We start from the raw sequence: 56,603 nt of genomic DNA on the forward strand, positions 1-56,603 counted from the left end.
ACAACACGATTTGGCCCGAAGGAACACGTTGTGACCGAATCCCCCTCTCGCATCGTCTTTCGCGACCCGCAGCAGAAGCTCGCCGCGCGGGTGTCAGACCTTCTGGGCCGGCTCGACCTGGCGGAGAAGATCGCCCTCCTGCACCAGCACCAGGCCGCCGTCCCCCGGCTGGACGTGTCGTCGTTCCGCACCGGGACGGAGGCTCTGCACGGTGTCGCCTGGCTCGGCACGGCAACCGCTTTCCCCCAGGCCGTCGGTCTGGCGTCCAGCTGGGATCCGGAGCTGCTGCGCCGGGTCGGCACGGCGGTCGGCACCGAGGTCCGCGCCCTGCACCACCGCGATCCGGAGAATGTCGGCCTGAACGTCTGGGCCCCGGTGGTGAACCCGCTCCGCGACCCGCGCTGGGGCCGCAACGAGGAGGGCTACTCGGAGGATCCGTGGCTGACCGGGGTGCTGAGTGTGGCGTACTCCGGCGGGCTGGCCGGGGACGATCCGCGCCGGCTGCGGACGGCGCCGACGCTGAAGCACTTCCTCGGCTACAACAACGAGACCGACCGCTGTCTGACCTCCAGCAACATGCCGCCCCGGGTGCTGCACGAATATGAGCTGCCGGCGTTCCGGCCGGCTCTGGCCGACGGGAGCGCGGTCGCCGTGATGGCCTCCTACAACCTGGTCAACGGCCGCCCGACCCACCTCAGCCCGCTGATCAACGAGGTGTTGCGGGGCTGGGCGGAGGACGACGTGATGGTCGTCGGTGACGCCTACGCGGTCCACAATCTCGCCGGTGACCAGCAGATCTTCGCGGATCATCCGGCTGGTTTCGCGGCCGCGCTGCGGGCCGGCATCGACTGTGTGACCGAGGCGGGCCCGCTGTCCGAGGAGTCGTTCCGGGCGGCGCTGGAGCGGGGGCTGCTCGCCGAGTCCGACGTGGACGACGCGGTGCGCCACATTCTGTCGGTACGGGTCCGGCTGGGCGAGTTCAGCCCCGAGGACGACCCGTACCGGGGCATCGGCCCGGAGGTGATCGACTGCCCGGAGCACCGCGCGCTGGCCCGGGAGGCGGCCCGCGCCTCGGTGGTGCTGCTCGGCAACGACGGCATCCTGCCGCTGGATCCGGCCACGGTGGGCCGGGTGGCGGTGATCGGGCCGCTGGCCGACACCACGTTCGACGACTGGTACAGCGGCACTCCGCCGTACCGCCGGACGCTGCGGGCGGCGATCGCCGAGCGGGTCGGTGAGGTGCTCCATCACGAGGGCGTGGACCGGATCGCGCTGCGCTGCGCGGCCGGCCTGCTGACCGCGGACGCGGCGACCGGACCGATCCGGATCACCGGGGCGGAGGGCACCGACGGCACCCTGTTCGACGTGCTGGACTGGGGCGAGGAGACGTTCTCGCTGCGGGCGGTGTCGAACGGCCGGTTCGTCGGTGCCGACGGCCTGGGCGCCGAGGACCATCAGCTGGTGAACGACCGGCCCGGCCCGAACGGCTGGGAGGTGCGGGAGACGTTCCGCTTCGAGCAGGTCTCCGACGGGGTGGCGGTGCTGCACGTCCAGAGTGGACGCTACCTGCTGGCGGGAGCGGACGGGCTGGTCCGGACGGCTGCCGGGGACCGGTCCGGCGCGACCGTCTTCACGGTGGATCTGCTGGTGGACGGGGTGGCGGCGGCGGCCGAGGTGGCCGCCGGCGCGGATCTGGTGGTGGTCGCGCTCGGCAATCATCCGCTGGTGGCCGGCCGGGAGACCGCGGACCGCCGGGATCTGGACCTGCCGGGCACCCAGGACGACCTGCTGCGGGCGGTGCACGCCGCGAATCCGCGGACGGTGCTGGCGCTGGCGAGCAGTTACCCGTACGCGGTGGGCTGGGCGGTGGCGAATCTGCCGGCGCTGCTCTGGTCGTCGCACGGTGGCCAGGAGCACGGGACGGCGGTGGCCGACGTGCTGTTCGGCGGGGATCGGGCGGGTGTCCCGGTGGATCCGTCCGGTCGGCTGACCCAGACCTGGTACTCCGATGCCGGGGATCTGCCGGATCTGCTCGACTACGACATCATCGCGACCGACGCCACCTACCTCTACTACCGCGGCACGCCACTGTTCCCTTTCGGTCACGGGCTTTCCTACACCGATTTCCGATACGAGAACCTGCGGCTCAGCGCCCCGGAGATCGGCCCGGAGGGTGGGGTGACCGTCACGGTGGACGTGGTGAACACCGGCGGCCGGCCCGGTACAGAGGTGGTGCAGCTCTACACCCGGCAGCAGCGGTCCCGGGTGAAGCAGCCGGTGCGGCGCCTGCGCGGCTACCGCCGGGTCACCCTCGAACCGGGCGAGCGGGCCACCGTGGAACTGCTGGTTCCCGCCGCCGAGCTGGCCTTCTGGGATGTGACCCGGTCCCGCTGGGTGATCGAGGAGGCGGTGCACACGATCGCCGTGGGCCGGTCCGCGACGGACTGGCGGCTGACCGGGACACTGCGGGTGCGGGGTGAGCGGATCCCGGCCCGGTCACCGCGGTCGGCGCTCCGGCTGATCGACAACGACGGGTACGCCGGAACCGTCCCGGTGGCGGTCGCCGAGCACGACGGCGAGGCGCTGCGCAGCACGTACCCGGGTGCCTGGGCGGTCTTCGACGGGATCGATTTCGGCCACGGCGTGACGAGTGTGCGGGCGAGTCTGGCCGCCGCCGCCGAGTTGGGCGAGGTGGTGCTGCGCCTGGACGACCCGATCTCCGGGCCGGTGCTGGCCGGTCTGCCCGCGGTGGTGGCGGCCGAGCCGGTCCAGGTGTCGGCGTCGGTGGCCCCGGTGTCCGGCGTCCACGATCTGTTCGTGATCTTCGAGGCGGAGGGCGTGACTGTGACGTCCCTGCTGTTCGATCGCTGACGGGTGGTGCCGGGCCCGCGGGCCCAGCACCACCCGACCCGGCTCAGAGCAGTGTGCCGGTGACCGTGGTTCCGGTGCGGACGACCTGGTAGGTGATGGTCTCGCCGCTCCAGAAGATGAAGGTCAGGGTCACCGGCGCGCCGTCGGTGACCTCGGCGAAGAACTCCGGAGTCAGTTTGATCGTCCCGGCCGGATAGTCGGGGCTGAACGCCCGGTCGAACTCCTTGTAGGCGGTCCAGTTGTGCGGGCCGGCGAAGCTGCCGTCGGCGTAGGTGGCGGTCATGGTGGCGAGCCGGTCCCCACGGAACGCGGTGGGCACCGTGTAGGCGTCGGTCGTCCCGGTGCTGGGCTGGACGATCGGCCGGTCGGCGGCGATCACGTCGAGCCGCCACGGCACCCCGCGGGAGAACCGCAGGGACAGCGAGGCCTTCACGCCGTACCCGTCGGTTCCGGTCAGTCTCCGCAGCAACCCCGCGCTGAGGGTGAGCTGATCGCCGGACACCTGGTAGTCGGGTCCGCGGCGCAGGGTGGTGTCGCCGAGCCGGACGTGGGTGAATCCGGTGCCGTTGGGGTTGATCGTGATGGTGCGCGCGGTGACCGGCGCGGACCGCCGGACGAACAGCAGGTCGCTGTCGGCGGTTCCGCTGCGGGTCCGCCAGCTGGTGGAGATGTGGGCGAACAGTTCGGCGTCACGCCAATCGCCGGCGGTACGGTCGAAGTGCTGGCCGTTGTCCCACAGCATGGTGGTGACTCCGGTGGTGCGGGCCAGGTGGCCGAAGAGTTCGAAGAACTTGAGCTTCTCGCCCTGTTCGATGGTGCCGGTGTGCCGGTCGAAGCCGAGCAGGCCGTACTCGCCGAGGATGACCGGGATGCCCTTGCTGATCAGGCTGTCGGTGAGCCGCTGGAAGGTGCCGAGCATCTCGGCGCGGGCGGTCTCGTCGAAGCGGTAGCCACCGGCCACGTTGACGCTGAACGGCCAGTATCCGTAGTAGTGCACGGTGGCGATCAGGAACGGGTCGTCGAGGGCGGTGAATTCGGCGGTCAGCGCGTCGAGGCGGCCCTGGTCGGCGTTGGTGTGCAGGGTGGGCAGGACGAGGAGCCGCTCGGTGTTGCCCCCGCCGCTGCCGCGCACGATCCGGTGGAAGGACGCGTTGAGCTCGGCGAGCAGGGCGTAGTTCTCCTCGTCGCCGGAGCTGCCGGCGAACTGCGGCTCGTTGACGCTCTCCAGGAGCAGTCGGGGGGACGCGTCCCGGAAGGCGCCGGCCACCTGGGTCCAGAGGGCGTTGTACCGGTTCAGCACGTTGTCGTGGTCGGTGGGCATCGTGTTGATCCACTGCCATGAGTCGTGATGGATGTCGAGCAGCACGTAGAAGCCCTCGTCCAGTGCCCAGCCGACCACCTCTTGGACGCGGGACAGATGAACCGGATCGATTCGGTACGCCGGGGCGGGGCCCTGATGCTGCCCCCAGGTGACCGGGATCCGGATGCTCTTGAAGCCCTGCGCCCGGATGTCCCGCAACAGTTCACGGGTGACCCGGGGGTTGCCCCATGAGGTCTCGTCGTCGCCGGTGGCGTCGAGGGTGTTGCCGAGGTTCCAGCCCGGCTGCATGGCTCTGGTCGTCGCGGCGGCTTTGCTGATACCGGCCGGCGCTGCCTGCGCCGGGCCGGGGCACGCCAGTCCCGCGGTGATCAGGACGAGCGTGAGCAGTCTGCCGATTAGTCGCGTCATGACGCTCCTAGTGTCGGGGAGTGGGAGCGCTCCCGCAGTGATCTCGGCAGACTATGTTCGAGCGTTGAACTATGTCAATCGATGCGCCGCGAGCCGCCGGCCGCCGGGCGGGGGATGCGCTCCGCACCGGCCGGCGACCCGTGGCACATCGACCGGCGCCGCACCGCCGCGTCGTCGAAGGGTGAGCCTTTCCGGCAGTCCCTCTGAAAAGGCGAGCACTCCCGGTTCCATACACGGAGGCTAGTACTCCGTGCATTCCACAAAAAGGCCGATCCATGGGATCCTGCACTTTCGCAGAACCGTTTCACCCACGTTCACAGGAAATTGCCGACAAGGACTCGGGCGGTGCGGCCCGGCTTCTTGACCTGCAACTTTGCAAGTTGCAGCGCTATCATCCCAAGGGCATCCCTCCAAACTGGAATTGGCACGTTCAAATCACCGGAACGCATTGTCGCGAAGCTATTGCTATCCGTAGTCTGTTGGTCAACTGATCGACCTGCATAAGTTCGATCCAGCGGGCCGGCGCTGTCACGGGGCCCGGAGGGGAGCAGCCATGCTTGTCAAAGTCCTCGACCAGATCACCGACGACGAGATGCACAAGGCCGCGTGGGAGCTCTACGAACGAGCGCTCGGGGAGATGCGCTCTCTCGCAGTCCAGCGGCACCTGATGTATCAGTCGGAGTTCGACGAGGTCATGACCGATCGGCGGGTCGAGAAATACGTCTGCATCGACGAGGAGGGCACCCTCTGCGGGCTGTCCACGTTCAGCAACGACCTCTACGCGATGCCGTTGATCTCACCTGAGTACTTCGCCCGGAAGTGGCCGGAGCTGTACCAGCAACGCCGTATCTGGTACGCCGGATTCGTCGCGGTCGACCGGGCTTCCCGTTCCTCCCGGGCGCTCCTGGAACTGATGGAGGCCATGTTCAACACCGCCTCCGCCAAGAACGGCATCATCGCCCTCGACTTCTGCCGGTACAACGACGTCAAGCGGAACATGGGGCGGGCCACCGAGCGCATCCTCAACCGGTTCGCCGGCGGCACGATGCGCGCCGAGCGGATGGACGAGGAGCAGTTCTGGGCCTACGAGTTCCCGGCCGCCGCGTGACCTGAACGGGTCAGGCTGTTCGGGATCGAGCTGTTCGGGTTCAGGCCAAGGGCTCCCTCCACATCGTCCAGAGCGGCGGCCCGTCGGGGAGTTCGATCACGGACCGGACCTGATATCCGTGTCGTAGGTAGAGATCGCGGTTACGGGGATCGTTCGCCTCCAGATAGGCGGGGATCCCGGCGCGATCGAGCCGGGCGTGATGCCGGTCGAGCAGGGCGCTGCCGACGCCCCGGTTCTGCCGGCTCGGCCGGACGGCCAGGAACGCCAGGTAGTGGTGTGGATCGAGCGGGTGTTCGGTCTCCAGCGCGGCGTCGAGCTGGTGCACCCGGTCGGCCGCGTCCGCGGCGGCCTCCTTGACCCGGCGGTCGTAGTCGGCCGGCGGCGGGATCATCGAGGTGAGCGGGAACCAGAGCGCCACCCCGTCCATCCGCCCGGTCTCGTCGGTCATGCCGTAGACCTCGCCGTACTGCACGGCGTACTCCACGAAGATCTCGAAGTACCGGGGTGAGTTGCTCCGCCGGGCCAGCGGGTCCGGAAGGAGCCAGCGGGCCACCGGGCCGTCCCACATGGCGTCGGCCACGAGTTCGGTGATCTCCGCGGTGTCCAGCGGCGAAACGTGCCGGACCACGAGTTCCTGAATGGCGTGGGTCATCAACGTTTCCCTACCTGATCGATTGGCCTGATCGGTTGAGTGCTGTGGCTGGTGCCGGCGACCGAGTGCGAGTGCGGCTTGCTGAGGTCCGGGATGTCGAGCGCGGCCCGGCCACCCCCACCGCGGCCGATCATCGCGTAGTTGTGCGGCCACACCCGTTTCATGGTCATCGCCCAGAGGGCCCCGAGCACCGCGCAGACCACGTAGGCGACCGGGAAGATCCATCGGAACGGTGAGCCCTCCGGCACCTGGAGGATGTCGCCCAGCCCGATGACGGTGGCATCGAGCACGATGCTCAGCAGGAAGAACGCGACGATCGGCGCGACCATGGCCCGCCAGACGTTCTCCCGCCCGGGATTGCGCAGGAAGAACGCGACCACCGCCGCGGACGCGCTCCACATCAGGATCAGCACGCCCAGGCCACCGATCGTGGTCAGCCAGGCGAACAGGTACACCAGAGGATCGGCGTCCAGGAACGAGTAGAAGACGATCACCGCGAGGGCCAGCACGCTCTGCGCGATCGAGCCGACCACCGGAGCGCCGGTCCGCGGATGGGTGTAGCCCCAGATGTTCGGCAGCACCCCCTCCCGGCCCAGCGCGAACTGGTAGCGCGCGACCGCCGCGTGGAAGGCCAGCAGCGCGGCGAAGATACTGGTCATGAAGAGCAGGTAGCCGATGCTGACCAGGACCTCGGGCACGTGTGGCGCGATCAGGGTGAAGACCAGGTCGGTCTTCTCCTCGGAGGCCACCGCCACGATCCGGTCCGGGCCGGTGGCGACCGACATCGCCCAGGCCGAGGCGCCGAGCAGCAGACCGGCCACGATCACCGAGAAGTGGGTGGCCCGGGCCACGGTGCGCTTCGGGTCCTTCGCCTCCTCGGAGAGCACCACCGTCGCCTCGAACCCGACGAAGCCGGCGATGGCGAGCACCATCATGGCGGCCACCTCCGGGGTGAGCAGCTGGGCCGGGCTCAGGGTGTCGAAGGTGACCGTGCCTCCGGCGGGGTTCGCGACCATGATGAAGTCGTAGACCAGCACCACCGCGATCTCCGCCGCGAGCAGCGCGCCGAGGACCTTGCCGCTGAGGTCGACCCAGAGGATGCCCAGGATCGAGACCAGGGCCCAGGCGACGAGCGCGCAGACCACCCACGAGGTGGCCAGGCCGAACGCCTCCAGCACCCCCGCCGCGACCACGCCGAACAGGCCGAACAGGCCGATCTGCATCATCGCGTAGGCGGGGAGGGCGACGAACGCGGCAGCCACCCCGAGTTCCCGGTTGAAACCGTGGCTGATGTACGAGTAGAAGGCGCCGGAGTTGACGATGTGCCTGCTCATCGCCACGAACCCGACCGTGAAGATGGACAGGATCGCGGCCACCACCAGGTAGACCACCGGGGCCGCGGTCTGCCCGATCACCGCGTAGACCGTCGAGATCCCGCCGATCACCACGGTCAGCGGGGCCGCGCCGGCGACGCCGAAGAACACCACCGACGGGACACCCAGCCGGTTGCTGGCCAGGGCCCGGGAGATGAGGTCGGGCTCGATCATCCGCCTGCGTCGTTCCATCAACACGTGTTCGGCCCAGTTGTCGACGTTGTCACGCCGGCGCTGATGGCGGCCCCTCGGACTCACCGGCGACCGACCGTGAGAGCGGAACCCACCGAGGACTCGGTGCACTCCACTATCTCGCGGAGGTCGCTGGGCAGCGACGCGATCATGCTCGGCAGTGCGTGGTAGATCTGCGGGTAGTTCTCGAACCCGTACATGACATGACGGGTGAGCCCGGTCGCCACCACGATGCCGACCAGCATCCGGTCCGGCAGGTTGAGATCCATCCCGCGGACCAGCATGTTGGCCACCCGGGTGGACGCCCACGCCGCGGCGTTGCGCTGCCGGGCGGTGTTGGGCATGTAGACGATCTGGGTGCTGCCGAGCATCCGGCGCTTCTGCACCATCTCGACGGCGCCGACCCGCATCAGCCGCTCCGCCACCCGGAGGCCGGCGTCCTGCGAGAGGAAGGCCAGCCAGGTCCGCATGTCACGGTGCTGCGGCTGGGCGTTGAGCAGGTCGAGGATGTCGTGGTCGAGCGCGTCACGAGGGGGACGCTGGTCCAGCACGAGAAGATCCCCGTCGTTGACGCCTATCCGGCCTTCGAGGACCAACTCCGCCAATAACGCGGCAGCCAGCCCCAGGCCGGTCGCACGAGGATGCAACCGGGACCGCCCGGTGCGGTCTTCGTGTGCGATCAGGTAATACTGGTCAGCCAACACTGCGTCACGCCCCTTAGACGCAAGTTCCATTGATCATTTCGCCAAAGTAGGAAACAAGACAGAACTCGATGTCCGCAGCATCATGTACCCAACACCAAGGTCAATACAAGAAGTACTAGACTTCTTATTCAGGCCCCGCTGCCGAGTGGCCCGGATAAATGATCATCAGGAATGGCGATCATGATTGGGTTACTGGATCGTGAGGTGGCGGTCGTAATATCGAACTCATCAGGACCGATGGGAGTCCAGGTGTCCGATATCGAGGGTCCGACGCTGCGCCGCCGCCGACTGGGGGCGGAGCTCAAACGATGCCGGGAAGCCGCCGGCCTGACACAACAGGATGTGTCACGCCATTTCGAGTGGCACTCGGCCAAGGTCACCCGCATCGAGACCGCCCGGGTGGCGGTCACCCCGCGGGACGTCCGCGACCTGCTCACCCTGTACGAGGTGCGGGACCAGAGCTATCGCGAGGCGCTGGTGGAGCTGGCCCGGATGTCCCGGGAGCGGACATGGTGGACGGACTACCGCGACATCATGCGCCCCGGCAACTTCGTCGGGCTGGAGGCGGCCGCCTCGGCGGTGCGCACCTGGGAGCCGGTGATCGTGCCCGGCCTGCTGCAGACGCCCGCCTACATGCGGTCACTGATGAGAAGCGGACGCCCGCTCGATCCGGAGGAGCACATCGACCGCCGGATCAACCTGCGCCTGACCCGTCAGGGCCGGCTGCGCAGCGACCGTCCACTGGAGTTCTCCGCGTTCATCGACGAGTCCGTGGTGCGCCGGACGATCGGCGGCGACGACGTCATGGCTGAACAGCTCAGGCATTTGATCGAAGTATCTAAATTGCCTAATGTCTTTCTGCGTATCCTGCCGCTCACCGTGGGTGAGCACCTCTTCCTGGGCGGCCCTGTCACTCTTCTGGAGTTCCGCGAGACCACCCATATGGATGTTGTTTATATGGAAGGCCTTGCGGGAGACTTGTACGAGGAACAGCCAGACATGGTTGACTGGTATCGACAGGAGTTCGAGCGATTGAGCGCGAAGGCGCTCGACCACCGCACGACCATCAAGACGATCGAGAGCCTGCTCGTCGCTTAGCACTCCCCGAGAAAAGTCTCAGAAAGGGAGGTGCTTGAGTTGCTCGCGCACCAGATCGACGGTGCCGTCTGGAAAAAGGGCAGCCGTAGCAACGGCAGCGGTGGCAACAACTGCGTCGAGGTAGCATTCCTCGACAAGGGAATTGCCGTCCGTGACAGCAAGGACCGAACGGGTCCGGCCCTCATGTTCACACCGGCGGAGTGGACCGCCTTTGTGGACTCCGCCAAGGACGGCGAATTCGACATCACCACTACGTAAGAGCCTACCTTTCGGGGTACGCCGTTGGAAGTGCTTCGACTTTCACGATGTGCACCCGATCGGGTTGCGGCGTTCGCCATATGAAGTGCCGCGGCAAGGCGTGGCCCGGTCGCCCTGCGGCCGGGCCACCACAAACTCGGAAATACGCGAAATGTTTTCCACTCACATTCTTCGATTTCCGAATAACGCCGAGCCGGTGCGCTTCGGATTCCGGTTCCGATCCGGCGATGATGAGGATCGGCCATCGCGCTGACCAACAGCACCCTGGGGGTCACCTGGAGTGACGCCGGGTTGACTACCGCCCGGATCGGCCGGTGGCCGACGGGCTCTCGGCGGCGACATCAGCGCGGCATCCGCGCGCCGCCCGCAACCCGCACGGCGCGCGCTGGTCTCGGCCCGCCGCCCCGTAAGCAGTTGGCCCGCATGTCGCGCACAGCCCGCACGTCGCACGTGACCCGAACATCACACGCCGCCCAGACGTCACACGCAGCTCGGACGTCGCACGTGACCCAGACGTCGCACGCAGGCCAGACGTCGCACGTGACCCGGACGTCGCACGTGGCACCGCAAGCCGCGCGTCGCGACCGCGAGTTCCGCACCCGATCCGCATCGCTGCGTTATGGCAGCTAAAATCCCTTTTGCCGCACCGATGTTCGGCCTCGGCCCCCGCTGACCGATCCGGATCACTCACGTCTGGCGCCGTACGGCCGATGGGCAGCACCGGCCCGGAAGCCATCCGGAGCCTTCGCCGACGGGAGCGGACATGCCGAAGCGATCCGGGGTCACCGACCCGGTCCTGCTGGGTCTGGTCGCTCTGGGCGTGTTCCTGGTCCCTTGGTTCCTCCGGCACGGCGATCAGCGAGCCGCCTCCTGGACCATCCAAACAGGTCTCGATGTGGCGAACACCTACTTCATCTGGCGAATCGCCACACACCCGGTCATGACACCCGCCGGACGCCGTTTCTGGTGGGCCGCGCTGCTCGCCTGTGCCGGTTGTGTGGTCGGTGACGGGTATCAGACCGTCCTGCTTTTGGCGAATCCCGCGATGACGACCATCAGCCCGGTGCAGACCGCTCTGGTGGTGGCCGGCATGGCGCTGGTGGTCGGCGCAATGCTGTGGCACCCGCTCGGTGGCGCCGGACGGCAGCGGCTGCGGCTCTGGTTCGACGCGACCACCGTACTCACCGGTGTCGCGGTCTTCCTCTGGTACTTCGTGCTGGCCACCGACCTGAGCGGGCGGCAGGCGGCCGACCGGTGGGCCGCCGCGGCCACCGCCGTGGTGATGCTGCTGATCACGTTCGGGCTGCTCAAGCTGATTCTGAGCGGCACCGCCCCGTTCACCCGGTCGGCGGGCATCGCGGCCGCGATCGGGGTGTCCGGCACCGCGTTCGCCGGCCCGGTGACGCTGGGGCTGATCGGCGACCCGGGGCCCGGCGGCGCGCTGGTGGTGCAGCTGCTGCCCTGTGTGCTGGCGTCGGCGAGCTTCCGGTTCCAGCAGACGCAGGTGTGGCGGCTGGCTCAGAAGAGGACCGGTGGTACGGCCGGGCGGTCGAGCCGGTTGCCGTACCTGGCCGTGGTGGCCACCCAGATCCTGCTGGTCGTCTCGCTCCGGGACGGCCGGGTCGACGAGCGGGTGTGGGGTGTGGCGATCGGCGCGGTGCTCATCACCGCGCTGGTGCTGGGCCGTCAGGTGGCCGCGCTGCGGGACAACGAGAGGCTGCTCACCGAGATCGACGGCCAGGCCGAGCGGTTCCGGGCGCTGGTCCAGAACACCACCGACCTGACTCTGGTGATCGGGCACGACGCGACGGTGACCTACGCGTCCCCGGCCGTGTTCCGGGTGCTCGGCATTCCGGCCGGGGACCTGGTCGGCACGTCACTGCGCGACCTAACCCATCCGGACGACCGGCAGTGGCACGCCGAGCAGGCGCAGCGGATGTTCGCGAGCCCGGGCGCCGGGGTCACCATGCAGGTGCGGTGGCGGCACGCGGACGGTTCGTACCGGTGGCTGGACCTGGTCGGCACCGATCTCGGGCACAACCCGAACGTCGGTGGCATCGTGCTGAACGCCCGGGACGCCACCGAGGCGCGGGCCCTGCACGACGAGCTGAGCCGGCAGGCCACCCATGACGCGCTGACCGGGCTGGCCAACCGGGTGCTGCTGCACCGGCGGCTGGAGGACGCCACCGAGCGGGTCGGCATGCTGCTGATCGACCTGGACGGCTTCAAGGAGATCAACGACCGGCACGGGCACCACGTCGGCGATCTGGTGTTGCAGGAGGCGGCCCGGCGGCTGGACGGTCTGCTCGGCGCCGGGGAGCTGGCGGTCCGGCTCGGCGGCGACGAGTTCGCGGTGCTGCTGCCCGGCACCGGCATGGACGCGGCGGCCCGGGTGGCCGAGCGGGTGGCGGTGGTGTTGGGCGAGCCGATGCCGATCGGCGGCACGCTGCTGCGGGTGGGCGCCAGCGTCGGCGTCGCCGAGGGCCTGCCGGGCGACGGCGACGGGCTGCTGCGCGAGGCGGACGCCGCGATGTACCGGCGTAAACGCGAGCGCAAGGCGGCCGCGGCCCCGGCGTGACACCCCTCGCGGGACGTCACGCCGGGTCACTGACTCAGGTCACCACTTGCGGTAGCTGTCCTGCGTCTGTGCGTTGAACTGCCACGAGCGGTGCTTCGCCGCCTTGCCGAGCCGGCGGTCGTCGATCTTGAGGACGTCCAGGCCCTTCTGGATGTCGTTCGAGTAGATGTAGCCGTTGTACCAGTAGGCCGACCAGGAACCACCGGTGATCGCGCGCTCGGTGCTCAGCGGGCCGCGCTCCCAGTAGGCGATCTCCTTCGGCTTCTTGGCGTCGGTGAAGTCCCAGACCGAGATGCCGCCCTGGTACCACGCCTGGACCATGATGTCCTTGCCGGCGACCGGGATCAGCGAGCCGTTGTGGGCCACGCAGTTCTCGGTGGCGGCGTTCTCGCGGGGGATCTTGAAGTAGCTCTGGAAGACGAGCTTGGCCTTCTTGCCCTTGCCCTTGATGGTGTAGATCGCGTCCGCGCCCTTGTCCGGCCCGACGGTCGGGTTGCAGGTCGCGGCGCCGCCGCCACCCAGCTCGTCGGTGAAGACGATCTTGGAGGCGTCGTTGTTGAACGTGGCCGAGTGCCAGAAGGCGAAGTTCTCCGCGTCCCGGACCGTGGTGACCACCTTCGGCTTCACCGGGTTCGAGATGTCGAAGAGCACACCGTCACCCATGCAGGCGCCGGCCGCGAGGTCCTTCTCCGGGTACGCCGTGATGTCGTGGCAACCGGTGGTGGCCGCGCTGTTCGAGTCGCCGGGGAAACCGCCGTCCTCGAAGAGCACCGGCGTCGCGGCGATGGTCGCGTCGGCCGGCTTCTTCAGCGGCACCTTCACGATGGAGATCTTGTCGTGCGGGAGCGCGCAGTTCGGCAGGCTGCTCGGTGAGTTGTTGTACGACGAGACGTACACGTACACCGACTTCTTCTTGTCCCAGCCCTTGCCCGGCACCAGGGTCAGCGTGTGCGAACCACAGGTGGTGTGCACCGACTTGACGTACTCCGGGTTGCGCGGGTCGCTGATGTCCCAGATCCGGATGCCCTCCCAGCGCGGGGTGGTCTCCGGAGCGCTGTTCGGCACCGCGACGCTGTTGCAGGAGTCGTCGCTGCGGATCGAGTCGGTCGCGGTGAAGAGCAGGTCACCGTAGATGGAGATGTCGTTCTGCCCGCCCGGGCACACCAGCTGGGTGATCGCCTGCGGGCTCCGCGGGTTGCTGATGTCGTAGACGGTGAAGCCGTTGTAGTTACCGGCGTATGCGTACTTGCCCTGGAAGGCCAGGTCACTGTTGAGTGCGCTCTCCGGGGCGAAGGCCCCGGTCTTCGGAACGTTCGCGATCTGCTTGATGTTCGGGCTGCTGACGATCTCGTCGACGCCCGGGATCGGGGCGGCGGCCTGGGCCGGCGCGGCGAACCCGAGACCGACCAGGGCAGCCACCGCTCCCAAGCTGGCCAGGCGCCTGAAACGCCCTCGTGGGGCAGAGTGCCTCATGAAGCTCCTTCCGGCTGCGAAGCACCGGCGGCACGGCGAGTCGTGTCGCCCGTACCGCTGGTGACAGCGATGTCGATCGTTACGATAACCGTGTCAGACCGTTTGTGGTGCCGCCTGCCGGAAAGGAAATACATGCAACACCGACGCGCATGGGCATTGACCGCCGCAACTCTGGCACTGGTCGGCGCGGTCGGTGTCGCCGTGCTGGCGAGGGCCTCCGGCCGGACCGAGCCGACCGCTGCCGCACCCGATCCCTCCTCCTCGGCGGTCCGGGTGCTGGTCCCGGGCCGGCCCGGCGAGTCGGCGACGGTCACCGACGCGGACGCCGTCCGGCCTCCCGAGCAGGCGCCGTACAACAAGGCCGACGTGACATACGCCCAAATGATGATCGTCCACCACGTGCAGGCGATCGAAATGGCCGATCTGGCACCCGAACGGGCCGCGAACGACGGGGTGCGCAACATCGCCGCCCGGATCAGCGCCGCCCAGGGCCCGGAGATCAGCGTGCTGCGCTCCTGGCTGGCCGGCCGGGGCCAGCCGGAGAGCGACCCCGGTCACGATCACTCCACCATGCCGGGCATGCAGCCGGCCGACAAGATGGCCGCGCTGAAGGCCGCGACCGGCGCCGACTTCGACCGGATGTTCGTCGCGATGATGACCGAACACCACTTCGGGGCGCAGGCCATGGTCGGCACCGTCCTGAAGGAGGGCTCCGAGCAGATCCTGGCCGAGATGGCCAACGAGACCGCCGTCGAGCAGGTCAGCGAGATCCGCCGGATGCGTGACCTGGGGGTGAGCTGACACTCAGAGCGGCATCCCGCCTCTCAGAGCAGCATGCCGCCGGAGACCTCGATCCGCTGGCCGGTGACCCAGCCGGTGCCCGGGCCGAGCAGCGCGGCGATCACCCCGGCGATCTCGGCCGGCTCACCGACCCGGCCCATCGCGGTCAGGGCACCCAGATGGGCCCGCACGTTCTCGTCGTCGCGCAGCATGCCGCCGCCGAAGTCGGTGGCGGTCGGGCCGGGGGCCACCACGTTGGCGGTGATGCCCCGCGGGCCGGCCTCCTTGGCCAGGTAGCGGGTGAAGACCTCGACCGCGCCCTTCATCGAGGCGTACGCCGCGTAGACACCCTCGCCGGTGAACCGGGTCAGGCCGGTGGAGAGGTTGACGATCCGGCCGCCGTCGGCGACCAGCGGCAGCAGCCGCTGGGTCAGGAAGAAGACGCCGCGGAAGTGCACGCCGAGCATCTCGTCGAAGGCCTCCACCGGGGTCCGCGCGATGGTCCCGGCATGCCCCACCCCGGCGTTGTTGACCAGGAGATCGAAATCGGTGCGGCCGAAGCGGTCGGCCAGCACCTTTCGGAGGGCGATCTCGAATTCGCCGTACGAGCCCAGGTCGCCGACCGTCAACGGCAGGTCCACGGCGTCGATCTTCGGGCCGGGATCGCCGCGGTGGGTGTAGATCACCTCGACGCCGGCGTCGATCAGTGCCAGGGCGGTGGCCCGGCCGAGTCCGCGGTTGCCGCCGGTGATCAGTGCGATTTTGGACATGGTGGTGCCTTTCTGCGGGTGGTGGGGAAAATCAGGCGCCGACGGCGGAGAGCAGACGCAGCTTCTCGTGGCTCGGTGAGCCGGGCGCCGCGGTGAAGACCAGCAGCGTCTGCAGCTGATCCGGGTCGGTCAGGGTCTGGCAGAACACGTCGATCGGCCCCAGTTCGGGGTGCAGCAGTGTCTTGGTGCCGGTGTGGGCCAGGCCGATCTCGTGGCCGGCCCAGATAGCCGCGAACTCGGCACTGCTGTCGAGCAGGGCGGCGAGGAGTTCACCGGCCCGGCCGGAGGGCAGTGCCGCGTACGCCCCGCGCAGTTGCGCCGCGAAGATCCTCGACTGCCGCTCGTGGTGCTCGGCCGGGTAGAGCCGCCGGGCCGCCGGATCGGTGAACCAGCGGAACCAGGCGCTGCGGGCCGGTCCGGTGAATCCGCTCTCGTCACCGACCAGGGCGATCGCCGGGCGGGTCTGCAGCAGGGTCTCGCCGTACCGGGAGATGACCATCGCCGGGGTGTCGGCGAGCCGGTCCACGATCCGCATCATGCCGGGGCTGATGTGGTCGTCGCGGGACACCCGCTGCGGGGTGGGGTGTCCGCCCAGCCGGAACAGGTGATCCCGCTCGTCCAGGCTCAGGTGCAGGGCCCGGGCCAGCGACGCCAGCATCTGCTCGGACGGCGCCGGGCCGCGCTGCTGCTCGATCCGGCCGTAGTAGTCGGCCGACATCCCGGCCAGGGCCGCCACCTCCTCCCGGCGCAGGCCACCGGTGCGCCGGCGGGGGCCACGGGGCAGGCCGACGTCCTCCGGCTGGGTGGACTCCCGGCGGATGCGCAGGAAGTCCGCCATCTGTGCCCGGTCCATGTCCCGATCCTCCTCCCGCCGTCCGGCCCGATGGATCAAGTCTGGACCGCGCCGCGCGCCGGATGAAGGACGCCTTCATCCCCGGACCACCTGTCCCCGGTTGGGAAGGCCAGACCGTGTGGTCATCTGTGGCTCGATTCGAGCCACAGATGACCACACGGTCTACAGCCGTTCCCGGATCCGGTCGGCGCCGGTGGCGAGCAGGTCGAACGCCTCGTCGGTGAGGTCCTCGTCGTCGCGCAGGTCGTCCAGCTTCCGGGTGAAGTCGTCGATCTTGCGGGCGGCGCCCCGGGTGTCGCCGCGGTCCAGGCGCTTGGCGGCGTCCTTCAGGCGGCGGATCAGTTTGTCGGCGTCGTCCTCGATCTGGTCCTGGTCCTCCAGGGCGTCGACCGCGGTGATCAGGCCGGAGATCAGTTCGGCCGCGGTGGCCGGGCGCTGGGTGACCGGGGCGGTGGTCGGCGCGGTGCTCTCGGCCGGTTCCGCCGACTCGCCGGCCTCCGGTTCCGGCTCGGTGGCCGCCGGCGCGGGGCCGGGGGCCGAGGCGATCGGGGCCGGAGCCGAGGCGGGGACCGGGTCGGCGGCATCGTCGCCGGAGAACATCCACACCACCAGGCCCAGCAGGACGACGCCCGCGACACCCCCGGCGATCAGGGCGGTGCGCCGGTGGTTGGCCGCGCGGTACACGCTCCGCTGCGGAACCACCGGCAACACGGTGGTGGGCTGGTGAGGATCGTGCGGCTCGTGCATCGCGCCATCATGCCAAAGCCGACATCCGACAGGTCGGAGGCGGAGCGGCCGGGGGTGCCGGGCCGCCCGGTGGGAGGTCAGAGGCGGACCGGGAGCTCCCAGAGGCCGCGCAGCAGGATGCCGGGGCGCCAGCGCAGGTCCTCCGGCGCGACCGCCAGCCGCAGGTCGGGAAAGCGGTCCATCAGGGCGGTGAAGGCGATCTGCGCCTCCAGCCGGGCCAGCGGGGCGCCGAGGCAGTAGTGGATGCCGTGCCCGAACGCGAGATGCGGGTTGTGCGCCCGGTCCAGCTGGAGGTCGTCGCCGCCGGGGAAACGGTCGCCGTCCCGGTTGGCGGAGAGCAGCGCGATCATCACCGGCTCACCGGCCTCGACGGTCTCGCCACCGATCTCCAGAGTCTCGGTGGCGACCCGGAAGGTGGACGTCTCGACGGGTCCCTCGTACCGCAGGAACTCCTCGATCGCGGTGGGCAGCAGACCGCGGTCGCCGCGCAACCGCGCCCACCGCTCCCGGTCGCGCAGCAGGAGGTAGGTGCCGTTGCCGATCAGGTTGACGGTGGTCTCGTGCCCGGCGATGAGCAGCAGAAAGACCATCGAGGACAGCTCCTGCTCGGTGAGCCGGTCCTCCGCGTCGCGCACCTGGATCAGGCCGGCCAGCAGGTCGTCGCCGCCGTGCGCGCGGCGGTCGGCGAGCAGCTTGCCGATGTAGGCGATCATGTCCTGGAACGCCGGGGCGAGCCGGTCGCCGGCCATCGCGCCGGTGACGATCACGGTGGACCACTCGCGGAAGTCGTCGCGATCGGCGGCGGGCACCCCGAGCAGCTCGCAGATCACCTGGATGGGCAGCGGGAAGGCGAAGGTGTCGATCAGGTCGGCCTCGGGCCGGCCGTCGATCGCGTCGAGCAGGCCGGTGGCGATCTCCTCGATGCGCGGGCGGAGCGCCTCGATCCGGCGGACCGTGAAGGCCGCCGAGACCAGCCGGCGCAGGCGGGTGTGGTCGGGCGGGTCGACGGCCAGCATGTGCCGGGAGATCGCCGCGGTGATGCCGGACTGCCCGGCCGAGGCCGCGCCGGAGCCCATCGCCAGCACCGACTTGGACAGCCGCGGGTCGGCCAGCGCCCGCCGGCCGTCCTCATATCGGGTGACCAGCCAGACTTTCAGGCCGCTGGGCAGCGTGACCCGGCGGACCGGGCCGGTGCGGCGCATCTCGGCGTAGGCCGGATAGGGATCGCTGATGAAAGCCGGGTCGGTGAAATCGATCATTTCGCCCCTCCGCACCGCCGGGAACCGAAAACCGACGATACGCGCCGGTACGGCCCCCGGCAGCCCCGTTCGGGTCAGACCGGGCGGCGGCGTGGCGAGCGTGGGGGGCGGATCGGCAGGTGGGCGCGGCGGCTGGTGGGGCGCCACAGACGGCGCGGGCGGTGTTCGCCGGACGCCACCACGATGACTACGTACGCCAGGTGCGGTTCGGGACTGGCCACTGGTGCGGATCACCTCCAGGGAAGGGGTCCACTATCCGCCGGGCCGGTCTGCGGTGGCCGGTCGTTCAGAGTTTCTTAAAGATCATCTGCATCTGCGGTAAGCAACCTGGCAGGAACGGCTATCAGGGTGGCCTACTACCCTCCTGGGGACCTCTCACGCCGATGGAGTTGCCGCGCAGCCATGTTCTTCCGCACCCTCCGGAACACCGCAGCAGTAGTGTCATTGTTGATCATGGCTGGTTGCACCGCCAGCGCCCAGCCCTCCGGCCACCCCGCGGCCGCGCAGACGGCCTCGTCCGGGCCGTCCTATCCGATACCGGAGGCTCCATCCGCGCCGGAGTCCGGGTCGGTGATCCGGCCGAACATCGTCTTCGTGCTGGTCGACGACCTGTCGATGAACCTCGTGCAGTACATGCCGAACGTGCGCAAGCTGCAGCAGGACGGCACCACGTTCACCAACTACACGGTGACCGACTCGCTGTGCTGCCCGTCCCGGGCCTCGATCTTCAAGGGCCAGTTCCCGCACAACACCGGGATCGTCAAGAACCACGGGTCGGACGGCGGGTTCCGGCTCTTCCACAGCCGGGGCCAGGAGAAGTCCACCTGGGCCACCGACATGCAGGCGACCGGCTACCGGACCGCCTTCATGGGCAAATACCTGAACGAGTACCACGCCAAGCTCACCATGGGCACCGGTAAGCCGTACGTGCCGCCGGGCTGGGACGAGTGGGCGGTCGGCGGCAACGCCTACGACAACTTCAACTACGAGCTGAACGAGAACGGCACCGTGGTGAAGTACGGCGACAAGCCGGAGCACTACATGACCGACGTGCTGTCCGCGAAGGCCTCGAACTTCATCACCACCACCGCCGCGGCCGGGCAGCCGTTCATCATCGAGGTCTCCACGTACGCGCCGCACTCGCCGTTCACCCCGGCCCCGCGCGACGCCGACCTGTTCAAGGGCCTGACCGCGCCCCGTCCGCCGGCCTGGGACAAGGTGCCGGAGGGCTCGGTCTGGCAGCCCGCCGACATGAAGCTCACCCCGAAGCAGAAGACCCGGATGGACCTGGAGTTCCGCAAGCGGGTGCAGTCGGTGCAGTCGGTGGACAAGATGATCGGCTCGCTGCGGCAGACCCTCGCCACCGCCGGGATCGCCGACAAGACGCTGGTGATCTTCAACTCGGACAACGGCTACCACATGGGCGAGTACGCGCTGCCCTCCGGCAAGCAGACCGCCTACGACACCGACGTCAACGTGCCGCTGGTGGTGGCCGGTCCCGGAGTGAAGGCCGGGCAGACCGTCGACCTGATCGTGGAGAACATCGACTTCCGGCCCACCTTCGTGGACTGGGCCGGCGCGTCCGCCCCGAGCGAGACCGACGGGCGCAGCTTCGTGCCGCTGCTCGCCGGGGAACAGCCGGCCGACTGGCGGACCACGGCACTGATCGAGCACCACGATCCGGCCACCGACCCGGCCGACCCGGACTACCAGCACGACAGCAAGAACATCCCGCCGTCGTACGACGCACTGCGCACCGCCACGTTCACCTACATCGAGTACGTGGACGGCACGGTGGAGTACTTCGACCGGCAGGCCGACCCGCACATGCTGAAGAACACCGCCGGGACACTCACCCCGGAACGGCTCGCCGAGCTGCGGACCGTCCTGCGGGGCATGGCCACCTGCATCGGCGCGGACGCCTGCGGACGGGTCTCCCGCCAGCTCAGCTGAGCCAGCTCGGGGCGCTCTGCCCGCTCGGCCCACCGTAGGCCGAGCCGGGCCGGGCGCCCCGCCGCACCGTCGGATACACGCTCGAATGCACCTGCCAGGACGGCTGCCGGGGCTGCGCCTCGGCCATCGCCTGGATCAGCACGTGCAGGATGTCCCCCAGCGCCACGTGCAGACGGCTGTCGGTGACCAGTCCCGACTCGTCGACGGCGGCCATCTCCAGCGGGATCCGCACACAGGCCGGGGCCATCACCCGGGCGCTGCCGTGGCCCAGCACCGACTCCAGGGCCGCCCGGGCGCCGTCGTCGCGGCCGGGGCCGACCACCGACAGCCAGGCGGCCGGTTTGCCGTCCAGATCGCCGCCGTCGACCAGCCAGTCCAGCAGGTTCTTCAGACTGCCGGGCAGGGAGCCGGCGTACTCCGGAGTGCTGAACAGGATCGCGTCGGCGGTGGCGACCAGCTCCCGCAGCTCCACGATCTCGGCGGGTGGCTCCTCACCGGGGGCGAAGGCGGGCAGGGCGCGGAGTCCCCCGTACAACATGGTGGTGATCTCCGGCGGCGCGAAGCGGGCGGCGGTCCGCAGGGCGGCGGTGTGCAGGGACCCGTCCCGGGTGCTCCCCGGAATGAGCAGAACGCAGGTCATGCCGCCGACGATACGGCCCGTGCGGGCCGATGCCGGACGCCCGATCGGGTGTCGCCGTGCCGGAATGACACTGAGGCCCTCCCCGGAATCGGGAAGGGCCTCAGTCGGTCGTGCGCCGCGTAGGACTTGAACCTACAACCCGCGGATTAAGAGTCCGCTGCTCTGCCAGTTGAGCTAGCAGCGCCTTTCGACGTGGAGAACATTAACACCCGCCGGACGGTGCCCGCCAATCGGGGTGACCAGGGAAACAATGAGGCCCCCTCCGGAATCGGAGAGGGCCTCAGACGGTGCGCCGCGTAGGACTCGAACCTACAACCCGCGGATTAAGAGTCCGCTGCTCTGCCAGTTGAGCTAGCAGCGCTTGCCGTACGACACCAACGCTAGCACGGGCTGAGAAGATCCTTGGAATCGGCCCTTTCCCCCCACAAGGGGGACCCGCAACTTGCACACATGCGTCAGGATGACTCCGCCGAGAACTGTAGAACGGGGCCCCCGACGATGTCTTCCCTCCGCCGCCGCTTCGCGGCGATCCTGGCCGTTGGCCTGATCGCCCCTCTCGCCGCCTGCGGCGACGACTCCGAACCGAGCTTCTCCGACCCCGCCTCCGCGGTCGGCGCCTCGACCGGCGCATCGGCCGGCGCGCCGGTGACCGAGAGCACCACCACCGAGCCGGCCGGGCCGGTGACGCTCTCCGTCACCCCCGCCGCGAACAAGAAGAACGTGCCGATCAGCGCCGAGATCGGGGTGAAGGTGAGCGGTGGCGAGGTCACCACCGTCACGCTCACCGACGCCAAGGGCAAGAACGTGGCGGGCAAGCTGCGCGAGGACGGCTCCTCGTGGGTGCCGGCCAAGCCCCTGAAGACCCAGCAGAAGTACGAGGCGAAGGTCACCGCCACCGGCACCGACGGGCAGACCACCAGCGCCACCACGTCGTTCACCACGATGGGCGCGGCCGGGCGCAAGACCGGCACCGGGCTCTACCTCTTCGACGACCGGACCTACGGCGTGGCCATGCCGGTGGTCGTCGAGTTCAACCCGGGCATCAAGAAGGCCGACCGGGCCGCCGTGCAGAAGCGGATGTTCGTCGAGACCACGCCGAAGCAGGAGGGCGTCTGGTCCTGGACCTCGTCCGGCACCCAGGCGTACTACCGGGCCGAGAACTACTGGGAGAGCGGCACCGAGCTGAAGGTGCGCATCGCGGTCGGCGGCCTGCCCACCGGCAAGAACATCTACGGCGACCGGGACCGTTCGGCCACCGCGAAGATCGGCCGCAAGCTGGAGATGAAGGTCGACAACAAGACCAAGAAGATGACCGTCCTGGAGGACGGCGAGACGATCAAGACGATGCCGGTCAGCCTCGGCAAGTCGAGCACCCCGTCGTCCAGCGGCCACATGGTCATCATGGAGAAGAAGGCGGCCACCGTCTTCGACACCACCGACACCGACGGCGCCGACGGCTACGTCACCAACATCGAGTACGCCCAGCGCATCACCTGGAGCGGCCAGTACATCCACTCCGCCCCGTGGTCGGTCGGCGACCAGGGCCGGCGCAACGTGTCGCACGGCTGCATCAACGTGTCCCCGGCCAACGCCCGCTGGATCTTCAACAAGACCCTGATCGGCGACCCGATCGTGGTGAAGGGCACCAGCGACAAGCTGTCGTACGGCAACGGCTGGACGCCGTGGGACGTCAGCTGGGAGGAGTTCCAGAAGGGCAGCGCTCTCTGAGTCTCCTCGTGGATTCGTCTCCCCGGCGGGGTACTCGACGGCGTAAGACCGGTCACGGCACGAAACCGGGATTGGTCTGACGCCGGTTTTCGAGCAATATTGGGCGCCGGGGAGAACGACGCCGTGAGGAGACCATGGAGATGGATGGAAATCGGTCGGCCGGTCGAACCGGCCGCGGGCGACTACGCCTGGCCGTGACCGTGGTGCTCGCGAGCACACTGCTGCTCACCGCGGCGTGCAGCGGCGGCGACAAGCCCTCCTGGCAGGGTGGTGGCGAGACCGAGTCCACCACCCAGTCGCAGGCGCCCGCGCCCGCCCTGAGCACGGTCGCGGTGACCTCACCCGCGGCCGACGCGAAGAGCGTCGAGATCTGGTCCGAGGTCAAATACGACAGCGACGACCCGGCCAACACCGACGTCGTCGTCACCAACGCCAAGGGCACCGAGGTCAAGGGCACCGTCGACAAGGACAAGAACGTCTGGGTGCCGAGCGACTCCCTGGCGTGGAACACGAAGTACACGGTGACCGCGACCACCCCCGCCGCCGACGGCAAGAACAACACCACCACCAGCTCCTTCACCACGATGAAGGAGCCGTCGAAGGTGGTGCGGGTGACGAGCTTCATGGGCGACGGCCAGACCGTCGGCGTCGGCATGCCGCTGATCATGAAGTTCGGCCGCTCCATCCCGGAGAAGTACCGGGCCGAGGTCGAGCGCCGGATGACGGTCACCGCCAAGCCGGCCCAGGAGGGCACTTGGCGCTGGATCAGCGCCACCGAGGTGCACTACCGGCCGAAGACGTACTGGAAGGCCGGCACCGAGATCTTCTACGCCGTGAAGCTGAAGGGTGTGGAGATCGGCGACGGGTGGTACGGCCGCTCCAACCTGACCGTGGACCTGAAGGTCGGCCGTGAGCTGATCATGACGGTGTCGAACAAGACCAAGAAGATGACGGTCAAGGAGAACGGCAAGGTCATCAAGACCATCCCGGTCAGCCTCGGCAAGCCCAGCACCCCGTCGTCCAGCGGCACCATGGTGGTGATGGAGAAGAAGGCGCACACCATCTTCGACACCACCGACGAGGACCCGGTCAACGGCTACAAGACGCCGATCGACTGGGCGCAGCGGATCACCTACAGCGGCCAGTTCATCCACGCCGCCCCGTGGTCCGAGGGCAAGCAGGGCCGGACCAACGTGTCGCACGGCTGCGTCAACGTCTCCGAGAAGCTCGGCGAGTGGCTGTTCAACAAGACTCTGATGGGCGACGTGATCACGGTCACCGGCACCGAGGAGAAGCTGAAGAACGGCAACGGCTGGACGGACTGGAACATGAGCTGGGAAGAGTACAAGAAGGGCAGCTACCTGAACTGAGGTCGCTCCCCCGGCTTGAAAAGGTGGGCTCCCCGGTCGGGGGCCCACCTTTTTTCATGAGAACGCCCCGGTCACCACGGCTTCCTCGCCGTCGGCGGTGGCGATCGCGCCGTATCGGTCGGTGCCGGGGTTCCGGGGGCCTTCGGGGTGGGTGTACTGGGCGGCGAAGATGTAGGTGCCCGGGGCCAGGGTGCCGTGTTTCAGGGTGAACCGGTAGACGAAACGTTCTTTCTCCTCGGTCACCGTCGCGGTGATCATCTCGGCCGGGATCGAGGTCCACTGCCCGGCCTCGGCCACCCCACCGGCCCGACCCACCTCGATCACCATGTCCAGGGCGGTGATCGCGGCGGTCGTGGTCAGGGTGACGTTGCTCTGCCCCCAGGTACTGATCGAATGCTGGTCGATCTCGGCGGCCGAACTGAGGAACCCGTCGGCCGGCCGCCAGAGCGGTTCGCCCCGCCGCGAACCGTCCTCATCCGCCTCCGGCGGGCCGTCCCCGCGCAGCTCCTTCTCGCGGCCCCCACCATCCTCGCCACCTTCGATGCTCTTCTCGCTTTCGCCGGTCTCGCCGCTTCTGTTGCTTTCGCCGGGAATGCGGTCGGGGAGCGAGGGGGAAGGGACGGGAGTCGTGCCGGGCGACGTCGGGACTCCGCCGACGGCGGGGACCGGGAACGGCTCCGGGACCTCGCCCTCGCTGAGGAAGCGGATCCCCGAGAAGCCCGCGACCAGGGTCGCGACCACCGAGAGAGCCGCGGTGGCCGGGCGGGCCGACCGCACCCACCAAGCGCGAGAACCATCGACCGGCCGGACCAACCGGACCCACCAAGCGCGAGACCCATCGGCCGGGCCTGGTGACAGGTGCCAGCCGGCGCGGGACGGCTTCGTGCGTTGCCGGATGGTTCGGGTCAGGATGGCGTCGCGGTCCGGGATGTGCCGGGCGGCTTCCTGAAGCAGCGCCGAGGTCAGATCGGGCCGGGGATGATCGGGCCGAGAGCGATCCGGCCCAGAGCGATCCAGCCCAGAGTGATCAGCCATTGCGGCCGCTGCCGGTCATCAGGGGCATTCCGCGCAGGAACTCGCTCAGCTGGGCCGCGCCGCGGGACGTGTGGCTCTTCACCGCGCCTACCGAGATGCCGAGGATGGCGGCGACCTCGCGTTCCGGGACGTCGAACGCGTACCGGAGGACGACGCACTCGCGACGGCGCTGGGGAAGACGCTGGAGGGCGGCCCGTACGTCGAGAACCGCCGGGGTGTCGCTCTCGCCTCGGTCACGGCGGAGCAGGCCGAGGCGGAGCAGGCCGGAGCGTTCCCGGGTGCGCTTCTTGATCCATTGGCGGGCCAGGTTGGTCACGATGCCGCGGGCGTACGCGACCGGGCTGTCCGCCGCCTGGACCCGCTCCCAGTGCCGCCACACCTCGACGAACGCGTCAGCGGCCAGGTCGTCGGCCGCCTGCGCGTCCCCGGTCACCAGGTAGGCGAGCCGGGACAGGTCGGTGTGGTGATCGTCGAAGAAGCGCCGGAAGGCGTATTCGGTGCCGAGTTCGGACAAGGAACCGTTCCTGACCGTCAGGGGATCGAGGGACCACTGTTGATCCACTCCCCTGTGGTCGGGCACGCCCAAAAGGTTGCGCGCTCCGCCGAGAAATATTTTCGGCGGCCCGCCGGACATGAAAAAAGGCCCCGTCATCAGACGGAGCCTTTTCGTGGGGTGATCGACGGGACTTGAACCCGCGACCCCCTGGACCACAACCAGGTGCTCTACCAACTGAGCTACGACCACCACGCCCGCGGAGACAGCCCCGCGGTGCTAGGCAATCATAGCCACACGCCCCGGGAGGCCGTCGAGCGGGTTACCTACAACCCGGCGGCCACGGCCTTCGCCGCCTCGACGTCCGGGCCGGGCTGCGGGACGAAGATCGTGCGGCGGTAGTACTCCAGCTCGCGGATGCTCTCCCGGATGTCGGCGAGCGCCCGGTGCGACAGGCCCTTGGCCGGCTGACCGAAATACACCCGCGGGTACCAGCGGCGGGTCAGCTCCTTGATCGACGAGACGTCGATCATCCGGTAGTGCAGGTGGGCGTCGAGCGCCGGCATGTCCCGGGCGAGGAAGCCGCGGTCGGTGGCGATCGAGTTGCCGCAGAGCGGGGCGGTGCGCGGGTTCGGGACGTACTCCTTGATGTACGCCAGGACCGCCTCCTCCGCCTCGGCCATCGTGATCGCCGAGCGGCGCACCTCCTCGGTGAGGCCGGACTTGGCGTGCATGTCGCGCACCACCGGCGGCATCGCGTCCAGCGCCTCGTCATCGGCGTGGATGACCAGATCGACGCCCTCACCCAACACGTTCAGCTCCGGATCGGTGACCAGGGCCGCAACCTCGATGAGCTTGTCCTTGCCCAGGTCGAGACCGGTCATCTCACAGTCGATCCACACCAGAAGATCCGCCACGCCGACAGCCTACGCCGGGCGGCGCGCGGTTGTTCGGCACGTACGGGGCCGCACCCGGTGAACGTGCCGTTTGTCCGGTTTATTGCCCTGACTTCCTACTTCGCCGATTGCGGGGTAAAGTTGTACTTAACGGACGAAGCCCCCCTTCGGTTACTCCGTTCCCCCCGGTAAAGGGCCCCCCGTGTCGGCAGCACGGGGGGCCCTTTCATACCCACTCCACCGCCGCCGCCACCTCCGGCGCCACGAAACCCGCCAGCCGGAGCGCCGCCTCCTCCACCTCGGCCCGCGCCGCCAACGGCCGGAACGGCGCCACCGTCACCGTCCCGCCCTTGATCGACCAGGTCGCCTCCACGAACCCGTCCACCAGCACCGTCGGGCGCACGATCGACCAGCCCGGCATCACCCGCGGACGATCACCCGGACGGATCACCCGCGCCCGGTCCGCGTGCCCCAGCACCGCGTTGTCGAACTCCGGCAGGAACACCACAGGCGCCGGCACGTCACCGTCCGCGATCGTCGCGCCCGGTAGGTCGTACAAAATCGTGCCTTTCTCGTCCTTGACGGTCGGTAGGCCGGCGAACCACCCGGACGCCCGGGTCAACCCCGACCAGGTCTGGAAATCCTTCACCGACGCCGGGCCGAACGCCGCCAGATAACGCCGCACCAACTCCTCCCCGCGCGGCCCCTCGGCCAGCGGCCGGCCCAGCCACGACTCCGCCGGGACACAACCCACCCGGCCCCGATGCCCCCACAGACCGGCCGGCGGCGGATGCAGAAGAGCAAGCCGCAGATGTACGACCAGAGCCAGCTCTCGCGCGTCCACACCCGGGAACACGGCCGCCAGCCGGCGCGCGATCTCCGGCCTGGTCAGCACGCCCCCGGCCAGCACCTGATCGGCCGCCTCCTCGAACGTGGCCGGATCAGCCGGTCATCCGGCCCGCCCGGCCCGCCATGCGTACCAGCGCGTCCTCGAACGTCGGCCGCAGCCACAGGTAGTCGTCAGCGGTGCAGAGGTGCTGGGTGCCCCTCAGCAGGGCGGCCCGGACCACGGTGCGATCGTGCAGCAGGGCGGCCAGGTCGTTCGGCTGAAAACCCGACGAGCGAGCCCACATTCCGAGGTACGGGGAATCCGGCTCCTGCCCCTGCACGGCCACCAGGCGCTCGACGATCGTGGCGGGGTCGCGGGGGATCCGCTCGGCCAGCAGTTGGCGATGCAGGAAGGTGCGGTTCAGCACCCGGGTGGAGAGGACTGTCATGTCTCGACGCTAGGACCGATTGCGGTCGATTCCCGGCCGCAATGGCCGAGCGGGCCGCGCCTGGAGGTGGGCGGCCCGCTCGGTTTCCTGCTTCGGGATCAATCCTGTTTCTTCGGCTCATCGGCGCTTTGCCGCTTTTGTCTCGCCGCCTGCTTCGGTCCCGCCGGCGCCTCCGGCTGTCCGGCGTCTGTCGACGGGACGTTCCCGGGCTCGGATCTCGCCTGGCCGGAGACGGTTCGGCGACGACGGCGGTCGTTGCCCCGGGCCAGCAGTTCGGCGGCCTCCTCCCGGTAGCCGCGCGCCCGGCCGGACCCGTCATCGTCGGACGGCGCCTTCGCCCGCGCGGCCACCGACTCGGCGGCCTTGATCCAGGCGGCCGGTGCGCGCCGGGCCCCGGGAGCGGGCCGTCCCGGCACACCCTTGGGCTCGGCGGGCCCGCCCAGCGGGGCGGCGTCACCCTTCACCGCCGGCTGCTTCCGCACCTGGCCGCCGGAACCCTGCCGGGGTGCATCCCGCGCTCCGGTCCGCTTCTCCCCTGCGGTCTCCGTCGGCTTCTCCCCCGCGTGCTTCTCCTCCACGGTGCCGGTACCGCCGTCGGTGGCGGATCGCCCGGTCTTCCGTGGGGTCTTCGTCTCCGCGGCATCGGATGATCTCTCCCCTGCCGTCCCGGCCCGACGCGGTACGGCGGCGGCCGGCCGCTGCCCGCTGCCGGCCTCGGCCCGGATCTCGGCGGCCGTCTCGGCGTGATGGCTGTCCGGTGCGCCCGCCGCCGGGGCACCGGTTCCGGAGGGCATGGCCACCGGCGGCGCCGCCTTGCCGGAGAGGGGGTTGCCGTCCGTGGACGGGGGAACGGATCCCTGGGTGGGTACCGGAGCCGAGCCCTTCCCCAGAGCGGCCGGACCATCAGTCTCGACCAGATGCATCGACGTACGGGCCGACTCCTCGGGCGCGGACCGCGGCTCGGTGGGCTCGGGCCGCGGCTCGGTGGGCTCGGGCTGGGCTGTCCGGTTCGCGGTCTTCTGGTCCAGAACGGGCATCGCCGTCTCGACAGCGTGGATCGACGTGCGCCCAGCGTCGGAGGGATCGGTCCGGCGGCTGTCACCGGTCGTGCCGGATCGGCCACCGGAACGTTCCGGAGCAGGCGGAACCGGCTCGGCCGGGAACGGAACGATCGGCCTCCGCTCCGGAACCCGCTCGCCGGGGAGAGCGGTGGCCGGAACGGGATCGGCGGCGCGCTCCCCGATCGGCGGCCACACCGGCGGCGGCGTCAGTGCGACGGACGGGGAGGTCTCGGATTCCTGAGGCGCGCGCGGCAGGCCGATGCGGGTCGTCGCGGTGGCCGTCCAGTCGGTCGCGGCCGGACCGGTGCTCAGAACCAGGCGGGCAGCCGGCGGTTCAGCGTTCCGGGGTTGCTTCACCACGGCCTGCACTGCCACGGCCTGCACTGTCGAGGCCTTCGCGGTCTTTCGGACGTCGGGGGTCGCCGGAACCGTCCCGGTCGGCGATTCGCCCTGGACCTCGGGCTCCCTCAGCGGAGCGGCGCTGTCACCCTCCGAATTCTCGATAGCCGCACTCCGGGTGATCTCGACGTCCGCCGAGCTGGTGGCCGCCTCGGCGGATGTCCCCACGATCCTCGAAGTGCCGGCGTCGCCCCGGGTCTCCTCAACGGCCGCCGCGCGGGCGGTCTCGCCGGGCAAATCCGGGGCGGACGCGGGCCTGTTCGGTGTCGCCGAGCCGGACGCGGGCCGGTGTGGTGAGGCGGGATTCGTTGCGGTCGGTGCGGTGGGATTAGGTGGGGTGGGCGGGGCCGGTGATTCCGAGGTGGGCGGGTTCAACGGTTCTGAGGTGGGCAGGACCGGCGGTTCTGAGGTGGGCAGGACCGGCGGGTTCGAGGTCGGCGGGACCGGCGGGTTCGAGGCTGAGCTGGGCCGGACCGGCGGGTTCGAGTCTGAGCTGGGCCGGGCCGACGGGTTCGAGGTCGGCTGCGTCGGGGCGGTGGGCTGGTGTTTGCCGGCGTTGCCTCGGCGCGGGGCGGCTACCGGGTTCGTCGCCGGGGGTGCGTTGCGGCTGCCCGGCTGGGTGGGGGTGAACTTCCCGGCGTTGCGGCGGGCTGCTTCGGCCAGGCTGGCGGCGGCCCGGGCTTCGGTCTGGCGGGCGCGTTCGGGGGCGGTGGCCGCCACCCAGGCGCCGACCGCTGTGGCACGGAACTCCGGCAGGTCACCACTCGACGGGCGCCGATCGTTGCGGCGGGACGGGACCGGGCCGGAATGACGGCCGGCGAGACCGGGTGTCTCGCCGAGCAGGCTCAGTGGACGTCCCGGCGCGGGGGTCAGCGCCCCGGGCGCGGCGTCGGCCATCGACCCGGCACCCGCGGCCGATCCGGCACCCGACGTGGCCCCGACACCCGACGTGGCCCCGACACCCGACGTGGCCTCGACATCCGAGGTGGCCCCGACACCCGGCTTGACCCCGGCACCCGATGGGGCCCCGGCAACCGATGTCGATCCGACGCCGGTCACGTCGGCGAGTGATTCGGCCCGGACGCCGATTGCGGAGGCGTTCCGCGGACCGATGGGGGCTGCGGTCCGACGATCGCCGGACGATTCCGGTCCGGCCGGCGAATGCGGGCCAGGGTTGCCGGAGGAGGGCGAACCGGCGTCGACAGCCGGCGAGTGCGGGCCGAGACGGGTCGCCGGGGAGGGCGAGCCGACATGATCCGCCGGGGAAACCGGGCCGGGGTGAGCGGCCGGAGTCCCGGGGGAACCGGTGGAAACGTCCGCGGAGGGATCGGCCGGCCCGCCGGGAGTGGCACCGGGTCGTCCGATCCATGGCGGCGCGAAGGGCCCCATCCCCGAGCCCGGCACGAAAGGCCCGGCCGGGGAGAACGGAGCGGCCGGAGAGAAGGTGCCGGATGGGGTGAAGTGCCCGGATGGGATGAACGGGCCTTTCCGGGAGCGCGGGGAGGGCGCGTCTCCGGCAGACGGTACGAACGGGTCAGCCGGAAGGGACGACGCCGTCGACGATGTCGCGGAGAGGGCGCCGGCAACCGTGGGAGGAAGGGCGGCAGCGGGCGACAGGGCACCCGCGGGAGAGAAGGCTGCCCCAGAGGAGAAGGCGGCGTCGGGAGAGAGGGCCGCTCCGGGAGAGAAGGCGGCCGGGACGCCGTCGGACGGGTGGCGTGGGGGCCAGTCGAAGCGGGGCAGGGCGGGTGGGCGATTCCGGTGGTCGGTGAGGGTTCGGGGACGATGTGCGCCGCCGAACCGGTGGGCCGCCGGAAAACCTGGCGCCCCGATGGCGTGCATCAGCTCGGGGACCTGGCCCGGCTCGACGATGTAGACGATCTCGCGCCGCCGCCCGGGCCAGGTCAGCACGACGATGCCGCCGATGAGCAGGAAGGCGCCGAGAGTGAGCAGGCCCCACGTGCCGGTGGACAGCCAGGCGGGGCGCAACTCGGCGACTGCGGCCACCCGGACCACGGGGGCGGCGGCCGGGTTCATCAGGACCAGGCTGTACGGACGGTCATCCAGGGCGCTGGGGGTGACGCTGAGTTGCCCGGTGCCGTACGCGATCCAGAAGTCCTGCGTGCCGGGCGCCCCGCTGGGGGTGCCGTCGCCGTCCTGGCGGCTGGCGGTGACGGGCAGGATTCCGGTGCCGATGTCGACGGCGCCGACCCGGCTGTGCGGGACCCCGGTCAGGTAGCGGGCCACGTCGGCGGAGGGGGCGAGCCCGAGGAAGGCCTGCCCGTCGACGGTGACGGCGGAGAGCCGCAGCTGGGTGTCGGCGAAGCGGGCGAACGGGACGTCGTCCCGCAGCAGCCTGTCGATGTCGGGGACGACCAGGGCGTATCCGGGGACGGTAAGCCGCTGGAGTTCGCCGCTGAACGCGCCGCCGGGGTCACGATGCTGCATGACGGTCCACAGCCCGCCGCCGGCGAGTACCGCGGGCAGTCCGGTGGTCAGTAGCAGCATGCCGAGGATCGTGCGGAACACCCGCATGTGTCTCTCCCCCTTTCCCGGGCCGTACTGCGGAGACCATACCGATGCAAATAACCTTAAATTGCCCAAATAGGGACGCAAATCCCCGATAGATACGCGAGAGGCCCACCCCGGCAAGGGGTGGGCCTCGTCAGAACGGCGTCAGGAGATCTTGGCGGTCATGGTCAGGGTCTCCTGGTCGATGTCGCTGGTACGGGCGGTGAACTTGAACGTCCACGCCCCCGCGAACGGCAGCTGGATGTCCCCGATGGCGTGGAAGTCGGTGATCCGCAGCAGCGGGACCTCGATGTTCTCCAGGCCCTTCTCCGGCAGCGAGGCGGTGGCCTTCCACTCGACCACGGGCAGCGGCCGGCTGTCCGGTGTGTACGCGTACAGGTGGATGGAATTGTTTCCGACCGTCGCCGGGAAGACGCTGACCTGGAGCGACATGTTCTTGCCGGCCAGGGTCTCCTCGACGTTGGTGCTGATCGGGCCGGTCTCGGCGACCTGGGCGGTACGCGGCGGCGGCTCCTGCACCAGGACCGAAGTGATGCCCAGGACCACCGCGGTGACCGCCAGCTCGGCCAGCACCACCCGGCGCAGCGGGCCCGGCGTCTCCGCGGCGGCCCGCTTGCGGACCAGGTGGCGGGAGAAGGCGGCGATGCCGATGACGACCGCGGCCAGGCCGACCTTGGCCAGGATCATCCGCCCGTACGTGCTGTTGATCAGCCCGTCCAGGGTCGACACCTCGATCAGCGCCTGCACCGTACCGGCGAAGATCAGCACGCCGACCGCGGTCATCGCCCAGCGTGACCAGATCGGCAGGATGGCGCCGAGTTCGCGGGCGTTGGCCCGGCGCAGCAGGAACCCGAAGAGCATCACCAGGCCGCCCACCCAGACGGCCGCCGCGGCCAGGTGCAGCGCGTCGATCACCACCGACACCCCGGCCACCGGCGAGGCCGTCGGGTGCCCGGTCAACGGCCAGGTGGCGATGGCCGCCACCCCGAGCACGCCGAGCAGTGCCAGGTCCAGTTTCGAGTCACCTCCGCCGGTGCCGACCAGCAGCGGGCGGAGCAGGAAGGCGGCGGCCACGATCACGCCGAGGCGGACCAGCATGATCGCGCCGAAGGTACTGCCGAGCACGTCCCGGATGTCACTGGGAGTGACGTCGAAGAGGCCGGTGCCGAGGGTGTACGGCGCCTGCAGCCAGAGCCCGAGCAGAGTGCTGACCGAGACCAGGCCGATGCCGGTCCAGACCAGCCGGCCGGGACCCCGCCGGTCCAGCCGGTGCGGCCAGAGCAGGGCCAGCACCAGGACCGGGCCGACCAGCAGGACCAGTCCCGCGTACCCCAGATATTTGGCCACCGGGATCATCGTCTTGACCACCGGATCGACGGTGACCCCGGCCATGTCGTCGATGGCCGGCGGGGTGGACGCGGCACCGACCGAATAGGTGATCACACCCGCGACCGGGTGGCTGTCGGCCGAGGTGACCCGGTAACTGACCAGGTAGGTCCCCTGCCCGCCGCCGGTACGCAGCGGAATCGTCACCTCCGAGCCGCTGACCGACGGCTCACCCTGATCGGCGCGGGAACCGTCCGGGGCGAGCACCTGGATCTTGCCGGAGATCAGCTGGACCGACTCGCTGAAGGAGAGGGTGACCCGGTTCGGGGCGTCCGGGACCACCGAGTTGTTCGCCGGATCGCTGGCCACCAGGGCGGCGTGCGCACTGGCCGGGGCAGCGGCCATCATCGATCCGAACAATCCGAAGAGTAGTCCCGCCAGCACAGCGAGTACCCGGCGTCGGTCCACGGTCATGACTGGCATCCCTGCATGGTTCCAGATGATTACCGGAGACTCCTGAGCGCGTACCATGACGCCTTGTGACGGCTGGTGACGCAATCGACGAGACCACCTCGCTGGCGCTGGCCGCCCGCGACGGTGACCCGGTGGCGCAGGCCGCGTTCGTGCGAGCCACCCAGGCCGAGGTCTGGCGGTTCACCGCCGCACTCGTCGACCCCGGAGCCGCCGACGACCTCACCCAGGAGACGTTCCTGCGGGCGTTCCGGGCCCTCGACACCTTCGCCGGCCGGTCCAGCGTCCGCACCTGGCTGCTCGGCATCGCCCGCCGCACCTGCGCCGACCACCTGCGCTCAGTGGTCCGCCGCCGGCGGCTCGACGCCCGGCTCGCCGCCCAGGCCGCCACCGACCTGCCCGCCCCCGACCCGGCACACCGGCTCACCACCGACGACCTGCTCAGCCGGCTCAGCGACGAACGCCGCACCGCGTTCCTGCTCACCCAGGTGCTCGGGCTGTCCTACGCCGAGGCCGCCGAGGTGGAGTCCGTCCCGGTCGGCACCATCCGCTCCCGGGTGGCCCGCGCCCGCGACGAGCTGATCACCGCGGTGGCGCAGGCCCGGGCCAGCTGACGGGGCGGCCGGATGACCCGACTGCTCCTCGCGATCCTGGCCACGGCCGTCGCGATCCTGCTGCCGGCCGGGCCCGCGTTCGCCCACGCCGGCGACACCACGTCGGTCAGCCACTACCGGGTCGCCGTCACCGGGCTCAGCGCCCCACTCGACGGGCTGAGCGTCCGGGTCGTCGAAGGCGGCGCCAGACTCGAACTGAGCAACACCAGCGGACGTACGATCGAGATCCTCGGCTACTCCGGCGAGCCCCACCTCGAAGTGCGCCCCGACGGGACCTGGGAGAACGTCAACTCGCCGGCCACGTACGTCAATCAGACCCGGACCGGTGGAACCGCCGTCCCGCCGGCCGCGAATCCCACCTCGGCCCCCGCCTGGCGCCGCGTCTCCGACGACACCACGGTCCGCTGGCACGACCAGCGCACCCAGTGGAACGAGGCGCCCTGGACCGGCGACCGCCCACACCGCCTGCGCGAATGGGTGGTGCCACTGCGCGACCAGGTGCGCACCTTCGACATCCAGGGCACCCTCGACTACCAGCCGCCGCCGCGCGCCTGGGCCTGGTGGACCGGCGCGGCAGTGCTCGGCGCCGCCGTCACCCTGCTGACCACGCGGTGGCCGCGGTCCGCCGGACCGGTCGCCGTCGCCGCCGGACTGACCACTCTGGGGTACGTGGTAGCCGGCGCCCTCGACGGTGGCGGCTGGGCCGGGGTGCCGATCGTGGCCGGCCTGCTCGCCTGCGCGGCCGCCTACCGGCCACCGCCGTTCTACCTGACGCTTGCCGGTTTTGTGCTCGCCGCGTTCGCCGGCTTCGGCAGCGCCGACGTCTTCTTCGCCGCCGTCGTCCCGTCCGCGGGCCCCGGCTGGTTCGCCCGCCTGGCGGTGGCCACCGCGATCGGCGCCGGAGCCGGCCTGGCCCTCACCGGCATCCTCCGCCTCCGCGCCGCCGTCCCGTCACCTCCCCCGGCTCCGATCCCGGCCTGACTACTGTGATCTGACGTATCGCAGTCTCGGCCCGGGAGGGACCCACGGTGTACATCCACCGGCTGCGCATCGACGGTGTGCGCGGCTTTCACGGCCCTCGCGCGGATCGACCTCCGCTTCGACCTGAAACCGGACGAGAAGGCGGGGAATCGGTATCCCGGCTTCATCGTCATCGCCGGCCGGAACGGATCAGGCAAAACGACCCTGCTGCGGGCCGCGGCAACCGCACTCGCCGGCCCCGAGGTGATCATCAGCCTGACCGAGGGGATGCCGGGCTGGATCAGCCACGGCCGGGACGAGGGCACGGCCGGGGTATCGGTGGTCAGTGGCGGTGACGAGAACGGGCCCTCCCCCCACGATCTTCGCCGGACGACTGGACTGGCATCAGGAGGGCCCACACGCGCGTCCGGCGGTGCGGTCGGAGTCCACGGAGGCCCGGCAACGGATGTGGACCCTGGATCACCCGGAATGCCGGTCAGCCGATCCGGATCGACGAGATGAGCGACGGCTATCCCACCGTCACCGCCCTGGTGACGGACATCGTCCGGCAGATCTTCCGCACCTACGACGAGTGGATCCTGTGGACCGACGACAAAGGGCTACGGGTCCACACCACCGGCGTCGTGCTGATCGACCAGATCGACGCTCACCTGCATGTCTCCTGGCAGAAGCGGATCGGGCCATGGCTGCTGGAGCACTTCCCGAACATCCAGTTCATCGTCACCACACAGCCCGTACATCTGTCAGAGCGCCTCGCGGGGAGGGCTCCTCCAGCTTCCCGGACCCGACGACGACTCTCCGCCCCGGTTCGTCGACGACGACGTCTACCGGCGTGTGGTCAACGGAAGCGGTGACGACGCGGTCCTGACCGACCTCTTCGGCCTGGAGGCGCTCCTGGCGGGAGATCCTGCGGATCTTCGCGGAGGCCGCTCCCACCGGAACCCTGGGTGACGAGCACTTGGCCGACCTGCGTTTTCTGCCGGTGGTGGACGCCTTCCGCCACTTCGCGCACGACGTGAGTGCCGGGCGTCTCGCCCTGAAGGCGGTGAAGCCGGCCATCGCGGCCATCGCGGCCATCGCGGCCTTCGCGGCCTTCGCCCAGAGCGAGATCACCACTATGCGGACGGTTTTTCCCGCCTGTCGGCTGTAGGTCGGACGCCCTGTTCGAACACCCTGCTCAGACGCCGGCGATGTCGTCGACGTTGACGTTGACGGCCAGCACGTTCAGGCCGTAACCGGTCAGGGCCTCGGTCACCTTCGCCTGGACCTCGGCGGTCACCTCGGCCACCACCCGGCCGGCCTCCAGGACCAGGACCGCGGTGACCGTGACGTCGCTACCCTGCACCGTGGCGGAGACGCCGCGGCTGCCGTCGCCGACCGTGTCCAGGCCGACCCGGTCGAGGACGGTGTTGAAGAACCGGGCCACGTCGCCGCCCAGCTCGGCCACGCCGGGGACGGCCTTCGCCGCCGCCACGGTGATCTTCTCGACCACCTCACCGGAGACCGTGGTGGTGCCGGCCGAAGCCGGGATGGTGCCCTCGCTCATCGTCTGCTCTCCACTCTCGACGTTTGTCGCCAGCAGTCTAGGACTCGGTGCGCAGAACTCACTCTTTTCCGTTCCAGGATGGCATTCCGAGCGCCTGAAAACCCCGGATGGAATGGGCTCGGAAACGGAATCCACGGCAGCATTCCACAATGCGTGAGCAATTGATAACGTACGGTCATCGAATCGCTCCGGGGAGGACCGATGAACCATTACGGCGACGAACTCACCCTCCGGCTCTCCGGCATCGGCGACACCCGGTCGCTCGACGACGACGCCGCGCTCACCCGCTTCATGCGCGAACTCGTCGACCGGATCGGCATGACCGTTCTGGCCGGTCCGCTGGTCGGCACCGAGGCCGGACCGCCGGAGCGGGCCGGCAAATCCGCGGTGGTGATCCTCGCCGAATCACACGCGGCCATCCACACCTACCCGCACCTGCGCGAGATCTTCGTCGACATCTTCTCCTGCAAACCGTTCCGTGAGGCCGACGTGCTCGACGAATTCCACCGGCTCGTCGGTGACTACGAGATAACCGAGCGCACCCTCACCCGCCGCGGCGAGGAATGGCCCCGCGATCTGACCGCCGCGCGACGCCTGTGGAGCAGTCAACGAGTTCCCGGATGAGCCGCACTATCGTCGGACCCATGACTGACAACGTGCGTCTCAGCGCCGGCGACGCCGCGCCCGACTTCACCCTCCCCACCGACACCGGGGACAGCCTCTCCCTGAAGGATCTGCGCGGGCGCAAGGTCGTGCTGTACGCCTACCCCGCCGCGATGACGCCCGGCTGCACCAAGCAGGCCTGCGACTTCCGCGACAACCTGGCCTCACTCCAGGCGGCCGGTTACGAGGTGGTCGGCATCTCCCCCGACAAGCCGGCCAAACTGGCCAAGTTCCGCGAGCACGACGCCATCACGTTCCCGCTGGTCAGCGACGAGGACAAGAGCGTGCTCAGCGCCTACGGCGCCTTCGGGGAGAAGCAGCTGTACGGCAAGACCGTCACCGGGGTCATCCGGTCCACCTTCGTCATCGACGAGAACGGGCTGATCGAGCGCGCCCTCTACAACGTGAAGGCCACCGGTCACGTCGCCAAGCTGCGGCGCGACCTCGGCCTGGACTGACCCACCCGGGAAAAGTCCGGCGGAAAGCCACAAGTCCGGGCCGCTCCGGCCGATGAGGAGGTCAACCAGAACCCTCAGCAGGCCAGATCGCCCGGACTCACGGCGGCCGTCATGCGGTACCCAACCCGCAAGGCGGCCGCCGTGCGCGTTTCCCGGGTTGACGCGAGTAATGGTGACTCGTATAAACTAGCTTCATGCCCAGGGCGAAATATACCGCCGAGGTGCTCACTGCCGCGGCAGAACAGTCCACCAGCATCGCTGGAGTCCTACGAATTCTCGGCGTCCGCCAAAGCGGCGGATCCCACGCTCACATCAGTCGTCAGATGAAGCGCTTCGGGGTCGACACGACCCACTTCACCGGCCAAGCCCACAACCGGGGCGACCGCGGCGTCTGGACCATGCCCGTCCGGGAACGCCTCAGTCTTCTTCCGGACGGCTCCCGGCGCGTTCCCGGCCAGAGACTCCGCCGGGCGATGTTGCGGATCGGCCTTCCGGAGCACTGCGAGAAGTGTGGCTGCGGCACGATCTGGAACGGTCGGCCACTGACGCTGCACGTCGATCACATCAACGGCGACTTCCTCGACAACCGACCCCGCAACCTGCGATTCCTGTGCCCCAACTGCCACAGCCAGACCTCGACCTATGCGAACACCCGGCGCGACCCGGAAAAGGTGGAGGACGATGTCGTCTACGATGACGACGCGGTCACTCCGACAGGGAATCCGCTTGGCAGACGCCTCCCACGTCGACAAGAGTGGCCGTGGGATGTGTACATTTATGCCTTCAAGGGGCCGTAGCCCAATTTGGCAGCAGGCACACGGTTTAGGTCCGTGACAGTGCGGGTTCGAGTCCCGTCGGCCCTACCGGCAACGGGTCGTCTGCTCGGTTGTTCAACCGAGCAGACGACCCGTTTTCGTATCGATATCTGGTGTCAGCAGGCGGGGGCCGGCTGGTCGGCGGCGGCCAGGTCCACCAAAGGCTGGGACAGGGCCGGGTCGGTTACCTGCGTGGTGGTGCCGGGGGCCGCCGGTGATGCCGTGGTGGGCGCGCTGCTCGCCGGCGTCGAGGCTGACGTGCGCGCGGCGGCCGTCGCCGAGGCCGAGGTGGTGGGTTTGGCCTTGGTGGTGGCCGGGGTCGAGGTGGCCGGGGTGGTGGTCTTCTCGGTCACCTTGGTGGAGCCGCCGGTGATGCGGGTGCCGGTCTTCTGGACGGTGCCGGGGGACATCTTGATGCCGGAGACGGTGGTGCTGTTGCCGTAGACGTCGGTGATCTTGAGTTTGTACGGGCCGGGGCCCGCGCCCGCGTCGATGATCCAGTAGTTGAAGTCGGTGCGGTACGTCGACTTGAAGGATCCGCCGCCGCTGGACACCTTGACCGAGGAGAGCAGGTTGGCGTGGTTGTCGATGCGGGCGGCGAACCAGTACTGGGAGGCGCCCTCCTTGATCCGTACCGAGATGGGTGCGGGGGTGGAGGGGTTGGTGACCAGCTTGTATTTGATCGGGATGATGCCGTCGATCTCGGCGCCGATCTTCTTGTACGCGGTCCGGCTCAGGTCCAGGTGGCCGGGGGCGCACTCGGGGCACTTGTCGAACACCTTGACCCGCACCTTGCCCTTGGGGCCGCTCACGTCGAGGTAGGAGCCGCAGGCGGCGCCTTCGGAGTACTGGGCGGGGCCGAGTGCCACGTACAGGTCGTCGGCGGGTACTTCGAAGGAGCAGTTTCCGGACGTACCGGCAAGGTCGTAGAAGGTTGCTTTTCCGGTTTTGAGGGTGGTGCTCGGGGGTGCGGCGCAGGCCGATCCGCCGTTGGTCAGGAGCATGGCGACGCCGATGATGCCGGCGAAGGCCGCGGCACCGCCGGCGGCCAGCCATCGGACGCTGAATTTCCTTCGATGAGCACTCACGACCAGGCATCCTGCTCGCCGTGGCGGGAGGTCGGCAACTCTCCTAAGACTCTCCTAAGTTGTCGTCACCCGCTGTGGTGACGCTGTCATGGGAGCGCTCACATTCACGAACGGCACCACTGCGGCGATCGCCACGGCGAGCCAGACGCGGGCATTGCCGATGATCCATTGGTCGGAGAGACCGGCGCCGATCCAGAGGACCGGCAGGATCGTGATGGCGAGGACGAATCCGGTCCAGAGCCGGTTGACGCCGGTCCGCGGGCTGACGGTGAAGAAGGCGGCGAGGACGAGCCAGATCTGGTGGTGGGTCCAGGAGACCGGGGAGAGCACGAGTCCGGCGGCGCCGACGATGATCACGGCGGTCAGGTCGTCGCCGGCGCGGTGGGCGCGGGCGGCCCGCCACAGGGCGAGGATGACGACGGCGGCGCCGGCGAGGGCCACTACCGGGGTACGGATGTGGTCGTCGATTTCCCACCGGAGGAGTACCCCGTTGAGGGACTGGTTGCCGCCGGTGTGGATGTTGCCGACCCGGTCGACGTTGAAGAGGGTGGTCAGCCAGTAGCGGGTGGATTCGCCGGGGAGTACCGCCCAGGCGAGGGCGGTGGCGCCGGCGAATGAGACGACCGAGGTGACGGCGGTGCGGCGCTGGCCGGAGAACCAGTAGTAGGGCACGAAGATCAGTGGGGTGAGCTTGACGGCGGCGGCGAGGCCGGTGACGATGCCGCGGTAGCGCTCGGGGATGACGTGCAGGGCGTCGAGCAGGACGACGAGGACCAGGAAGACGCTGATCTGCCCGTACCGCAGATTGCTGGAGACCGGCGCGGAGGCGATCAGGGCGACGGCGACCAGCGCGGCGCCGGACGGTTTGACCAGGCGCGCGATGAGCACCACGGCGGCCACGGTGGCGAGCGTCCACAGCGCGCCGACCAGCACGAACGGCATCAGTGGCAGTGGGGCGAAGACGAGTGCGGCGAACGGCGGGTAGGTGAACGGCGCGCCGGTGCCGGGTGCGGCGAAGTCGTAGAGGCTGCCGCCGGCGTACAGGGTGTCCAGGGACCCGAGGTAGACCCGCAGGTCGGCGAGGCTGGCGCCGGAGGTGCGGAAGAGGCCGCCCCAGATCTGGACCGCGGCGACGACTGCCGCGACCACCCACAGGACGCGGTGTCGCAAGACGCTTGCCCTTTCTGCGGAACCCCGATGGCCCTGCGCACACTAGTCGAGAAGGGCCACCTCGTCGCCCACCCGAACGTGCCCGGTGTGCCCGGCCGTGAGGTCGGGGATCAGGTTGACCGCGAACATCAGGCCGTTGCCGAACCGCCGGTAGCGGCCGAGCACCCGGAGCGGCTGCCGTCCGGGTTCGCCGGTCTCCTGGTCGATGGTGGTGACGCGGCAGCGGTCGCAGGGTTTCGCCACCCGGTAGGTGGTGTCGCCGATCCGCAGGCGGTGGCCGAGCCAGTCGTCCTCGGCCCAGGCGGGTGCGCCGCCGACGACCAGGTTGGGCCGGAAGCGGTGGATGGGCACCGGGTCGTCGCCGGTTTCGGCGAGCCAGTCGTTGACGGCGTCCAGGGAGGCGGTGTTGGCCAACAGCACCGGATACCCGTCCGCGAAGCTGACCCGGTCGCCGGGTTCGGCGACGTCGGCGACGGCCCGGGTGGTGGGGTCGGACTGCCAGACCAGGCGGGCGTCGCGGCCGAGGAAGGTGGTGATCCACTCGGTCTCGGCGACCCGGGCGGGCACCGGGGGCTTGTTGCGGAAGACCCGGACCGGGATCTTCGGGCCGTCGACCGGTTCGTCCTGGTCGAGGTCGGGTCGCCCGGCGGCGGTGAGGCGCAGCCCGCCGGGGCGGGGGCGGGCGGTGAGCTGGGTGAGGCGGGGCGTGTCGCGCTGGGTGATCCCGACGCCGCCGGGATCGACGATCATCCAGCGCCGGTCGTGGGCGAGGCCCCAGGGTTCGATGCGGGCTTCGTCGTGGTCGAGGCGGTGACAACCCTTGACCGGGTACGTGTGAAGCGCCGTGATCAGCATGTTCTCAGCGTGCCACAGGCGGGGTCGCGCTAGAACGCTTGATCGATTACGCTCACGCCCTCTCATTGATCAACTTGTCTCCAGGAGACTTCACATGACGCAGCAAGTGGCGGCTGTCGCCCCGAAGCAGACGGGCATCGCCTACCTGCTCTGGTTCTTTCTCGGCGGGCTGGGCATCCACCAGTTCTACCTGGGCAAGACCGTCCGTGGCGTGATCTACCTCTTCACCCTCGGCATCCTCGGCATCGGTCTGCTGATCGACCTGTTCACGCTGCCCTCGCAGGTGCGTGAGGTGAACGCGAAGAACGGCGCCGTCGCGGTCTGACGGCCGGCGTTCCGGACGGGCCGGCACCGGTGACGGGCCGGCCCGTTCTTCTTGACCCCATATTCAGATCATCTCTATATTGCAGATCATGCCCCCTATGCGTGAACCGACGTTCTGGATCCTGACCGTGCTGGCGTCCGAGCCCCACCACGGCTACGGGCTGATCCGGGAGGCCGGCAAGCTCTCCGGCGGCCGGGTGACGTTGCAGGCCGGCACGCTCTACGCCGCACTGGACCGGCTGTGTGCCGAGGGCCTGGTCGAGCCGGACCGGCAGGAGATCGTGGACGGCCGGGCCCGGCGCTACTACCGGCTCACCGACGACGGCGCGCGGGTGCTGTCCGAGGAGTCCGCCCGGTTGCAGGCCAGTGCCGACGCCGCACAGGCTCAGCTCGCCGCGCGCCGGCGGTTCGGGCTCGGCAACGCCACCGCCGGGCTGGTGATCCCGTGACCCGGGGCTTCCGGTGGCTGCTGCTGGCCTATCCGCCCGGGCCGCGCCGCACCGAGCTGCTGGACACCCTGGTGGAGATCGCCGAGGAGACCGGGCAGCGCCGCCCGACCGCCCGCCAGGTGGTCGACCTGCTGCGCTGCGGCATGCGGGCCCGGCTCGGCCACCCCCGCAGCACCGGGATCGTCGTGGTGGCCGCCCTGTTCACCGTGGTCGGCGCGCTGTTCGGGGCCGCCGCGGCGGCGCCGGCCGGCTGGGCTCTCGCGCCCGCCCTGCCGCAGGGCGCCGCGGCCGAGGCGCTGAAGCAGGAGATCTTCCCCGGCCGGACCTCCTACGGCGGCGGTGACGCGCCGGCCTGGGTGCCCACCGGCGACGGGGAGAGCCAGCAGTTCGGCTACTCGCTCTACTGGACGCCGCACACCGAGGACACCCGGGACCCGCTGGCCTTCGCCACCGCGCTCCGGGACCGGCTGGCGGCCGGTGGCTGGACCGCCCGGGGCGACATCGTCGTGGAGCACGAGGGGCCGGACGAGCTGCCGCCGGCGTGGGACAGCGCCTCGTTCCAGATGACCCGTGACGGTCTGACCCTGCGCTTCGCCGACACCGTGGTGGAGAAGCTCGCCCCGTGGGACTCCGACGGCAGTGTCACGTTCACCGTGTCGCGCCGTCCGCCCGCCGTGCTCTGGGCGGCCGTCGTCGTGGGTGGACTGGCCGGCGCGCTGGCCGCGTGGCTGTTCGCCGGGTGGGTGGCCCGCCGGGTCGAGGGCCGGCCGGTGCGCACCGCGGCGGCGTTCATCACCACCGGGTTCGGCCTGTTCTTCCTGCTGCCGGTGACCGCGTACGCGTGGCTGTGGGCGATCAACAACGACGGCGACCCGTCCGCCGCGGAGACCTGGTTCACCGGCCTGCGGCTGTTCCTGTCCGGCGGCCAGATCTTCGTGGTGGTGCCGGTCCTGGTGCTGGCCGCGATCGCGGTGTTCCCGCGCCGGCCCCGCCTCCCGCGGTTCCGGCCGGCCGCGGCGTTCGGCGCCTCGGTCCTCGCGTTCCTGGCGGTGGCCTACGCCGGCAGTCTGCCCGCCGCGGCCCGGGACACGTTCACCGCGGCGGACTCCGGCGCGCCGTGTGTGCCGGCGGTGCCCGCGGCCGACGATCCGGACAGCAGCCGGGCGTTCGTGTTCATCGACCGGGACACCCCGGCCGAGCAGCGCAACCTCATCCAGGCGGCGATCTCCCGGACGCCCGGGGTCTTCGGCTACATCTTCGTCGGCGAGGATCTCCGGTCGCAGACCTACCGGGACGCGTTCTGTGGTGGGCGCCCACTGCCCGACGGCACCGGCGCGGACCTGCCGTACTTCTGGGAGGTGGACCTCGCCAACCCGGGCGGTGGCCACGCGGCGGGCCTGGCCGCCGTGGTCGCCGGGATGCCCGGCCTGGTCGCCGTCCGGGCCGCCTGACCCGCGGCGGCCCCGGGTGGGTGGGAGTCCTGGCTTTCTGAAAGATTTTATGCATAAGCTTCGGTCGTGAATGACGGAACCGTCAGGACGGCCGGGCGTGTGCTGGAGCTCTTCCAGGGTGCCCGCCTCACGCCCACCCAGCGGCGGATCGCACAGACCCTGGTCGAACACGCGGCCAAGGCCGCCTACCTGTCCGCGGCCGAGGTCGCCGAGCTGGCCGGGGTCAGCCAGCCGTCGGTGACCCGGTTCGCGATGGCGCTCGGGCACGCCGGCTATCCGGCGCTGCGGCGGGAGCTGCGGGCCCGCACCGCGGACGCGCCGGCCGAGCCGGCCGAACAGAACGCGATGCAGCGCGCGGTGCAGGGTGAGACCGAGCACCTGCGGCGGGTCGGCGAGCAACTGCACGACCTGATCGACGTACGCCGGGCCGCGGCCCTGTTGTCGGCCAGCCGCCCGTTGCCCGTTCTCGGACTGCGCGCGGCCGCACCACTGGCCGCGTACTTCGGGTATTTCGCGGCCAAGGTGTTCCCGGGTGTGCGGGTGCTGGACGGCGGTGGGACGAGCCTGCTGGACCGGCTGGATCAGACCCGCGCGGACGGCGCCGGTGCGATGCTGGCGATCGTGCTCCCCCGCTATCCGCGCGAGTCGGTGGAGGCCGTCCGGGAGGCGAAGGCGGCCGGCCTGGACGTGGTCGCGATCACCGATTCGGCGGTCAGCCCGGTGGCCGAGTTCGCCGACGTGACACTGCCCGCCGCGGTCGGCACACAACTCGTCTTCGACCTGCACACCGGCCCGATGACGATGGCGATGGTGCTGCTCCAAGCGATGTGTGACGCGGCCCCGGAGCCGGTGCAGCGCCGCCTGGAGGAGTTCGAGGCGACGGCCGTACGGCGAAATGTCTTCTTGGCCTAGGGGAGGAAGAACAGTGACGGAGATCAGATCGCCGCGTGGTACGGCGTACACCGCTCAGGGTTGGCCGCAGGAGGCCGCCAAGCGGATGTTGATGAACAACCTGGACCCGGATGTGGCCGAGAGGCCGCGGGACCTGGTGGTGTACGGCGGGACCGGCAAGGCCGCCCGGGACTGGAACTCGTTCCACGCGATGGTCCGGGAGCTGGACGCGCTCAAGGGTGACGAGACACTGCTGGTGCAGTCCGGCAAACCGGTCGGGGTGCTGCGCACGCACGAGTGGGCGCCGCGGGTGCTGATCGCGAACTCGAACCTGGTCGGCGACTGGGCGACCTGGCCGGAGTTCCGCCGGCTGGAGCAGCTGGGCCTGACCATGTACGGGCAGATGACCGCCGGCTCGTGGATCTACATCGGCACGCAGGGCATCCTCCAGGGCACGTACGAGACGTTCGCCGCGGTGGCCGCGAAGCGGTTCGGTGGCGACCTGGCCGGGACGCTGACCCTGACCGGCGGCTGCGGCGGCATGGGCGGGGCGCAGCCGCTGGCGGTGACCATGAACGGTGGCGTCTGCCTGATCGTCGACGTGGACCGCACCCGGTTGCAGCGGCGGGTCGACACCCGGTATCTGGACGTGATCGCCGACGACCTGGACCAGGCTGCCGAGATCGCCCTGACGGCCAAGCGGGAGCGGAAGGCGCTCAGTGTCGGTGTGGTCGGCAACGCGGCGGTCGTCTTCCCGGAGCTGCTGGTCCGGGGCGTCGAGATCGACATCGTGACCGACCAGACCAGCGCCCACGATCCGCTCAGCTACCTGCCGGTCGGTGTCGAGCTGGCGGACTCCGCCGAGCTGGCCCGGACCAAGCCGGAGGAGTACACCGACCGGGCCCGCGGCAGCATGACCAAGCAGGTCGCGGCCATGGTCGGGTTCCTGGACGCGGGGGCCGAGGTGTTCGACTACGGCAACTCGATCCGGGGTGAGGCGAAACTGGCCGGGTACGAGCGGGCCTTCGACTTCCCGGGCTTCGTCCCGGCGTACATCCGGCCGCTCTTCGCCGAAGGCAAGGGCCCGTTCCGGTGGGCGGCGCTCTCCGGTGACCCGGCCGACATCGCCGCCACCGACCGGGCGGTGCTGGACCTGTTCCCGGACAACGATCCGCTGGCGCGGTGGATCCGGCTGGCCGGGGAGCGGGTGGCGTTCCAGGGGCTGCCGGCCCGGATCTGCTGGCTGGGCTACGGCGAGCGGGACAAGGCCGGGGTCCGGTTCAACGACATGGTCGCGCGGGGTGAGGTGTCCGCGCCGCTGGTGATCGGCCGCGACCACCTGGACTCCGGGTCGGTGGCGTCGCCGTACCGGGAGACCGAGGCGATGCTGGACGGCTCCGACGCGATCGCCGACTGGCCGCTGCTGAACGCGCTGGTCAACACCGCGTCCGGGGCGAGCTGGGTGTCGATCCACCACGGCGGCGGGGTCGGCATCGGCCGCAGCATCCACGCCGGCCAGGTGTGTGTGGCCGACGGGACGGCGCTGGCCGGGCAGAAGATCGAGCGGGTGCTGACCAACGACCCGGCGATGGGTGTGCTGCGGCACGTGGACGCCGGGTACGAGTCGCAGTCGGCCGATGGCGTGCAGATTCCGATGTCGCGATGAGTTCCTTCAGCGAGCTGTGGGCGGAGATCGCGCCGATCGGACGGGCGGACAGTGGTGGATATCTGCGGTTCGCGCTGACCGAGCCGGAGCTGACGTTGCGGGACTGGTTCCGTGCTCAGGCATCGGTGCGGGACATGACAGTCACCGAGGACGGGAACGGGAATCTGTTCGCGTGGCGGGGCGAGCCATGGGCCCCGGGGACAGTGCTGACCGGGTCGCATTTCGACTCTGTTCCCCATGGTGGGGGTTATGACGGGCCGTTGGGGATCGTGAGCGCGTTCCTCGCGATCGACGCGGTACCGCATGACCGAAAAATCGGAATTGCGGCATTTGTCGAGGAGGAGGGTGGGCGGTTCGGCGTACCGTGCCTGGGTTCGCGGCTTTTGACCGGCGCCATCGACCCGTCCCGGGCAGCCGCCCTGAAGGACCGCGATGGCATCACGTTCGGTGAGGCACTGGGGGCTATCCCTAGCGGACAAATCGTCCAAGTAGGCCAACTGAGGGCTGTCGTCGAGCTGCACATCGAGCAGGGCATCGCGCTGGAGACACCGGTCGGCGTGGCCAGCGCGATCTGGCCGCACGGCCGCTGGCGGATGGACTTCACCGGCGTCGGCGACCACGCCGGCACCACCCGGATGGCGGACCGGCACGACCCGATGCTGACCTTCGCCTTCACCGTGCTGGCCGCCAACAAGGAGGCCCGGCTGGCCGGCGGGCACGCCACCGTCGGCCGGGTACAGGTCGAACCCAACGCCACCAACGCCATCCCGTCACTGGTCCGCGGCTGGCTGGACGCCCGCGCCGCGGACACCGCCACCCTGGACCGGATGGTCGACGAGGTGGTCCGCAAAGCCACCGAACGGGCCGGCCGGGACGGCACCAGCCTGGCGGTCACCCCCGAATCGGTGACCCCCGAAGTGGCGTTCGACGTGCCGCTCGCCGACCGGCTCAGCAAAGTGCTCAACGACGCCCCGATCCTGCCGACCGGGGCCGGGCACGACGCCGGAGTGCTGTCCGGGCACGTACCGACGGCGATGTTGTTCGTCCGTAACCCCACCGGGGTGTCACATTCACCGGCCGAGCACGCCTCCGACGCCGACTGCGAGGCCGGGGTGGAAGCGCTGGCCACCGTGCTGACGGACCTGTCATGAGGGCGGTCTTCCACGCCCGGCACGCCTGGCTCGGCGACGGCCCCGCGGACAACGTGCGGATCGAGATCGAGAACGGCCGGTTCACCGCGGTCACCCCGGACTCGCCCGCCGACGGGGAGAGCCTGCCCGGCCTGGTGCTGCCCGGCCTGGCGAACGCGCACTCGCACGCCTTCCACCGGGTGCTGCGCGGGCGCACCCACAGCGGCCGGGGCAGCTTCTGGACCTGGCGGCAGCAGATGTACGAGGTAGCCGCCACCCTGGACCCGGACGGCTATCTCGCCCTCGCCCGGGCCGTCTACGCCGAGATGGCGCTGGCCGGGATCACCTGCGTCGGCGAATTCCACTACCTGCACCACGCGCCGGGCGGAGTCCGGTACGCCGATCCGAACGTGATGGGCGCCGCCCTGATCCAGGCCGCCGACGAGGCCGGCATCCGGATCACCCTGCTCGACACGCTCTACCTGACCGCCGGGGTGGACGGGGCGCCGCTGGAGGGCGTACAGCTGCGGTTCGGCGACGACGACGCGGAGACCTGGGCCGGGCGGGTGGCGGGACTCACCGCGGCCCCGCACGCCCGGATCGGCGCGGCGATCCATTCGGTACGGGCGGTGCCCGCCGAACAGCTGCCGATGCTCGCCGGCCGGGGGCCGTTGCACGTGCACCTGTCCGAACAGCGCGCCGAGAACGAGCAGTGCCGGGCCGTGCACGGCTGCACGCCCACCGAGTTGCTGGAGCGGCACGGCATCCTCGGGCCGCAGACCACCGCCGTGCACGCCACCCATCTCACCGACGGTGACGTGAAACTGCTCGGTGACAGTGGTACCGGCGTGTGTCTCTGCCCCACCACGGAGCGTGACCTGGCCGACGGTTTGGCTCCTGCCGTACGGCTAGCCGAACATCAGACAGGTATCAGCCTCGGCAGCGACAGCCACGCGGTGATCGACCCGTTCGAGGAGATCCGTGGCATGGAGATGAACGAACGGCTGGCCACCGAACGCCGCGGCCACTTCACCACCGCGGCGCTGATCGCGGCGGCCACCAACCACCGGAGCCTGGGCTGGGACGACGCGGGCGGTATCGCGCCCGGCCGGCGGGCCGATCTGGTCGCGGTCTCCCTCTCCTCGGTACGCACCACCGGCGCCCGCCCCGACCAGGTGATCTTCGCGGCCACCGGCGCCGACGTCACGCACGTGATCTCCGGCGGCCGGCGGATCGTCGCCGACGGCCGGCACACCCTGGTCGACGTACCGGCCGAACTCGCGAAGGTCCTGTCATGAGCATCGTGATCACCGACATCGGCGAGCTGGTGACCAACACCGGTCACGGCCGGGACCGGCTCGGCATCGTGCGCGACGCGGCAGTGGTCGTCGAGGACGGGCGGATCGCCTGGATCGGTGCTTCGGTGCGGGCTCCGGACGCCGACGAACGGATCGACGCCGGCGGTGCCGCCGTACTGCCCGGTTTTGTCGACAGCCACGCCCACCTGGTGTTCGCCGGAGACCGGGCCGCCGAGTTCGGGGCCCGGATGGCCGGGGAGCCGTACACCGGCGGCGGCATCCGCACCACGGTCGGCGCCACCCGGGCGGCCGGCGACGACGAGCTGCGCCGGGCCACCGGGCGGCTGGTCGCCGAGATGCGGCGGCAGGGCACCACCACGGTCGAGATCAAGAGTGGGTACGGGCTGGACGTCGAGCACGAGGCCCGGTCGCTGCGGATCGCCGCCGAGTTCACCGAGGAGACCACGTTCCTCGGGGCGCACGTGGTGCCCGCCGAATACTCCGATGATCCCTGGAAGTACGTGTCGCTGGTCAGCGGGCCGATGCTGAACGCGGCCCGGCCGTACGCGAAATGGATCGATGTCTTCGTGGAACGTGGGGCCTTCGACGAGGACCAGGCCCGGACCGTGCTGGCCGCCGGCAAGGACGCCGGGCTGGGGCTGCGGCTGCACGGCAACCAGCTCGGGCCCGGTCCGGGCGTCCGGCTCGCCGTCGAGATGGGCGCCGCCAGCGTCGACCACTGCACCCACCTGGACGACGGCGACGTGGACGCGCTGGCCTCCACCACGATCGCGTGCATGTGCGGCGACGGCGGCTGGAGCAGCACCGTCGCGACGCTGCTGCCGGGGGCCGAGTTCTCCACCCGGTCGCCCTATCCGGACGCGCGCCGGCTGCTCGACGCGGGCGTCACCGTCGCGCTGGCCACCGACTGCAACCCCGGGTCGTCGTACACCTCGTCGATGTCCTTCTGCATCGCCCTCGCCGTCCGGGAGATGCGGATGACCCCGGCCGAGGCGGTGTGGGCGGCGACCGCCGGTGGCGCGCGGGCCCTGCGCCGCGACGACGTCGGCCATCTGTCGGTCGGTGCCCGCGCCGACCTGATGATCCTGGACGCCCCCTCCCACCTGCATCTGGCCTACCGGCCGGGTGTCCCCCTGATCCGAACCGTTCTGCACGACGGAGTGCCGCAATGATCGTCACCGTTCAGTCCACCGGGGTCACCCCCGCCGACGTGATAGCCGTGGCCCGGGCCGACGCCCGGGTCGAGATCTCCCCCGCCGCCGTGGAGGCGATGGCCACCAGCCGGGCCATCGTCGACGGCATCGAAGCCTCCGGCCGGCCGGTCTACGGCGTGTCCACCGGTTTCGGCGCCCTCGCCGGCACCTCGATCGCGCCGGAGCGCCGCGCCGAACTCCAGCACGCGCTGATCCGCTCGCACGCCGCCGGGATCGGCGCGCCGATGCCCCGCGAGGTGGTCCGGGCGATGATGCTGCTCCGGGTCCGGTCGCTGGCGCTGGGCCGCTCCGGGGTCCGGCCGGTGCTCGCCCAGGGGCTGGTCGACCTGCTCAACCACGACGTCACCCCGTGGGTGCCGGAGCACGGCTCGCTCGGCGCCTCCGGTGACCTGGCCCCGCTCGCGCACTGCGCGCTGGTGCTGCTCGGCGAGGGCTGGGTGCTGGCCAAGGACGGCTCCCGGATCACCGGCGGCGAGGCGCTGCGCGCGGCCGGGCTGCAGCCGCTGGACCTGGCCGCCAAGGAGGGGCTGGCGCTGATCAACGGCACCGACGGCATGCTCGGCATGCTGCTGCTGGCGATCGCCGACGCCGCCCACCTGTTCACCATGGCCGATGTGACCGCCGCCCTGGCCATCGAGGCGATGCTCGGCTCGGAACGGCCGTTCCTTCCGGAACTGCACGAGATCCGCCCGCATCCCGGTCAGGCCGCGTCGGCCGCGAACATCCACCGGCTGCTGCAGGGCTCGGCCATCATGGACTCGCACCGCGACGACCTGGCACACGCGGTACAGGACGCCTACTCGATGCGCTGCGCACCGCAGGTCGCCGGCGCCGCCCGGGACACCCTCGACTTCGTCACCACGGTCAGCGGGCGGGAACTCGTCTCGGTGGTGGACAACCCGGTGGTGCTGCCGGACGGCCGGGTCGAGTCGACCGGCAACTTCCACGGGGCGCCGCTCGGTTTCGCCGCCGACTTCCTGGCCATCGCCGCCGCCGAGATCGGGGCCATCTCCGAACGCCGCGTCGACCGGCTGCTCGACGTGACCCGCAACCGGGACCTGCCGCCGTTCCTGTCCCCGGACGCCGGAGTCAACTCCGGGCTGATGATCGCCCAGTACACCGCGGCCGGGATCGTCGCGGAGAACCGGCGGCTGGCCTCGCCCGCCTCGGTGGACTCGCTGCCCACCAGCGGCATGCAGGAGGACCACGTGTCGATGGGCTGGGCGGCCGCCAAGAAGCTGCGCACCGTCCTGGACAACGTGACCAGCCTGCTCGCCGTCGAGTTGCTGTCCGCGGTCCGGGGCATCCAGCTGCGGGCCCCGCTGGAGCCGTCCCCGGCCGGGCGGGCCGCGCTGGCCGCGGTCGCGCCGTTCGCCGGCCCGCCCGGCCCGGACCTGTACCTGGCGCCGGTCCTGGAACAGGCCCGGGCGGTCGTCGCCGGCCCGGCACTGCGGGCCGCGATCGAGGAGTCGATCGGCGCACCGGACCTAAACCACGTCGGCGACCACGGCGGCCACGTTGTCCTCGGCGCCCGCGTCGTACGCCCGGGTGATCAGCTTGTCCAGCACCTGCTGCGGATCACCCGGGCCGGCCAGCACCTCCCGCAGCGTCTCCACCGGCACCGCCGTGGTCAGGCCGTCCGAGCAGAGCAGATAGCGGTCCCCGGCCGCCGCCTCGTGCAGCGACAGGTCGGGGCTCGCCTCGCCGTCCCCGGTCAGAGCCTTCACCAGCAAGGACCGTTGCGGGTGTACGGCCGCCTCCGCCTCGGTGAGCCGCCCCTGCTCCACCAGCGACCGGACATGGGTGTGGTCCACGGTGATCAGGCTCAGTTCGCCGTCACGCAGCCGGTAGGCCCTGGTGTCGCCGATGTGCGCCAGCGCCAGCCGCGACCCCGACCAGTACAGCGCGGTCAGCGTCGTGACACCGGCCCCCACCGCCTGCTGTGCGTCCCGCACCGCTTCGGCCAGCGCCCCCAGCAGGTCGTCGGCCGGGACCGTCTGCAACGGCTTCAGCGCGTCGACGGCAGCCGCGCTCGCCCGGCCTCCATCCGGTCCCCGCATCCCGTCGGCAACCGCGATCAACCGCGGCCCGGCATAGGCGGTGTCCTCGTTGCTGTCCCGCACCGGGCCCGCCTCGGACCGTGCCGCGTACCGGATTCCCAGAGTTCCCATCGCACTTCCCCTTCCGGAGAGTTGGTCGACGAGGAAGGCGGCCAGCCGGCCGCGCTCGGCGGTCTCGGCGAGCACCCGCTCCCAGTAGGCGCCGATCGCCACTGCGGCCTCCACGGCCGGCAGCTCACACACCTCACGGATGCCGGCCAGCGGCATCCCGAGCCGGCGCAGCCAGGCGATCAGGCGGGCCTTCTCCAGCTGGTCCGGGTGGTAGAGCCGATAACCCGACTCCCCACCCACCGCGGCCGGCGTCAGCAGCCCCAGCTCGTCGTAGAGCCGCAGCGCCTTCGGCGACAGCCGAACCGCCCGGGCGAACGCCCCGATCGTCATCAGCTCCCGCACCACGGCCTCCTCGTCCCGGCCCGGTCGGCCGGTGCGATGAATGCTGGCCCTTCCCCCAGGGGAAAGGTCAACCCATCTCCCAGAGAGCACTGACCGGTACGGCCCGCATCCGGTCACCGAACGAGAGAGTCCCGGCTCCGGTGTAGAGGACGATGCCGGCGATCAGGTCGTCCCCGAGCCGGTCAGCGATCTTCCGCAGACCGGAGAAGTCGTCGGACCGGACCGTGGAGGCGGCTTTGACCTCGATCGCGACGACCTGGCGCTGCCGGTTCTCCAGAATGACGTCGACCTCGACCTTGTTCTGATCGCGGTAGTGATAGAGATCGACCAGCTGATCGGACCAGGTCATCTGGCGGGCCAGCTCAGCGACGATGAAACCCTCCAGCAGCGGACCGAACGGCTGGCCCGGGCGCAGCATGGTGTGCGCGTCGACGGCGAGTTGCTGAGCGGCGATACCGGAGTCGACAAAGACCAGTTTCGGCGCGTGCGTCGCACGGCTGCCCAGATTGCGGGACCAGCCGGGGATGCGCTTGACGAGGAACACCTCCTCAAGCAACTGCATGTAGCGCGAGATCGTGGGACGGCTCAGCCCGAGGTCGGACTCCAAAGCCCCGGGCACGATCATGGTCGCCGACCGGGCGGCCAGGAGCCGGATCAGAGTCCTCAACTGCGGCGCCTGCTCGATCCTCGCCAGCTCACGCACGTCCCGGTCGATCAGCGCCTGGACGTAACTGTCCAGGAATCGGCCACGACGGCGCGCATCGGGACGGGAGACCGCCTCGGGCAGCCCGCCACGGACGATCCGGGCCGCATAGTCCGCCCTGGTCACGGTGGACTCATGACGTAGATCCGGCCCTTGGGTGAAGACCGCGTCGATGAATCCGTCGGGGGTGCCGTCGATCTCCCCCTGCGAGAACGGCCACAGCTCCACCGTCTCCATCCGGCCCGGGAGCGCGTCCGGTGCGCCGCGCAGGCCGAACAGACTTGACGAACCGGTGAGCAGGAACCGGCCCGGTCGCGGGTCCTCGTCGACCGCGACCTTGATCGCCAGCAGCAACTCCGGCACCCGCTGAATCTCGTCGACGACCACCAGATCGTCGAACGAGACGAATCCGGTCGGGTCGGCCAGTGCCGCGGCACGATCCTGCTCACGGTCCAAGTCTCGGCGCTCTGCGGCACGACCGTCGGCAGCCAGCCTGACCAGGGTGCTTTTGCCGGATTGCCGGGCCCCGCTGACCAGCACCACACGGGTGTCCTCCAGAGCAGCCGTGATGAGCTGTTCGGCATGGCGTGGTCGCAGGTCAGAGGGCTTCACAGCGTCCAGGATACCGCTCCCGTCTTTCGTTTCGCGAGCCTCAGGCTTTCGATCTGCGACGGCATTCCCTTTCGATCTGCGACGCCTTCGCCTTTCACTCTGCGGCGCCCCCCTCCTTCCACTTCGCGACAGCGGACTCCTTCACTTCGCGGTGGCCGGGATGTTCACTTCGCGGTAGCCCGCCCCTTCGCTTCGCGGTGGCCCGGCTCTTCGCCTCGCGGTGGGTCGGCCGGTAGCGCCCGCCGTCGATGGGGCAGGCTCGGGCCATGATCCATCGCCATTCCGGACTCGTCTTCGCCGAGCACACCCTGGACGTACCCCTGCGTCACGCCGACCCGGCCGGGCCGCGCATCGAGATCTTCGCGCGGGAGGTGCGGGAAGCCGGAACGGCGGCTGAGGACCGGCCGTTCCTGCTCTACCTTCAGGGTGGGCCGGGCAACCGGGCGCCGCGGGATCTGCCGGTGTGGCTGCGCCGGGCGGTCCGCGACTACCGGGTACTGCTGCTGGATCAGCGTGGCACCGGCCGCAGTCACCCGCTCACCCGGCAGACCCTGGCCGGCGTGGACGACCCGGCCGGGCTTCTGGCGCTGTTCCGGGCGGACAGCATCGTCGCCGACGCCGAGCTGCTGCGCGCGCACCTGATCGGCGATCAACGGTGGAGTGTGCTGGGGCAGAGTTTCGGCGGGTTCTGCGCGGTCACCTACCTGAGTTTCGCGCCGCACGGGCTGCGCGAGGTGTTCATCACCGGTGGGCTGCCGGGGCTGACCGCGACGGCCGAGGACGTCTACCGGGCCACCTATCCGCGGGTGCTGGCCGCCAACGAGCGCTACTTCGCCCGCTACCCGGGGGACGAGGCGATCGCCCGGCGGGTGGCCGACGCGCTGCGCGACGGCGATGCCCGGCTGCCCGGCGGGGAGCGGCTCACCCCGCACCGGTTCCAGACGCTCGGCATCAACCTGGGTTCACAGGCCCGGTTCGATCTGCTGCACGAGCTGCTGGAGGAGGCGTTCGCCGGCCGGGAACTGTCCGAGCTGTTCCTGCGCCGGGTGGACGCCGTGGTCTCGTTCGCCGAGAAGCCGCTGTTCGCCGCCCTGCACGAGCCGATCTACGGCCAGGGAGCGGCCACCGGGTGGGCGGCGCACCGGGTGCGTGCCGAGTTCCCGGAGTTCGATCTGGATGGTGGCGGCCCGGTCCGGTTCACCGGCGAGATGATCTATCCGTGGCAGTTCGCCGAGGATCCGGCGCTGATCCCGCTGGCCGAGGCGGCGGACCGGCTGGCCGCGAAGTCGGACTGGGCGCCGCTCTACGACCCGGCGCGACTGGCCGTCAACGAGGTGCCGGTGTCGGCGGCGATCTACCACGACGACATGTACGTGGACCGGGATCTGTCCCTGGCCACCGCCGCCGCCATCAAGGGCCTGCGACCGTGGATCACCAACGAGTACGCCCACGACGGCCTGCGCCACGACGAGCGGGTCCTGGACCGTCTGCTGGACCCCGCGTGGNCCGGCGCGATCCGCGCCGGAACTCACCACGCGGAACCTAGCGGGGCAGTTCCTTGGCGATGACCTTGGCCAGTTCCCGGAACGCCTTGCCACGGTGGCTGATCGCGTCCTTCTCGGCCGGGCTGAGCTCGGCGTTGGTCCGCTCCTGGCCGTCCCCGACGAAGATCGGGTCGTAGCCGAAGCCACCCTCGCCGCGCCGGCTGCGCAACAGCCGGCCGGTCTGGCGGCCCTCCACCAGGTGCTCGCGCCCGTTCGGCAGCACCAGCGCGGCGGCGCACACGAACGCTCCGCCCCGCTGCTCGTCGGCCACATCGGAGATCTGCGCCAGCACCAGGTCCAGATTGGCCTGGTCGTCGCCGTGCCGGCCGGCCCAGCGGGCGCTGAACACGCCGGGCATGCCGTTCAGCGCGTTCACCGCGATGCCGGAGTCGTCGGCGACGGTGGCCAGCCCGGTGCGCTTGGCGCCTTCCCGGGCTTTGATCAGCGCGTTCTCGCCGAAGGTCAGGCCGGTCTCGGGCACGTCCGGGTAGTCCGGGAAGTCACCGAGGCCGACCAGTTCGACCTGGGCGACACCGAGCGCGGCGTCCAGGATGCGCTGCAGCTCCACCAGCTTCTTCTGGTTGCCGGTGGCCAGGAGCAGACGTGCGCTCACGCGGCCAGCGCCTTCTGCTGTGCGGCGGCCAGCTCGGCGCACCCGAGCACACCGAGGTCGAGCATGGCGTCCAGCTCGGCCCGGCGGAACACACCGTTCTCCCCGGTGCCCTGCACCTCGACGAAGTCGCCCTCGCCGGTGCAGACCACGTTCATGTCGACGGCGGCGGCCACGTCCTCCTCGTAGTCGAGGTCGAGCCGGGCCTCACCGTCGAACATGCCGACGCTGATCGCCTGGATCGAGGTGTGCAGCACCTTGTCCACCTTGCCGGCCAGCGCCTTGCGGGCGGCCAGCCAGGACACCGCGTCGTGCAGCGCCACATAGGCCCCGGTGATCGAGGCGGTGCGGGTGCCGCCGT

The 56,603-nt window shown here is 70.2% G+C and carries 50 protein-coding genes, 4 tRNA genes and 2 pseudogenes (1 of these 56 cut by a window edge); 28 read left to right on the plus strand and 28 right to left on the minus strand.

The annotated features are described in order from the left end of the window. Positions 1-30 precede the first annotated feature (30 nt). Positions 31-2,871: a glycoside hydrolase family 3 C-terminal domain-containing protein gene (locus ACQ0O7_RS17175; RefSeq protein WP_430783086.1), complete on the plus strand. Its 2,841-nt coding sequence runs from the start codon at positions 31-33 to the stop codon at positions 2,869-2,871. Between the two features lie 43 nt (positions 2,872-2,914). On the opposite strand, the gene ACQ0O7_RS17180 is transcribed toward ACQ0O7_RS17175, so the two are convergent. Then, positions 2,915-4,600, minus strand: a complete 1,686-nt coding sequence (locus ACQ0O7_RS17180; protein ID WP_430783087.1) for a cellulase family glycosylhydrolase — start codon at positions 4,598-4,600, stop codon at positions 2,915-2,917. Between the two features lie 81 nt (positions 4,601-4,681). On the opposite strand from ACQ0O7_RS17180, the gene ACQ0O7_RS17185 reads away from it, so the two are divergent. After that, positions 4,682-4,807 (plus strand): hypothetical protein, encoded by a 126-nt coding sequence (locus ACQ0O7_RS17185; RefSeq protein ID WP_430783088.1) that lies wholly within the window; start codon positions 4,682-4,684, stop codon positions 4,805-4,807. A gap of 346 nt (positions 4,808-5,153) precedes the next feature. Continuing rightward, positions 5,154-5,708, plus strand: a complete 555-nt coding sequence (locus tag ACQ0O7_RS17190; protein ID WP_430783089.1) for a hypothetical protein — start codon at positions 5,154-5,156, stop codon at positions 5,706-5,708. Between the two features lie 40 nt (positions 5,709-5,748). Here ACQ0O7_RS17190 and ACQ0O7_RS17195 read toward each other — a convergent pair whose 3' ends face one another. From ACQ0O7_RS17195 to ACQ0O7_RS17205, 3 genes are all read right to left on the minus strand, one after another. Continuing rightward, the gene (locus ACQ0O7_RS17195; protein ID WP_430783090.1) at positions 5,749-6,360 is read right to left on the minus strand and encodes a GNAT family N-acetyltransferase; all 612 of its coding nucleotides are present in this window, start codon (positions 6,358-6,360) and stop codon (positions 5,749-5,751) included. Beyond that, positions 6,360-7,907: an APC family permease gene (locus ACQ0O7_RS17200; protein ID WP_430783091.1), complete on the minus strand. Its 1,548-nt coding sequence runs from the start codon at positions 7,905-7,907 to the stop codon at positions 6,360-6,362. Before ACQ0O7_RS17200 ends, ACQ0O7_RS17195 begins: the two co-directional genes overlap by 1 nt. Before the next feature lie 80 nt (positions 7,908-7,987). Continuing rightward, positions 7,988-8,629, minus strand: coding sequence for a GOLPH3/VPS74 family protein (locus ACQ0O7_RS17205; protein WP_430783092.1), 642 nt, complete (start codon positions 8,627-8,629; stop codon positions 7,988-7,990). A 249-nt stretch (positions 8,630-8,878) separates the two neighbouring features. Between ACQ0O7_RS17205 and ACQ0O7_RS17210 the strand changes: the two genes are divergently transcribed. The 3 genes from ACQ0O7_RS17210 (at position 8,879) to ACQ0O7_RS17220 (ending at position 12,563) form a co-directional block, all read left to right on the plus strand. Then, positions 8,879-9,727 (plus strand): helix-turn-helix domain-containing protein, encoded by an 849-nt coding sequence (locus tag ACQ0O7_RS17210; protein ID WP_430783093.1) that lies wholly within the window; start codon positions 8,879-8,881, stop codon positions 9,725-9,727. A gap of 39 nt (positions 9,728-9,766) precedes the next feature. Further along, entirely contained in the window at positions 9,767-9,985 is a 219-nt protein-coding gene (locus tag ACQ0O7_RS17215; RefSeq protein WP_430783317.1) for a DUF397 domain-containing protein, read from the plus strand. 763 nt (positions 9,986-10,748) lie between these two features. Further along, on the plus strand, positions 10,749-12,563 hold the full coding sequence (locus ACQ0O7_RS17220; RefSeq protein WP_430783094.1) for a diguanylate cyclase domain-containing protein: 1,815 nt from the start codon (positions 10,749-10,751) through the stop codon (positions 12,561-12,563). 39 nt (positions 12,564-12,602) lie between these two features. Here the strand turns inward: ACQ0O7_RS17220 and ACQ0O7_RS17225 are convergent, their stop codons facing one another. Then, entirely contained in the window at positions 12,603-14,036 is a 1,434-nt protein-coding gene (locus ACQ0O7_RS17225) for an LVIVD repeat-containing protein (RefSeq protein WP_430783096.1), read from the minus strand. Between the two features lie 132 nt (positions 14,037-14,168). Here ACQ0O7_RS17225 and ACQ0O7_RS17230 point away from each other — a divergent pair, with 132 nt between their 5' ends. Beyond that, the gene (locus tag ACQ0O7_RS17230; RefSeq protein ID WP_430783097.1) at positions 14,169-14,837 is read left to right on the plus strand and encodes a DUF305 domain-containing protein; all 669 of its coding nucleotides are present in this window, start codon (positions 14,169-14,171) and stop codon (positions 14,835-14,837) included. 23 nt (positions 14,838-14,860) lie between these two features. Here ACQ0O7_RS17230 and ACQ0O7_RS17235 read toward each other — a convergent pair whose 3' ends face one another. The 4 genes from ACQ0O7_RS17235 to ACQ0O7_RS17250 form a co-directional block, all read right to left on the minus strand. After that, complete coding sequence (locus ACQ0O7_RS17235; protein WP_430783098.1) at positions 14,861-15,586, minus strand: SDR family NAD(P)-dependent oxidoreductase; 726 nt, start codon at positions 15,584-15,586, stop codon at positions 14,861-14,863. Between the two features lie 31 nt (positions 15,587-15,617). Then, positions 15,618-16,439 (minus strand): helix-turn-helix transcriptional regulator, encoded by an 822-nt coding sequence (locus tag ACQ0O7_RS17240; protein WP_430783100.1) that lies wholly within the window; start codon positions 16,437-16,439, stop codon positions 15,618-15,620. 162 nt (positions 16,440-16,601) lie between these two features. Beyond that, entirely contained in the window at positions 16,602-17,186 is a 585-nt protein-coding gene (locus ACQ0O7_RS17245; RefSeq protein ID WP_430783102.1) for an FIMAH domain-containing protein, read from the minus strand. Positions 17,187-17,263: 77 nt separating this feature from the next. Next, positions 17,264-18,445: a cytochrome P450 family protein gene (locus ACQ0O7_RS17250; protein WP_430783104.1), complete on the minus strand. Its 1,182-nt coding sequence runs from the start codon at positions 18,443-18,445 to the stop codon at positions 17,264-17,266. A gap of 453 nt (positions 18,446-18,898) precedes the next feature. Between ACQ0O7_RS17250 and ACQ0O7_RS17255 the strand changes: the two genes are divergently transcribed. Beyond that, positions 18,899-20,398: a sulfatase family protein gene (locus ACQ0O7_RS17255; protein ID WP_430783106.1), complete on the plus strand. Its 1,500-nt coding sequence runs from the start codon at positions 18,899-18,901 to the stop codon at positions 20,396-20,398. Here ACQ0O7_RS17255 and ACQ0O7_RS17260 read toward each other — a convergent pair. The 3 genes from ACQ0O7_RS17260 to ACQ0O7_RS17270 form a co-directional block, all read right to left on the minus strand. Then, positions 20,391-21,038 carry an NADPH-dependent FMN reductase gene (locus tag ACQ0O7_RS17260; RefSeq protein ID WP_430783107.1) on the minus strand — a complete coding sequence of 216 codons (648 nt, stop codon included), beginning with the start codon at positions 21,036-21,038 and terminating at the stop codon, positions 20,391-20,393. The genes ACQ0O7_RS17255 and ACQ0O7_RS17260 overlap by 8 nt on opposite strands. Positions 21,039-21,149: 111 nt before the next feature. Beyond that, positions 21,150-21,222, minus strand: a tRNA-Lys gene (locus ACQ0O7_RS17265). Positions 21,223-21,326: 104 nt separating this feature from the next. Beyond that, a tRNA-Lys gene (locus tag ACQ0O7_RS17270) sits at positions 21,327-21,399 on the minus strand. A 137-nt stretch (positions 21,400-21,536) separates the two neighbouring features. On the opposite strand from ACQ0O7_RS17270, the gene ACQ0O7_RS17275 reads away from it, so the two are divergent. After that, on the plus strand, positions 21,537-22,766 hold the full coding sequence (locus ACQ0O7_RS17275; RefSeq protein WP_430783109.1) for an Ig-like domain-containing protein: 1,230 nt from the start codon (positions 21,537-21,539) through the stop codon (positions 22,764-22,766). A gap of 134 nt (positions 22,767-22,900) precedes the next feature. Next, positions 22,901-24,136 carry an Ig-like domain-containing protein gene (locus tag ACQ0O7_RS17280; protein ID WP_430783111.1) on the plus strand — a complete coding sequence of 412 codons (1,236 nt, stop codon included), beginning with the start codon at positions 22,901-22,903 and terminating at the stop codon, positions 24,134-24,136. Positions 24,137-24,190: 54 nt separating this feature from the next. On the opposite strand, the gene ACQ0O7_RS17285 is transcribed toward ACQ0O7_RS17280, so the two are convergent. From ACQ0O7_RS17285 to ACQ0O7_RS17320, 8 genes and pseudogenes are all read right to left on the minus strand, one after another. Continuing rightward, the gene (locus ACQ0O7_RS17285) at positions 24,191-24,913 is read right to left on the minus strand and encodes a hypothetical protein (protein ID WP_430783112.1); all 723 of its coding nucleotides are present in this window, start codon (positions 24,911-24,913) and stop codon (positions 24,191-24,193) included. Between the two features lie 250 nt (positions 24,914-25,163). Further along, on the minus strand, positions 25,164-25,685 hold the full coding sequence (locus ACQ0O7_RS17290; RefSeq protein WP_430783113.1) for a SigE family RNA polymerase sigma factor: 522 nt from the start codon (positions 25,683-25,685) through the stop codon (positions 25,164-25,166). Positions 25,686-25,840: 155 nt separating this feature from the next. After that, positions 25,841-25,916, minus strand: a tRNA-His gene (locus ACQ0O7_RS17295). Between the two features lie 74 nt (positions 25,917-25,990). Beyond that, a complete protein-coding gene (gene orn, locus ACQ0O7_RS17300) occupies positions 25,991-26,581 on the minus strand; it encodes an oligoribonuclease (RefSeq protein ID WP_430783114.1) in 591 nt (196 codons plus the stop codon). A 205-nt stretch (positions 26,582-26,786) separates the two neighbouring features. Beyond that, a pseudogene (locus tag ACQ0O7_RS17305) lies at positions 26,787-27,482 on the minus strand (DNA glycosylase AlkZ-like family protein); the annotation flags it as partial. A gap of 19 nt (positions 27,483-27,501) precedes the next feature. Further along, positions 27,502-27,837, minus strand: coding sequence for a DNA glycosylase AlkZ-like family protein (locus tag ACQ0O7_RS17310; protein ID WP_430783115.1), 336 nt, complete (start codon positions 27,835-27,837; stop codon positions 27,502-27,504). A 98-nt stretch (positions 27,838-27,935) separates the two neighbouring features. Beyond that, positions 27,936-31,832, minus strand: a complete 3,897-nt coding sequence (locus tag ACQ0O7_RS17315; RefSeq protein ID WP_430783117.1) for a hypothetical protein — start codon at positions 31,830-31,832, stop codon at positions 27,936-27,938. Between the two features lie 141 nt (positions 31,833-31,973). Then, positions 31,974-33,638, minus strand: coding sequence for a copper resistance CopC/CopD family protein (locus ACQ0O7_RS17320; RefSeq protein WP_430783118.1), 1,665 nt, complete (start codon positions 33,636-33,638; stop codon positions 31,974-31,976). A gap of 56 nt (positions 33,639-33,694) precedes the next feature. Between ACQ0O7_RS17320 and ACQ0O7_RS17325 the strand changes: the two genes are divergently transcribed. From ACQ0O7_RS17325 to ACQ0O7_RS17340, 4 genes are all read left to right on the plus strand, one after another. Beyond that, positions 33,695-34,240, plus strand: coding sequence for a sigma-70 family RNA polymerase sigma factor (locus tag ACQ0O7_RS17325; protein WP_430783120.1), 546 nt, complete (start codon positions 33,695-33,697; stop codon positions 34,238-34,240). A 12-nt stretch (positions 34,241-34,252) separates the two neighbouring features. Continuing rightward, positions 34,253-35,221 carry a hypothetical protein gene (locus ACQ0O7_RS17330; RefSeq protein ID WP_430783121.1) on the plus strand — a complete coding sequence of 323 codons (969 nt, stop codon included), beginning with the start codon at positions 34,253-34,255 and terminating at the stop codon, positions 35,219-35,221. 458 nt (positions 35,222-35,679) lie between these two features. Beyond that, complete coding sequence (locus ACQ0O7_RS17335; protein ID WP_430783318.1) at positions 35,680-36,075, plus strand: AAA family ATPase; 396 nt, start codon at positions 35,680-35,682, stop codon at positions 36,073-36,075. 104 nt (positions 36,076-36,179) lie between these two features. After that, positions 36,180-36,371, plus strand: a complete 192-nt coding sequence (locus ACQ0O7_RS17340) for a hypothetical protein (RefSeq protein WP_430783123.1) — start codon at positions 36,180-36,182, stop codon at positions 36,369-36,371. A 27-nt stretch (positions 36,372-36,398) separates the two neighbouring features. On the opposite strand, the gene ACQ0O7_RS17345 is transcribed toward ACQ0O7_RS17340, so the two are convergent. Beyond that, positions 36,399-36,767, minus strand: a complete 369-nt coding sequence (locus ACQ0O7_RS17345; protein WP_430783125.1) for an Asp23/Gls24 family envelope stress response protein — start codon at positions 36,765-36,767, stop codon at positions 36,399-36,401. Between the two features lie 201 nt (positions 36,768-36,968). On the opposite strand from ACQ0O7_RS17345, the gene ACQ0O7_RS17350 reads away from it, so the two are divergent. From ACQ0O7_RS17350 to ACQ0O7_RS17365, 4 genes are all read left to right on the plus strand, one after another. After that, positions 36,969-37,391, plus strand: coding sequence for an S-adenosylmethionine decarboxylase family protein (locus tag ACQ0O7_RS17350; RefSeq protein ID WP_430783127.1), 423 nt, complete (start codon positions 36,969-36,971; stop codon positions 37,389-37,391). 20 nt (positions 37,392-37,411) lie between these two features. Beyond that, positions 37,412-37,888: a thioredoxin-dependent thiol peroxidase gene (gene bcp / locus ACQ0O7_RS17355; protein WP_430783129.1), complete on the plus strand. Its 477-nt coding sequence runs from the start codon at positions 37,412-37,414 to the stop codon at positions 37,886-37,888. Positions 37,889-38,082: 194 nt separating this feature from the next. Then, positions 38,083-38,685 (plus strand): HNH endonuclease signature motif containing protein, encoded by a 603-nt coding sequence (locus ACQ0O7_RS17360; protein ID WP_430783131.1) that lies wholly within the window; start codon positions 38,083-38,085, stop codon positions 38,683-38,685. Further along, positions 38,676-38,751 (plus strand) — tRNA-Leu (locus ACQ0O7_RS17365). Before ACQ0O7_RS17360 ends, ACQ0O7_RS17365 begins: the two co-directional genes overlap by 10 nt. A gap of 68 nt (positions 38,752-38,819) precedes the next feature. Here ACQ0O7_RS17365 and ACQ0O7_RS17370 read toward each other — a convergent pair. The 3 genes from ACQ0O7_RS17370 to ACQ0O7_RS17380 are packed head-to-tail and all read right to left on the minus strand — an operon-like array spanning position 38,820 to position 41,816. Then, positions 38,820-39,791, minus strand: a complete 972-nt coding sequence (locus tag ACQ0O7_RS17370; RefSeq protein WP_430783133.1) for an expansin EXLX1 family cellulose-binding protein — start codon at positions 39,789-39,791, stop codon at positions 38,820-38,822. A 54-nt stretch (positions 39,792-39,845) separates the two neighbouring features. Next, complete coding sequence (locus ACQ0O7_RS17375; RefSeq protein WP_430783134.1) at positions 39,846-40,961, minus strand: glycosyltransferase 87 family protein; 1,116 nt, start codon at positions 40,959-40,961, stop codon at positions 39,846-39,848. Positions 40,962-41,003: 42 nt separating this feature from the next. Further along, positions 41,004-41,816, minus strand: a complete 813-nt coding sequence (locus tag ACQ0O7_RS17380) for an MOSC domain-containing protein (protein ID WP_430783135.1) — start codon at positions 41,814-41,816, stop codon at positions 41,004-41,006. 94 nt (positions 41,817-41,910) lie between these two features. Between ACQ0O7_RS17380 and ACQ0O7_RS17385 the strand changes: the two genes are divergently transcribed. From ACQ0O7_RS17385 to hutH, 9 genes and pseudogenes are all read left to right on the plus strand, one after another. After that, complete coding sequence (locus tag ACQ0O7_RS17385; RefSeq protein ID WP_430783136.1) at positions 41,911-42,141, plus strand: TM2 domain-containing protein; 231 nt, start codon at positions 41,911-41,913, stop codon at positions 42,139-42,141. A gap of 97 nt (positions 42,142-42,238) precedes the next feature. Continuing rightward, complete coding sequence (locus tag ACQ0O7_RS17390; protein WP_430783137.1) at positions 42,239-42,589, plus strand: PadR family transcriptional regulator; 351 nt, start codon at positions 42,239-42,241, stop codon at positions 42,587-42,589. Beyond that, positions 42,586-44,040, plus strand: coding sequence for a hypothetical protein (locus ACQ0O7_RS17395; RefSeq protein ID WP_430783138.1), 1,455 nt, complete (start codon positions 42,586-42,588; stop codon positions 44,038-44,040). The genes ACQ0O7_RS17390 and ACQ0O7_RS17395 overlap by 4 nt, the downstream gene beginning before the upstream one ends. Before the next feature lie 66 nt (positions 44,041-44,106). Then, positions 44,107-44,952, plus strand: coding sequence for a MurR/RpiR family transcriptional regulator (locus ACQ0O7_RS17400; protein ID WP_430783139.1), 846 nt, complete (start codon positions 44,107-44,109; stop codon positions 44,950-44,952). After that, positions 44,936-46,597, plus strand: coding sequence for a urocanate hydratase (gene hutU, locus ACQ0O7_RS17405; protein ID WP_430783140.1), 1,662 nt, complete (start codon positions 44,936-44,938; stop codon positions 46,595-46,597). The genes ACQ0O7_RS17400 and hutU overlap by 17 nt, the downstream gene beginning before the upstream one ends. Further along, a complete protein-coding gene (locus ACQ0O7_RS17410; protein WP_430783141.1) occupies positions 46,594-47,748 on the plus strand; it encodes an allantoate amidohydrolase in 1,155 nt (384 codons plus the stop codon). The genes hutU and ACQ0O7_RS17410 overlap by 4 nt, the downstream gene beginning before the upstream one ends. Next, the gene (locus tag ACQ0O7_RS17415) at positions 47,745-49,025 is read left to right on the plus strand and encodes a formimidoylglutamate deiminase (RefSeq protein WP_430783142.1); all 1,281 of its coding nucleotides are present in this window, start codon (positions 47,745-47,747) and stop codon (positions 49,023-49,025) included. Before ACQ0O7_RS17410 ends, ACQ0O7_RS17415 begins: the two co-directional genes overlap by 4 nt. Beyond that, positions 49,022-50,218, plus strand: coding sequence for an imidazolonepropionase (gene hutI, locus ACQ0O7_RS17420; protein ID WP_430783143.1), 1,197 nt, complete (start codon positions 49,022-49,024; stop codon positions 50,216-50,218). The genes ACQ0O7_RS17415 and hutI overlap by 4 nt, the downstream gene beginning before the upstream one ends. Continuing rightward, positions 50,215-51,738: pseudogene (gene hutH, locus ACQ0O7_RS17425) on the plus strand (histidine ammonia-lyase); the annotation flags it as partial. The gene hutI and the pseudogene hutH, both read left to right, overlap by 4 nt. Positions 51,739-51,747: 9 nt before the next feature. Here the strand turns inward: hutH and ACQ0O7_RS17430 are convergent. Both ACQ0O7_RS17430 and ACQ0O7_RS17435 read right to left on the minus strand, forming a co-directional pair. Continuing rightward, on the minus strand, positions 51,748-52,761 hold the full coding sequence (locus ACQ0O7_RS17430; protein ID WP_430783319.1) for a MerR family transcriptional regulator: 1,014 nt from the start codon (positions 52,759-52,761) through the stop codon (positions 51,748-51,750). 79 nt (positions 52,762-52,840) lie between these two features. Next, the gene (locus tag ACQ0O7_RS17435; protein WP_430783144.1) at positions 52,841-54,088 is read right to left on the minus strand and encodes an ATP-binding protein; all 1,248 of its coding nucleotides are present in this window, start codon (positions 54,086-54,088) and stop codon (positions 52,841-52,843) included. Between the two features lie 266 nt (positions 54,089-54,354). Between ACQ0O7_RS17435 and ACQ0O7_RS17440 the strand changes: the two genes are divergently transcribed. After that, the gene (locus ACQ0O7_RS17440; protein ID WP_430783145.1) at positions 54,355-55,656 is read left to right on the plus strand and encodes an alpha/beta fold hydrolase; all 1,302 of its coding nucleotides are present in this window, start codon (positions 54,355-54,357) and stop codon (positions 55,654-55,656) included. Here ACQ0O7_RS17440 and rdgB read toward each other — a convergent pair. Continuing rightward, positions 55,631-56,245, minus strand: coding sequence for an RdgB/HAM1 family non-canonical purine NTP pyrophosphatase (gene rdgB / locus ACQ0O7_RS17445; RefSeq protein WP_430783146.1), 615 nt, complete (start codon positions 56,243-56,245; stop codon positions 55,631-55,633). The genes ACQ0O7_RS17440 and rdgB overlap by 26 nt on opposite strands. Continuing rightward, positions 56,242-56,603, minus strand: partial view of a ribonuclease PH gene (gene rph / locus ACQ0O7_RS17450; protein ID WP_430783147.1) — the 3' portion only. Its footprint extends 367 nt past the window's final position; the window shows 362 of its 729 coding nt (coding positions 368-729); its start codon lies off the right edge, out of view — the gene reads right to left on this strand; its stop codon occupies positions 56,242-56,244. The genes rdgB and rph overlap by 4 nt, the downstream gene beginning before the upstream one ends.

This window comes from Actinoplanes sp. G11-F43 (assembly GCF_050589265.1).
Taxonomy (GTDB): domain Bacteria; phylum Actinomycetota; class Actinomycetes; order Mycobacteriales; family Micromonosporaceae; genus Actinoplanes.

Coding starts and splice junctions, on each gene's coding strand:
- ACQ0O7_RS17360 (WP_430783131.1), top strand. CDS start 38,083: ATGCCCAGGGCGAAATATACCGCCGAGGTGCTCACTGCCGCGGCAGAA.
- ACQ0O7_RS17330 (WP_430783121.1), top strand. CDS start 34,253: ATGACCCGACTGCTCCTCGCGATCCTGGCCACGGCCGTCGCGATCCTG.
- ACQ0O7_RS17350 (WP_430783127.1), top strand. CDS start 36,969: ATGAACCATTACGGCGACGAACTCACCCTCCGGCTCTCCGGCATCGGC.
- ACQ0O7_RS17390 (WP_430783137.1), top strand. CDS start 42,239: ATGCGTGAACCGACGTTCTGGATCCTGACCGTGCTGGCGTCCGAGCCC.
- ACQ0O7_RS17280 (WP_430783111.1), top strand. CDS start 22,901: ATGGAGATGGATGGAAATCGGTCGGCCGGTCGAACCGGCCGCGGGCGA.
- ACQ0O7_RS17410 (WP_430783141.1), top strand. CDS start 46,594: ATGAGTTCCTTCAGCGAGCTGTGGGCGGAGATCGCGCCGATCGGACGG.
- ACQ0O7_RS17235 (WP_430783098.1), bottom strand. CDS start 15,586: ATGTCCAAAATCGCACTGATCACCGGCGGCAACCGCGGACTCGGCCGG.
- ACQ0O7_RS17220 (WP_430783094.1), top strand. CDS start 10,749: ATGCCGAAGCGATCCGGGGTCACCGACCCGGTCCTGCTGGGTCTGGTC.
- ACQ0O7_RS17260 (WP_430783107.1), bottom strand. CDS start 21,038: ATGACCTGCGTTCTGCTCATTCCGGGGAGCACCCGGGACGGGTCCCTG.
- ACQ0O7_RS17180 (WP_430783087.1), bottom strand. CDS start 4,600: ATGACGCGACTAATCGGCAGACTGCTCACGCTCGTCCTGATCACCGCG.
- ACQ0O7_RS17185 (WP_430783088.1), top strand. CDS start 4,682: ATGCGCCGCGAGCCGCCGGCCGCCGGGCGGGGGATGCGCTCCGCACCG.
- ACQ0O7_RS17345 (WP_430783125.1), bottom strand. CDS start 36,767: ATGAGCGAGGGCACCATCCCGGCTTCGGCCGGCACCACCACGGTCTCC.
- ACQ0O7_RS17315 (WP_430783117.1), bottom strand. CDS start 31,832: ATGCGGGTGTTCCGCACGATCCTCGGCATGCTGCTACTGACCACCGGA.
- ACQ0O7_RS17385 (WP_430783136.1), top strand. CDS start 41,911: ATGACGCAGCAAGTGGCGGCTGTCGCCCCGAAGCAGACGGGCATCGCC.
- ACQ0O7_RS17245 (WP_430783102.1), bottom strand. CDS start 17,186: ATGCACGAGCCGCACGATCCTCACCAGCCCACCACCGTGTTGCCGGTG.
- hutU (WP_430783140.1), top strand. CDS start 44,936: ATGTCTTCTTGGCCTAGGGGAGGAAGAACAGTGACGGAGATCAGATCG.
- ACQ0O7_RS17415 (WP_430783142.1), top strand. CDS start 47,745: ATGAGGGCGGTCTTCCACGCCCGGCACGCCTGGCTCGGCGACGGCCCC.
- ACQ0O7_RS17275 (WP_430783109.1), top strand. CDS start 21,537: ATGTCTTCCCTCCGCCGCCGCTTCGCGGCGATCCTGGCCGTTGGCCTG.
- bcp (WP_430783129.1), top strand. CDS start 37,412: ATGACTGACAACGTGCGTCTCAGCGCCGGCGACGCCGCGCCCGACTTC.
- ACQ0O7_RS17380 (WP_430783135.1), bottom strand. CDS start 41,816: ATGCTGATCACGGCGCTTCACACGTACCCGGTCAAGGGTTGTCACCGC.
- ACQ0O7_RS17240 (WP_430783100.1), bottom strand. CDS start 16,439: ATGGACCGGGCACAGATGGCGGACTTCCTGCGCATCCGCCGGGAGTCC.
- ACQ0O7_RS17190 (WP_430783089.1), top strand. CDS start 5,154: ATGCTTGTCAAAGTCCTCGACCAGATCACCGACGACGAGATGCACAAG.
- ACQ0O7_RS17255 (WP_430783106.1), top strand. CDS start 18,899: ATGGCTGGTTGCACCGCCAGCGCCCAGCCCTCCGGCCACCCCGCGGCC.
- hutI (WP_430783143.1), top strand. CDS start 49,022: ATGAGCATCGTGATCACCGACATCGGCGAGCTGGTGACCAACACCGGT.
- ACQ0O7_RS17320 (WP_430783118.1), bottom strand. CDS start 33,638: ATGCCAGTCATGACCGTGGACCGACGCCGGGTACTCGCTGTGCTGGCG.
- ACQ0O7_RS17230 (WP_430783097.1), top strand. CDS start 14,169: ATGCAACACCGACGCGCATGGGCATTGACCGCCGCAACTCTGGCACTG.
- ACQ0O7_RS17195 (WP_430783090.1), bottom strand. CDS start 6,360: ATGACCCACGCCATTCAGGAACTCGTGGTCCGGCACGTTTCGCCGCTG.
- ACQ0O7_RS17250 (WP_430783104.1), bottom strand. CDS start 18,445: ATGATCGATTTCACCGACCCGGCTTTCATCAGCGATCCCTATCCGGCC.
- ACQ0O7_RS17225 (WP_430783096.1), bottom strand. CDS start 14,036: ATGAGGCACTCTGCCCCACGAGGGCGTTTCAGGCGCCTGGCCAGCTTG.
- ACQ0O7_RS17200 (WP_430783091.1), bottom strand. CDS start 7,907: ATGATCGAGCCCGACCTCATCTCCCGGGCCCTGGCCAGCAACCGGCTG.
- ACQ0O7_RS17430 (WP_430783319.1), bottom strand. CDS start 52,761: ATGACGATCGGGGCGTTCGCCCGGGCGGTTCGGCTGTCGCCGAAGGCG.
- ACQ0O7_RS17310 (WP_430783115.1), bottom strand. CDS start 27,837: ATGACAGTCCTCTCCACCCGGGTGCTGAACCGCACCTTCCTGCATCGC.